This is a genomic window from Proteus cibi (genome assembly GCF_003144405.1).
Taxonomy (GTDB): domain Bacteria; phylum Pseudomonadota; class Gammaproteobacteria; order Enterobacterales; family Enterobacteriaceae; genus Proteus; species Proteus cibi.
This window is the reverse complement of sequence record NZ_PENW01000009.1, coordinates 1-52,645: the sequence shown is the minus strand read 5'-3', so window position 1 is coordinate 52,645 and position 52,645 is coordinate 1. Positions and strand designations below refer to the sequence as shown.

Here is a 52,645-nt window from a genome sequence, read left to right as displayed (position 1 = left end):
GAACGCCTTATTCAATTTGATAATTGCCATACTCTTTATCAACAATGTTTAGAATGGCTCAAGCAAGGTGAAGTACTTATTAATAAAGAAAATTCTGCATGGGTAACTCAAATATTAAATGATCATGCGGAGTTTTTTAATACGATTGAATCATCACCATTAAATGAATCTCAGTGCCGTGCCGTAATAAATGGAGAAGAAAATATTCTTGTTCTCGCGGGTGCGGGAAGTGGTAAAACATCCGTATTAGTTGCTAGGGCAGGTTGGTTATTACGACGCCAATTAGCGCAACCCGATCAAATTTTATTGCTTGCTTTTGGGCGTAAAGCTGCACAAGAAATGAATGAAAGGCTTTCTCGTTGTTTAAATGACGATATTATGGCAAAAACATTCCATGCACTGGCATTATCCATTATTCAACAAGCAACAAAAAAACAACCCAAAATTAGTGAGCTTGAAATAAATAGTGAAAAAAGAAGATCTCTATTATTAGATGAGTGGCGAAATCAGTGTCAACAGAAAAAAGCACAAGCAAAAGGGTGGCGTGAATGGTTATCTCAAGAGTTTGAGTGGGATATTCCTGATGGCGAGTTTTGGCATGATAAAAAATTAGAAAACCAAGTTGCTGTAAGATTAGAACGTTGGGTTGGTTTATTAAGGATGCAAGGAGGTAGCCAAAAATCGCTGATTGGCAGTGTAGAACCTGAATATACCGAAGCCTTTAAAAAATATTTAAAATTATTATCGCCATTATTAAAAGCTTGGAAAATGGCATTAAAAGAAGAAGATGCGATCGATTTTTCGGGCTTATTGCATCAAGCTATTAATCTTATTGAGAAAGGGCGCTTTATTAGCCCATGGAAACATATTCTTGTCGATGAATTTCAAGATATTTCACCATTAAGAGCCTCATTATTAACTGCATTAAAACAGCAAAACAAACAAACATCTCTATTTGCAGTCGGTGATGATTGGCAAGCCATTTATCGTTTTAGTGGCGCAGAATTATTATTAACAACTTCTTTCCATCACGCTTTTGGTGAGGGGGCTGAATGTGCATTAGATACAACCTATCGTTTTAATGACACGATAGGGAATATTGCTAATACGTTTATTCAACAAAATCCAGCTCAATTATCTAAACCTTTAAATAGTTTAGTGAAAGGTAATAAAAAGTCAGTTGTACTGTTATCTGACGATCAACTTGAAAATTTACTAAATAAAATGAGTGGTTATGTAGAAGAAAATGAAACTATTCTTTTACTCGCTCGTTATCACTATTTAAAACCAGAATTATTAAAAAAAGCGAAAACACGCTGGCCTAAATTAGATCTGCAGTTTATGACTTTTCATGCTTCAAAAGGGCAACAAGCAGATTACGTTATTATTTTAGGTTTACAAGAAGGTAAAGATGCTTTCCCCGCACCAGCAAGAGAATCGATTATTGAATTGGCATTACTGCCTAGTGTTGAAGATTATCCTAATGCGGAAGAGCGACGTTTAATGTATGTCGCTTTAACAAGAGCAAAAAAACAAGTATGGCTATTATTTAATAAACAACAGCCATCTTGCTTTGTTTCAGAACTAAAATCTCAAGGTGTTCCTATACAACGAAAACCTTAGGATTATTTTAATCTCTCTTTTAAGTAACCTTCGTAATCTGGAATTTTAATTGTAGATTCTTGTGAAAACAGAGGTGATGAAATTAAAAAGTTCGCCGTTGCACGGTTCGTTGCAACTGGGATGTTCCAGACTGTAGCTAAACGTAGAAGCGCCTTAACATCGGGGTCGTGCGGAACGGCATTTAATGGGTCCCAAAAGAAAATCATAATATCAATTTTCTTTTCGGCGATCATTGCACCTATTTGTTGGTCGCCACCCATTGGACCACTTAGCATTTGAGTAACAGCAAGACCTGTATGATGATTGATTAAATTACCGGTGGTTCCTGTTGCAAATAACTTGTGTAGAGACAGTTGTTCACGATTATTTTCTACCCATTCCAGTAATGAGCTTTTGCAGTGATCATGGGCAACAAGCGCGATATTTTTTTCTTTTAAGAGCGTGCGGTCAATTTGTTCCATTTGATACCTTTAAATATAAATATAGTAATTGTTCCAGTTTTCAAAATACCTTTTTTTTATCTTATAAGCTATGAACAGATCAAGATACTATGATGTATCATAATATTTTCAATCTTCATGATGAACGGAGTAGGTAAATGGTGGATTCAGACATTTATGACATTTTAAGAAGCGTTAAAACCATTGCGCTTGTTGGTGCGAGTAATAAAGAAGATCGCCCAAGCTATAAAGTCATGAAATTCCTATTAGAACAAGGCTATGATGTTATTCCTGTTAATCCAGGTATGTCAGGGCAAACCTTATTGGGGCAGCAATGCTATGCCTCACTAAAAGATATTCCTGTTGCTGTTGATATGGTTGATGTTTTTCGTCAATCTGACGTAGCATTAGAAATTGCGAAAGAAGCAATCGAAATTAATGCCAAAGTATTATGGTTACAAATTGGTGTTATCAATGAAGATGCTAAAGATTTAGCTGAAGATGCTGGGTTACGTGTGGTGATGGATCGTTGCCCTAAAAAAGAAATTGAGGCACATGGCCTTCCTTGGTAATACGCCAAAATAAAATCGCCGAAAACGAATTCGGCGATTATCATTCCATTCAGATTACTGGTTAATTTCTTAATCGTGGAGCCTGTAATTGGCTACGAATCGACTGTGATAACTCATCCAATGAGTCATTATCTAAGTGCTCATCTGAAACTTCATAGGTTATCTGCGCTTCAGCAAGATAAGTATGAACGGGTTGTCCTTCATCATCTTCCATTACAACATGGTACCAAGGTGCTGCTCGCAAGGTCACATTAGATGCAATATCATCCTCATTAGGTTGATCAAGGGAATATTCAGCATCCACATCGACGACAACGCCTAAGTAGCCGAGTAATTTATGTCTAACTTGCTGCCCTATCCCAAATTTGCTGGCGGTCATCATAGTATCACCTCCATATAGCCTTGCTTATTGGTTATATATATGAGGGCACAAAGTGAAATTTCAAGGATTTGAAAAAAATATAATCCTTTGCTTTCATTATGAATAAAGAACCTCACAAAATCAGATTATCTATTGTATAAAGAAAAGACAATAACCTAGACAGAATTTTTATTTGAAGAATACAATTAGAAGGGCATATGAAAATTGGTAGAGAATATATTATTCAAGGGCGTGTTCAAGGTGTTGGTTTTCGTTTTTTCACCTATCAATGGATGAAAAAACAACCAATAACAGGGTATGTTTGGAATCGTGATGACGGTAGTGTGGGAGTAAAAGCTTTCGCGAAAGAAAATGCATTAAAAGCATTTGAGGATTGGTTAGATGCTGGTGGCCCAAGAAGTGCCAAAATTACATTTTGGTCAGCAACATCTTGTGAATATGAACAAATGGCAGATTTTTCAATCCACCATTATGAGTAATATTGTTTTAATTATTTTTTATCGAAAGACAATATTAAATACATTTAACGGGTTTGGGTAAACCCGCAAGTTTTGTCGCTTGTTTTGCGGGACCTTTAGGAAACAAACGATAAAGATAGCGGCTATTTCCTTTTTCATCGCCATATTTCTGTGCAAGCGCTTTTACTAACATACGAATAGCAGGGGAGGTATTAAATTCTAAATAAAACTGGCGAACAAAACGGATAATCTCCCAATGTTGTTCTGTAAGCTCAATTTCTTCTAATTCAGCTAATGTTGGAACCATATCTTCATTCCACTCATTGCTATTTTTTAAATAACCGTGACTATCGGTCTCGATTTCTTTTCCGTTAAATACAAACATGTGCGTAGTAACCAATCAAAAATAATACCGCTAATTTAGCAAAAATAAGGAAAATACCCAAGTAGAACCCATAAATCGTTGATAAATTAAGCCATTGACTTGAAATGCGTTTAATTTTACGGCAAACAGTGCAATAAGGGCTTTACAACCTAGTCTTAGGTGTTTATATTGCTCCCCATTGCGGAGGGGTGGCCGAGCGGCTGAAGGCAGCGGTCTTGAAAACCGCCGATGGGAAACCATCCGAGAGTTCGAATCTCTCCTCCTCCGCCATTTCAACATCTCCTAGCGTCTCCTAAAGTCTCCTTATCCCATTAAAATCAAACCTTCGCACTAAATCATTGTCTCTTGAAGTCTCTTAACGTCTCTTGAAAGCTCTATCATTTGTTGTATAGTTTTTTGTATAGAATTACCCTATACAAATTCCCTATACAAAATTGGTGATTTATGAAGCTAACGGACATGGCGATTAAAAAAGCAAAACCACGCGAAAAAGTTTATTCACTGGGTGATGGCAATGGATTGTCTTTAATTGTTGAACCTAATGGGTCAAAAGGGTGGAGGTTTAGATATCAGTTCAATGGTAAATCAAAGATGATATCGCTTGGCATATACCCTGTTATTACATTAAATGAAGCCAGAGAAAAAAGAGATGACGCTAGAAGATTGGTTGCAAATGGAACTGATCCAGCAGAAGCAAGAAAAGAAGAAAGGAATAAGGCTAGCGGTCAATCAGAGAATACATTCAAAAAGATAACTTTAGAATGGTATGAGGGAAGAAAAGACCGGTGGTCTGAAGGTTACCGTGATGACATGATGGAAGCATTTGAAAATGATGTTTTCCCATATATTGGAGATCGCCCAATAGCAGAGATTAAACCTCTCGAATTACTTGAAGTGCTTTCAATAATGGAGAAACGTGGTGTTACAGAGAAATTAAAAAAAGTTCGTCAGCGCTGTGGAGAGGTTTGGAAATACGCCATCATCACTGGACGAGCTGAGTATAATCCTGCTCCAGATTTAGCTAGTGCTTTTATTCCACATCAACGAGAAAATTATCCATATTTATTGGCTGATGAATTGCCTGAGTTTTTATCTTCAGTAGACAAGTATCAAGGAAGTCAGATCGTAAGAACTGCTTTAAATATCTTAATGCTCACTGGTTTAAGACCGGGAGAATTGCGAAAATCAGAATGGTCATTTATCGACTTTGAAAGCAAGACATGGAAACTACCAGAAAAAATCATGAAGATGGGTAGAGTGCATGTTGTGCCAATGTCAGATCAGGTAATTTCTTTACTACGTCAAATACAGCCAATAAGTGGCGATTATCAGTATATTTTCCCTAGTCGAACTAACCATAAGAAGCACCTGTCAGAAATGGCGATAAATACAATGATTGGTAGAATGGGCTATAGAGGAAGGGCTACTGGTCACGGCTTTAGACACACCATGAGTACAATATTGCATGAAAAAGGATTTAATACAGCGTGGATAGAGTTACAACTTGCTCATGTTGATAAAAACTCTATCCGTGGCACTTATAACCATGCGCTGTATTTGGAGGGTAGAAGGGAGATGATGCAGTGGTATGCTGATTATATAGATGAGCTGAGAAGTAAAAAGAAATAAAATTCAATTGATAGTTTTTTCAGGGCAGCGAGTGTTATTAATTCGTTGCTCTATCCATTCGTTAATTTCACTTTCAATAAAAGCAACCGAACGAGAGCCTATTTTAACTTGCTTTGGAAACTCTCCTTTATCTATTAATTTGTAAGTCCATGACTTGCTATATCCCGTTCTATCTAAAACTTCATCCAAGCGTAATAATTTATATTCCATTCTTCTCTTCCTTTTGCAGGTTTCTGATGTATTGGCACATAACATCTTTGGTGTTGTACTTTGTGTGATTTAGAGGCTTAAACTTCGGTGTGTATTTATCGAGGATATGAGTTGTTAGTTTGTCGTTGGGTATTCCATGACTTCTGAGTTCGATTAAGCATTCCTTTGCTATTTGCCTTCGTGCGTTTTCCATTGCCTGTGCATTCATAGTCTTTGCCTTTTATTTCTCATTATTACTCTGAGTGAGTTAGGGCAATTTTCTATTTCAACGTTATAAATTGTATTTTTAATTTTAACTCTGTGATTTATTCGAAATCCTTTCTTGCTTTTATCGTGGATATTTAAAGCTGCATTTATTGCCATTCTTTCTATATCACTAACATCACCATGAATTCTGATTTCCATAATTCACCTATGCTATTTTCCATTCATTTAATATCCTGTTGCCGATATTAATTAAATCGTCTCTATCGACAGTGTTAATTATCTTTCGTGGCTTGATATATGGTCGCCATATTAAAAGCATTGAGCCTTTATTATTACCGTTAACTGGTTTGTTTGTTCCTGCATTAATAAAAGATATTCTTCCTCCTGTAATTAGTCTCACTTCATCAACTGTTTCTAATGCAGAATTAAACCAATCAACAGAAGTATCAGCAGGAATTAACATTACAACAGGCTGTAATTGCTTTTTACATTGCTCAGCGGATTTATTTACCCATGGCTGAATATCTGAATAGGGAGGATTAATCCAAATAGCGCCGTAACTTTCCCAGTCGCAATTTAACGAGTCGTCTTTTTCGGTGAGGTAATGAGAGCAGAGTGCATTATTTTTATTAGCGGCGGCATCTAAATAGAAACCGAATTCAGCGTCCAGTGCTGTAAATAAAGGTAGGGGAGTTTGCCATCTATCACGCAATTCCTTTGGCGTGTGGCTACCTCCGTAGTCAGCCTTCATTCTCCGCACCCTTCATAATCAAAAAGCAAGTCATAGCTGCGCGATAATAGTTTTTATCGTAAATTTCCAACTCGCCTTTCCCTTCATCAAAATGATATGCACACCAACCAATATCGTTATCTATATAATTCATGCATATCTTATTCTCAATAATAATCGGCATTGCGTCAGATGGGTTGTTGCAAGGGTCGAAAGGCGTTGCATCCATATCATCAAACAAAACTATTTCAGTACGTTCGTATGCAATTGTGTTTAATTTAATATTCTCAGCAACCTTTTTATTAATCTCGAAGTCAGATAGTTCGGTGTATTTATTCATTTTCATCATCCATATTATCAATCGCATCCATTACATTGGAGCCTCTAATTATTTCCAATGCTTCACAAGCCATATCAAAGACCAGTCTTTCTTGTGGGTGAGGTGATTCCCAGTATTTAAAACCCTCTCTATGTGAATACCCCATCATTGAATAAAACTTACCAGCCAATATTATTGCTACATCAACTAATTCTTTATCTGTCATTACTTCCACGAATCACCTCGCCACAAACAACCTCAACATTCCTCACTGACATTAAATATTCAGCACGTTTATTGCATTCCGATTGCGTATATATATCTTCCGTTACAGGTACAGCAGAACCCTGTATTAGTATGAGTAATACATATCCGATTATTTGCATGGTTATTTAATCTAATTTATAGAGTGGTATATTTATTTTTTCACTTCTTTCTTCATTAAGATGGGTATATCCATATTCCTTGATATTATCAAAACTGCATTCCATTATATAACCAACAGGCTTTAAGCTACTAATGCGCAATAGCTCATCGCATACATCAATTATTTCTTGCCAGTTATATTCATTAACTTCCTCACCAGCATTTATTTTATTTTTTAAATATTTCGCTATCTGCAATATCTCATCATTCATTTTTTATTTCCACCTCGTCGCCGATTAATATATCTTTGCATTCAATCAAAGCTGCTCTATATCCAGCCTTAAATGCCATACGCCTAACACCAATTAAATGACTATCAGGCGGTGCTACTGATGGACTATAACCGTGAGACTTCTTAAACCATGCTTCAAATTCTTCATCTAATATATCCATGCTTACTCCTGAATTTTAGGCATAAAAAACCCTGCTAGTGCAGGGTTGGAACCATTATTTTATTTATTTTTTTTAATCGTTCTTTTCTTTTTGTGAATAGTTCATACTTTAGCATTTTCCTTCTTTCTTTCTCTTCTATATTATCTGTTTTTCCATTAATTGCATTAAATCGCAAGAATACAGCGTATAATCTCCTTTCTAGAGTTATAGTTTCATCAATTAGTTTTTTTAGCGGTAAGTAGAGGTCATGACTTATTTTTAATGAGTCATTGCAAGTTTGACTCATCATTTGAATAATTGTTGAATTTATAAAAAACGAATGCAATTTTTTATCTTCATAGTTTGATTTTTTTATTATAAATGTATATGCGTCTTTTCTAAAGCGAAGAGAAACATTCTCTAATTTATCATCCTTTATGTCTTTTTCTATGTCTCTCAGTTTTATATAAAATTCTATTATTTTTTCTTTTTCTTCAGAAATGACATTACAGTAATGATCAAAGTTTTGTTTTAATTCCTTTTTTTTATCATTTTTCTGTAAAAAATAAACAATAATAGTAGTTACGATACCAAATGTAGACGTAAAACTGAAAAATGTACTCCATTTATTTTCATCACCAATATTCCAATAAAAGAAAATTGCGTAAGTTATAGCAATAAAAATAACAACACTCAACACTATGTATAACCACCATTTCTTACTCATACCCCCTCCTTATTTAAAGCAGGAATCATACTCACATCCATGTGACTAATCCACTGTCAAAATACTTCCTTAATTCACACTTATTTGCTTTAATGCTTCACGAACAGCGATTAATCGTGATTCCATTCTTATATATTTAGGGTTTGGAATAGAAGGCCAATCGCCATGCCAAGCATCATCAAATAAAGTTGTTAATTTTCCACCTATAAAACTATTGCAACAATCATCTTTAACATTGTCGGATAGTTCGATTAAATCCCAGTATTCCCTTGCTTCGTATTGGTCTATTTCATCATCTTTACGTAGTTTGATAACTTGCTTTTTAGCGTATTCAGCATTTGCATCGTTATCAGCGTCTATCTTAGAGATTAAATTAGAATCTAATTTGCCTATCCAGTAGTGATTGTTAATACTCTGAATAAACTCAACTAGTGAGCTACCCATCGAGCCCCAAAAACAAGACCATGAATTGCCACATTCGCTAATTGTGACATGACCATTTTGATTATCGCCGTAGTCCTCAAGATAAACATGAATAGGGTCGTGACGCTCTACACCAGTTATTACTAACTTAGTAACTTGAGATTGTTCAACTTTCATATTCATTCCTCTTCATTGCATCCCTGCGAGTTAATCATCTATAACAGAACCAAGGCTTCTCTGGCACTCACCGCAAAAAGCCGTCTTTTTAGACTTCAACCTAACCCCATCCCACAGGTGAGTGTTATCCGCATCATCACCATTAAAACCATAAAAATAACTAGTGCTACCTGATGCTGTATGAATTACATAGAATGAATAATCATTACCGCAATGATGGCATGACGTAGCACCACTTTTTAATTTCATATCTATCTCCTGTTTGCATCCTTGCACTGAGTCCGTGATTAATCGTCGTTTGGGTTATCCCATTCGATATAAGCGCAATCTTCTGCTTCAACCGTTATCTGCCCTGTATTTGAACATCCACAGCAAGTAACACTATCGCCATTAAACACCTTCTTTCCGTCACCTTCTGTTGCGATGGTGCACATATCGTCTCCACATACATCACAGTTATTAAAATCTGTGGTATCAAATAATTTTTTCATGGTTATATCCTTTGGTTAAATCACATAAATAGTGTGGCGTGGGTAGGGGAGTCCGATAGGAGCGAATCACAAAGACTGGAAGAATGGCAATAATTCACTTTCTTCTATTTTGTAATCTGCCCATTTACTGGCTAGTGTTTCAGGTATTGAAATCATTGAGACGGCAGTTACAATTTCATTCGGCATCAGAAAAACATGCTCAGTTTCATTGTTATCATCAAGGGCGTATAGAACGAAGAAGTCAGCGGTATCCTTTTGTTTGTTTATGCAATAACCCCATCTTGGGGCTGCATTTTTAATGCCTTTCCCTTGCTGTTTTCGCCTTATTCTTGACGTTTTAACATCTATCGTTATATTTCCAATGGTGAAATCAATATCTGCTTGATACTTCAAGTCATTATTATCTATGGATATTGGAACTGCCTTCTTAAACTTTTGCTCACCAATAACCGCTATTCTATCTGTAACTGACCCATATCTAGCTTTATCACCAGTTACTGGATAATCCGCCTTCCTTAGCGTGCTATATACCGATTGCCACGGTATACCTAGCTCCATACCAACTAACTTAAGATTTTTATGCCGAGAGTAACTTTCTATACATAATTGTGTATTATCCATGCTTGATTCCTTCTAAAACGGGATCATATCGTCATCAAAGTCCATTGGTGGCTCACTTTGTGGTGCTGGATTCTGCGGTTGCTGTGGCTGACCCCATCCTTGAGACTGTGGCTTCTGGCTTCCTGCTTGATTACCACTGTTACCGCCTAACATCTGCATCGAACCGCCAATATTGACCACCACTTCAGTTGTGTATCGGTCTTGACCACTTTGGCCTGTCCATTTACGTGTTTGCAGAGAACCTTCTATGTATACCTGACTTCCTTTTCTCAGATATTCACCTGCAATTTCGGCTAATTTTCCGAAGATGCACACTCGATGCCACTCAGTCCGATCCTTCATTTCACCAGTTTGTTTATCACGCCACGATTCCGATGTGGCTAGTGTGAGATTAGCGACTGCGCCACCTGATGGCATATAACGGATTTCTGGATCCTGCCCCAAGTGGCCGATGAGAATAACTTTGTTAACGCCTTTACTTGCCATATACACTCCATTGATTGCCAAATTTAATGCCTAACTTGTTTAACCCCTGATCCATTACTTCGATGAACTCAGGCACTAACTCGTCGAATTCTTTCATCATTTTTTCGTCACGCTCAACAGGGAAATATGCGATTTCTTTCCCTGCCGGCATGCGTGGGTCAAAATTTGCAAAGTGCCAGATATCCTTACCTGTAACCCACATGGAATATTGAACTTGAGCCACATATTCCTTTTTCATTGCATCGATTCCATTCAATGCTAAGTCTATAAATACGTCCGTGTTATTAGGGCATTTAAGCTCTAATCCAGAGCCATCACTGCAAATGCCGTCTGGTGAGCAAGCTATCCGTAGTTGATCATCTTTGAATATTATTGGCACTTCCTTTGCCGTTAATCCGGTGTAAAACTCGAATGTCATCCTTGCTTCTAATTCGTAGTTTTTACCCCATTCCAGCGTCCTCGCTGATACCTCCTTGTAAACTCCCGTGCAGACTTCACCAATAAGGGTGTTTAAATATGTTTTCTTTGTGTCTGACCATTTAGTGCCTGATCTTGGCTTAGAGATAACTTTCCATGCCTCAGAGGCAGTTACTACGCCAAGCCTGATAGACATCCATTCTTCGCTTCCTTGCTCTACTTTGGTTAAATCGATGCCTGTTTTGCTTAGAATGATGTCATTACTAATCATTTCCCTTCTGCCTTTTTCCTTAGCATGTCGATAATGGTATTGGCTTCAAATGCGGTTAATTGCTCTGGATGGGATATTTGATGGTTGAATTTTTTACTAATGAATGTGAAGAATGCGTCACTCCATTCGCCATTAACTTTAAGCATCAAGTCCGTGATAGCCTTTAATTGATCCTCACTTGCTGGCGTTATGTCCTTTGGTTCTTGTTGCTCGTTCCCAAAATCAATACCTTCTCCAGCCTCAGTATTAACATAGTCAATAGCCTTATCTAAACGTTCTCTGCGAGGCCAGTATTTAGCAGCCTGTTTCACTACTGTTTTTAGAATCATCTGCTCTTCGTCAGTTACCCAAGGACACGATTTTTTCTTTGATATCCAAGCTTTCCATGCAGTTGATCTGTCACGTATTGCGTAAATATCAGCAATAGCCATTGTGTGAGTTAGATAGTCTCCATCTTCTGTCTTTACTACAGTGTAAGCCCCAACAATCTCACCTCTTTGCTCCTGAGTGGCAAAGGCGTTGTATTCGTGACGAGGTGCGGTATCTATTGATGTGAGTTGAAAATTATCATTTTGTCGAACGATGCTTGATTGACACCACTTAATAGCCTGTGATTGTTGAGCAATATGCATCAATCCCATGTAACTGATATCGAGACATACTTTCTTGTCTCTAGGAACTAGGTAAGCCAACTTTTGCGCTGGGTTTAAACTAATTCCGATAGCTGATACATTCATGATCGCACTACGAACTGACACAAGATTATTAACTGCAACATTTGCCAGATAATCATTGTTCGCGAATATTTGCATGGCAAATTCAGATTCCCTTTTGAATGCAATGCTTGGCTCGCTACACACTTGTTCGAACTCATTTTTAAGAGGATTTACAACCTCATATATTTTTTGAACTGCATTTGTCACGACATCCTCCTACGTTCCTGATAGTTCTTTAACTCCTTATAAAGACTATCAATTGTCATATCGAAAACGCTGTCACTCCATTGACTGGTAATGTCTTTTGGTAATCCATCAACCACGTTAAATGCGACATTACTTAACTCAGCGTCCTTTGCATCAATCCATGATGCTTCTTCTTGTCTTCGCTCTTCCATTGCATCAAGTTCATGATAAGGATTCACGCAACCCTCCTTAGCATAGCCAGTTTAGAAATAGGAGCATCCTTGCTTGCTTCACTGACAATCCTGTCAATCTCTTCCTTGTCGAACTGCATAATCCATTGCAGGGCCTCAACTGGGTCAATCTCCGTTAATCTAGCCAGCTCAGCGAAACTTCCTGTCTCAATACTAAGCTTGCTACTTTCATCAAATTCCATGACTGTTTTGCCGTCTACTACCCGAGTTCCGTTCGAGTAGCTGTATGAAATTTGCATAATCACCTCAACTTACAAATGTCGGTATTACGCCAACGGTTGTCACAATGACCACAGCTAAACTGAATAACCATGGGCTTGTACGTTTATTCTTACGTGCTTGAGGCGTAGTGATACGCACCGCCATGCAATCACGCATAGTGATGTAATATTCTGATTTCATTGTTACCTCGCTAGGTGAGCGATAGGGTGGTTATCTGGTGTTGGTGCGGTGGGTTAGTAGTGGATCTTAACGTTTGATACTAGGTTTTTAGCAATAGCAATAATGCAGTTCTTAGCACACTCTTCTGGAATACCAGCATCAATTAAATCTTGCATAGCTTGATTGTTAATTGCTTTCTGATGCTCCTTATCAGCCTGACGTTTAGCTTCTTCCTGACGCTTACGTTCTTCTTCTGCTAATCGCGCTTGTTCTGCTTCCTGTGCTTTCTTGCGTTCGGCTTCGATAGCTAATTGCTTCTCGCGTTCTGCCTTTTCCTTAGCTTCTTTTGCCGCTTGCTCTGCACGTTGAATAGCTTCCTGCTTTTCACGCTCTGCACGTTCGGCTGCTTCTTTTGCTTCACGCTCACGCTTAGCTAACGCTTCAATTTCTTGCCGTGCCTTTCGTTCAGCTTCGAGTCTTGCCTGTTCCGCAGCTTGTCGTTTCATTTCTTCTTCACGAGCAATGCGCTGGCGTTCTTCTTCAGCTTTGCGCAGATCAAACAATTCGTTCATTTGCAGAGCTTCTTCATGATCAACTTCGACTTGCTTCTTAAGCGCTTCGGCTTCTTCGCGAGCTTTTTCTTGCGCTTCCCATTCTGTTAGTGGTTTGCGAATTCCATCACTCAGTAAGTCAAGTTCGTCTCGAAATAGCTTACGTGCGGCATCTACTTTCTTAGGTAATTCTTTCAGGTCATTAACAACCAGTTTGCCAGCCTTATCAATAGCTGTTTTTGTTTGAGTAACTTTGTACGCCAGAGATGCAAAAGCCTTTCGGTTTTTAGCTACTGAGAAATCACTGTCGAGTTCTTTACGCTCTTCTTCTGCAAGAGACTTAATGTGCTCTAGCATCTGATTTACTTTTTCTGGCGCTGTAAATAAATCTAGCGCTGTCGCTTGTTCAATTACGACTAATTCATTTGCCATTTCCTATGTTCCTTATGTGCGTATTCCTCACTATTAATAGCGATATGAATGATTAAGTGGTGGGTTACTGCTGACCGAGGGCATTTTCTCCTATATTTAATAATGATAACAGATAGTTATTTTTGATTGATCGTAATAAGACCCATGTAGCATTGCTCTATTGTATTATCATTAATTCCATTACAATGTGAGGCAATAAGAATGACTTCTTTATCTGAAATACAACGCAATATCTTGATAGCACTAAATAATCGCAATTATCCAATGAAACCAATAAGCAATAGTCAACTTACTGAATTAGAGATACGTATTGGTAAGGATACATTGGCATGTAATATCAATTATTTACAAGATCAAGGTTTAATTAAAGATGGTGCAATTCAGTTAAGCGGGACTGGTAAATTCGTATATATCCTGCCTAAGATGGCTCTCACTTCAAAAGGATTTGATTATATAAATGAGGATTCCATTGGCAATGAACTAAATTCAGTGACTATTAAAATCCATCAAGACACTATTAATAAAATAGAATCTATGATTCATGATGCTAGTATTTCTGATGCCGAAAAGACAACACTCATCCGCTATATAAAAGAAAAAGGTGTTGAGAGTGTTATCGGAAAATGTATTGACATTTTGATTTCTAATACCGGTTCTTTTACTAAATTGCTTTCTGATCTAGCTAAAAGCATTATGTAATGGTAAGCCCATCCGTGGGCTTTATCTCGCCGTAACCCCGAACTCACTGCTCGGCTGTTTTGTTTTAACTCCTGAAAATACTGCTACATTAGGTAAGCAACAGTTATCTCCACTTGGATAATGCTTTGTTGGCTTGAGAGAGAGAACAGGGCGTTCTGGTTTCTCAACGCCAAATATTGAATCCCATATTTCTTCCACTGAGCGACTTGGAGTTTTTATCTCTTCACGTTTACGAGCTAGGAACTCAGCCCTGCGCTCATATCTACGTTGAGAGTAACTACTTCTTTCAATGACCTTTATCGTTGCCATATTTGCCTCCTAAGTGATCTTTGGTTGAGATTTATTGCTCACCAAAAACCACTCAGTGGTGATTCAAGAATGCCTGAATCATTTCTTCCTAATTGTTAAAGAGCTAAATCCGTTTACCTTTGGCTCCTTGCCTTTGATGAGTTATATATTGAACCAATAGTTCACATAAATCAAGAACCAAAAGTACAATATTTTATTATCATAGTGAACTTTTAGTATATTTTGTTGTTTTTAAAAGGTATTTATTTTTTGTAAATATTTAAAATTAGATCTTAATCACTAATTTATTTAGGCGGGATGAAAAAAATCCCTCATATAGAGGGATCAAATAAAGAGTATGAGGTTAGTATGATGTGCAGTTAACGGTAGAGCCTAATTTTGTACAGTTCGTTGTTGTTACTGGTTTCTTATAAATGTTTTGCTGTTGTTGCCATAGTAACAGGCTTTGTTGTGCTGATATTGCTCTAATAGCCGAAGCCCCATTATCTTGTCTTATTTTTTCTGGTCCATATTCAATAAGAGAATTATTTTTAAATATAAACTTATAGTCGGCTTTATCATAAGACCAACCAGACATAAGCCTGTTAGCATAAATTAATATTTCATAATCATTGCTTGACTCATTCCCATCAGGGTTACCCATTATTGATATAACATTGTCTTTACTCATCCCAGAATGTATTGATGATATTTTTTCACCTGTTACACATCCTGACAAAGCAATGATAATAATTAGAAAAAGTATTCTCAAAGCATCCTCTTTTTAATGATTAAAAGTTAGACAAATCGCATCATCATTTGAACTACAACACCAATAATTTTACAGTTACCATTTATAGTAATTGCGGGGTAGGCTGGGTTTAACGCTTTAAGATATTTAGCTCCATCCAAAACAAGTTTTTTGAATGTTGCTTCATTCGTATCAGTAAGCTTAGCTATTACCAAGCTTCCATTTATAGGCTCTCTTCCTGTATCAACTAGAACCAATGATCCTTCTGGAATACTGATACCTGTTGGCGCTGTCATTGAGTCTCCCTCAACCTTAAGCCAAAAAGCAGATCCCTGAACAGCAACTTCAGACTCATACCATTCATCGATCTCGCTAAGTGTATATGGCTCACAGGCTTCAGTCCAATTACCAGCCTGAACAAAGCTAATTACAGGGTATTTAGGGGCTGGTCTATAAGGTCTTGGATTACTAACATTTGAATTATTTACATTCTCCTGACCGTGTTGCAACCAGACTATATCCACTGAAAGTAATTTAGCTAACTTATTCATCACCTCCTGTCTTGGTAGTGATTCAGCATTAAACCATTTACTAACAGCCTTGGTTGTTACGCCAAGTTTATTAGCTATTTCTGTCGCTTTGCCATGGTCATCAAAACCAGCATCTCTTGAAGCCTGCGCAAGCCTCTTGGCAAATAGTTCACGCACGTTATTAATTTGTACCATACGTTCAATAATAAACATCTTGAAAGGAACTGTCAGTTCAACTAATATATGTACTGAAAGTTCATTAAGGAGACTTCTATGCACGATTTAAGGGAGCCAATTAAACAAATTGGCGTTGCAGAAGTAGCAAAGGCATGCGGAGTAAGTGAGCGAGCTGTTTATAAATGGATTGATAACGGTTTTCTACCAAAAACAGAGTTCTTTGGAAAAACTAATTATGCAAAAACAATCCAAACCCTATCCAAAGGGAAAATAAAAGCTGAAGACTTACTGGCTATTAGCCAAAAAAAATTACTTGCTGCTTAGTTTTAATCGCTCTTTAACATCACTAACCTGCTCTAGGCAATCTTGGGGCAAACAATCCGCTCATATGGAATGAGCCACGGATCATTACTGCTGTTCCCAATATGGGAAGTAATCTAAGAAGGAATTTAACAAATGGAACTATCAAACGAACGCAAATTTCGAGAAATCGAATCAAAAATCATGAAAGGGATACTTGTTACTGGCGCTAGAGAAGTAGCGAAAAGGACGGGTATTCACGAATCACAAATATCTCGCTGGCAATCTCAACAATCTAAAACGCAATTAAGCTTCATACAACGTTGTGCAAGGCTTTTAGTTGCTATTGGGTATGAGACACCAGATGACACGGTGATATTGCAAGGTGATGAGGCTAGAGCGTTAATTCAGATGCTTGAGCATATCAAGGCACCAAAAAGAAAAACCTCAACCACGGCGAATGGTGAGGCTTCTCAACAAATGGACTTAACCATTTAGACTAACAAATACACTGTATCAATAACCAGTATTAAAGGGAAGCTGATTTTGAGTTTCCCTTTTGCTGATACAGCTAATTAATGGAGTAATTATATATGAATTCTGTTTACTTAACAAACAGATGGAGGTTGCTATGACAGTAGTCAAGAACATTGATTTTGTTAACAAGCAACTGATACCAGACAAACCAGAGGTTAAAGTGGCTGATCTTGATAACGGCTACTTACGGGTAGCTAATGAAATTCAAGATGCTTTATGCGAACTCCAGTTAGCAGGTAGAGAGTGGCAGGTTCTTAATGCCATTATTCGGCTTACTTGGGGGTGGCAAAAGAAAGAAGACCGCATTCAAAACATCTTGATTGAAGAGAAAACAAAATTAGGACGCAATCCTGTATCTGAAGCGGTTGGCTCTCTTGAGTCGCGGAGAATAATTAACGTTAGAAGAATAGGGCAAAACAGATACATTTCTATCAATAAAAACACCTCAGAATGGGTATACACGAAAACAAGGAAAACTATCCCCGAAAACGAGGATAACCATCCCCGAAAACGTGTAGCGGTATCCCCGAAAAAGGGGATCACCAAAGACACTATACCAAATACAGTAAAAGATATTAAAACCCCTATATCCCCTAAACAAAAATCTACGCCTAAAAAACAAAGTTTCGATCCGCTTAGCGTAGATATACCCAGCTGGTTAAATCCTGACACTTGGAGAAATTGGGTTGGGTACCGAAAGGAAATTAAACAACCGATAAAATCTAAGCGAACTCTCGATGGGCAAATAAAACTTCTTACTGAGTGTTATGAGCTGGGTTTTTCACCTGAAGAAATAATCAATAACTCGGTTACTAACGGCTGGCAGGGATTATTCAAGCCTAAAACGCCATACCAACAACCTAATCGAATTATTCAACCTAGCCAAACTCAAGAATTCATACCGGAGAACTTCTAATGACAGCAACGGCAACACTGGCGCGATTAAAACGCATGATGCCAGAACACATCAAGCCAAAGTTCTCAACGGCTGAAGAACTTATGGCATGGCAACGAGAGCAGGGTGAAATTGACTCTAAGCGGATCGCAGATGAAAACCGTGTAACTCGATTGAATAAGATTATGGGGCGTTCTGGTATCAGCCCATTACACCAAGAATGCACATTTGATAATTACCAAGCCACAAACGCTGAACAGCAAAAAGCACTTCACAAAGCGAAAAAGTATGCCGAGGAATTCGGGCAGTCATTCGGTGGTTTTATTTTCAGTGGAAACCCTGGCACTGGAAAAAATCACTTAGCCTCAGCAATTGGTAATTACATCATTCAAAACGGCAAAAGCATTCTGATTGCAACACTACCAGACTTGATGATGAAAGTGCGTGACACCTACCAGAAAGACGCAAAAACAACAGAGTCAAAACTGATTGATGATCTGTGCGAGGTTGATTTACTTGTTCTTGATGATGTTGGTGTTCAGCGTGAAAACAAAAACGAGGAGTTAATTATTTTCCAAGTGGTTGATCGCCGTTTAGCTAACAAAAAACCGGTTGGAATATTAACAAATCTTAAATTTGATGAACTTGGTCGCGTTCTTGGTGAGCGAGTCATTGATCGACTGAGAATGGGAAATCCAACAACAATCAATTTCACATGGCAGAGTCATCGCCGTCTAGTTAAATAAATTCTAAGGAAATAAATATGAACTTTTTCAAAAATGCGATTGTATATCGTATGACTCGTGACATTCAAATTTCAGCAGAACAACTTGAAGAGGCATTAAAAACTTTAGCATTTACACCATGCAGTAGCCAAGATATGAGTCGCTCTGGTTGGGTGTCACCACTTGGTAATCACGGTGAGATGTTAACTCACGTTGCTGGCAATCAGATTTTACTCTGCCTCAGAAAAGAAGAAAAAATATTGCCATCGACAGTTATCAAGGAAACTCTACAAGGAAAAATTGAAAAACTCGAAAGTGAGCAAGGTGTTAAGCTGAGAAAGACAGAAAAAGCGACATTAAAAGATGAAGTCATTCACTCTCTCTTACCTCGCGCATTCAGTAAATATTCTCAAACTCAGATCTGGATTGACTTGGATAAGCAAAGAATTATCGTTGATGCCAGTAGCTTTAAACGCGCAGAAGATTCACTTGCATTACTTCGTAAGACATTGGGCTCATTGCCAGTCATTCCACTTCACACCGAGCAACCAGTCGAGCTAACACTTACCGAATGGGTTCGTAATAATGATACCCCAGCAGGATTTATGCTTCATGACGAAGCTGAATTAAAAGCGGTGTTAGAGGAAGGCGGTATTGCCAAGTTTAAAAAGCAAGATTTAGCTTCAGACGAAATTGCTACCCATATTGAAGCCGGTAAACATGTCACTCAGTTATCCATGGAGTGGAAAGAGCGTATCAACTTCACATTAACCGATAGCTTTATGCTTAAAAAAATCAGCTTATCGGATGTTTTGAAAGAGCATAACGACGACATTCATTATGACGATTACGCTCAACGATTTGATGCTGATTTCATTCTGTTTACTGGTGAATTCTCCGTGCTGATCGATGAATTAGTATCTGCGCTAGGTGGAGAATTTAAGGCTTAACACGCAAGAGGATTTTTAGATGAAAGCAATATCAATTCGTCAGCCGTGGGCGTGGCTTATCGTCAATGGTTACAAGGACATTGAGAACAGAAGCTGGCGCACTAAATACCGTGGTCAGGTTTTAATTCATGCGTCACAGGGTGTCAAAAAAGTCGAATACGAAAGAGCAAAGGAGTTAACGGAGCGTTTAGGGATTACTCTGCCTGATGCCTCTAGTTTTGAAACAGGCGGTATTGTTGGTGTTGCAACAATTACTGATTGTGTTGAACAAAGTGAATCACCGTGGTTTTTTGGTGAAAAGGGATTTGTATTAACTGATGCAAGGCCACTTGAATTTATTCAGATTAAGGGGAAATTAAGCTTTTTTGAAACAGGGATTGAGCCTAAGGAGGCATTTAATGCAGGGAACTAACAGTAAGTTCCCTTCTGTTTTTAATTGAATGCTGGTCTAGGTCCATTTCTATAGTTATCGTTATCGCTTATCATTCTTTTGACTAAATCAAAATTTTTATATTTGTTAAAGATATATTGCTCTGAATATATCACTTGTAGAGAGTTTAAAAATGTAACATTTTCATGTGATTGCTTCATTGTTGTATGGTTAATGAATCTTTTAGCGCGATTGGCAATATTTTGAACTTCTGTCGATATCTCTACACTTTTTTGTTTTATTTTCTGATATTCGCCAAACATACAAAAATACTTTTTCTTAATGGATGGACATAATAGTGCTAAACACAGAGTGGGTGAAATTGGCATATATATTTGAATCCCGGTTACATTTAGTCCTATATTTCCATAATGAGAATTTTTGTTTAAGTTACAAAATGAAATAGGGTTATCTGATATATAGAATGGGTTATCTTCATTTGTTTCATATAGATACCAATCTTTATCAAGTAATATTTTAGCTTGAGTTGGTGAGGCGATAACCATTCGTAAGAAAACGTGTTGAATTTCTTCGAGGGAATCCATTTCAATGCACTTTAAGATTTGCTCTGGTGTTGCTCCTATCGCCACGAGTTTGTCTGAAACTCCATCAATTAGGCCCTTTATTCTTTCTAATTCGCCATACGATCGCGCCCTTTGTATTGCGATAAAAATAGCCAGTTTTTCTTTATCTTTTTTAGATAATACTCTGATATTACGTTGTTCTATTAATTTGTTGAAAATTGGCGCTGCTTCTGATTCGTATATCCCCAACAAGGGTTCTAAACTTGCTTTTTCTGGATGATTATCAATATTATAAAATCTATTTCTTGTTGTGGCGTCAAAAACAGACTGCAGATATTCTCGGTCACTTTTTTTGTCAAAAGTATGTAACTGCTTTCTTTTCCCCTTATTTGAAAAGCCAAAATTATCTAATAAAAATCTAGGTACAGTATGCTGTTTTATCACATCAGTGATTAGACTTTTATCATCCATTCTTTAATTTACCTCGTAAGTGTAGTTTTAGTTTTGTGATTATATAAGAGCAACTATTGGGTATATTTTCAAACCTTATATGAAATGTTTTTGTGCCTGTGGATATGATTTTAACTTTCTAGATTGCTTGGCTTGGTCTGCTGACATCTACGGTTAAAACATTCCAGTAATACTTCGTTTGAGGCCTGATGATGTTCTGTTACTAGAAATTCGAGATATTCCTATAGTGATAATCCATACCATCGTCACGTTGTTATTCTTTTTTTTATGGACATTAACTTATCCCATATGGGCTGTAGCTTGTTACTGGCTGTGCAAGCGGAAAGTGAAGCACCCCATGAACGATATCATAGAGAACAACCCTAGCAGATGGTTACGAAATTTTAAGCCATAACAGCATGGAACAGGAGAGCTAACAGTGAGTGATAAGCAAATGCATTTGTACGCCCATTTATATTGTTCTAATGCGCGAGGGGATACTGAGTTAGGTATAACAGAGTCAGAATGGGAGGCTATGAGCGAGGACGAGCAACAGGAAATTATAGGTCAATACATGGCAAATATTGTTGATATATGGGTAGCTCCAAAGGAAGATTAAAAATAGGAGGCTGACTTGGAAAATTTCTGCTTACACGAATCAACGAAAAAGCTATTTGATAACAACGTAATTGAACTACTTAAATCCCACCCGAAACTCAGTGTCACAATCAAGCCATACAAACCCAAAAGAAGCCTTTCTCAAAACTCATTAAGCCATGTTTGGTACAAAGAAATCAGCGACTATCTGATTAATTCTGGTCGTGAGTTCTGCACTGAAGAATGGGTGAAAGAAAGTTTAAAGGCGACTTATCTTGGATTTGAGGTAACTGAATACACCGATGTATTAACAGGTGAAAAAACGCAAAGAGAGACACTTAGGCATACTTCAAGGTTAGATAAAGGTGATATGCATCACTTCTTACAGAGAGTTGAAGCGTGGGCATCACAGTTTGGTTTAATACTAACTACTCCAGAAGATAGTGAGTACATGAAATTGAAAAGGAAGCAGGATGAGTAAATCTTCAATTGCAATAGCTGGAATGGCATTAGCTATTGCATCAATGTCAACTCAAGTTGCTTTATGGGAAATTAATCATCATTCGCAGTTGTATAACTGCCCACAATCAACTAATCGCATCACTGGTCACGCAAAGATAAACAGAGCAGCCAAGAAGCGGAGGGCGAGAAAATAATGGCTAAGAGAAATAACGCATTAGAGAGCATGAAAAAGTGGATGGAATTCATTCCTCAATGCTTACAGCCACAAAATAAGCAAGTTGACGCCGAGGAGTCACAAGGTAAGCAAGTGGAAAAGAAGAGTAAGGAGAGACGGTGAACCATACATCCCCTTATCTGGATTCAGTTCAGTTCCTTATTTTTCCGGCGTCATAGCCAAGCGCTGCCAAGTATTCTTTTGCCTCCATAGCAACTCTGTATGAACTATGAACAGCAACAGAAACATCGAAAATGATATTGTCAGACGATTTGGTGTGTCCACTGATATAAACACGTATAGGGTTCCATCTGTAATTAATAATCTCACCTTCCTTTGGTCCATAGGTGTTATTCAATTTTTTTTCAACATCCTTACATCTCGATTCCAATATCATGAAATCAGACTTTGAAAAATTACCATTGATTGGGAATGATTCATCTCGCCCGTTATTCATTGGGTATTCCTTTTTTACTGAGGTGTGTATGCATAAAAAATATCGGCGTAAGTGTAAAATATGCCGAGAATGGTTTCACCCTAAATATGACAATATTGAATGGTGTTGCCCAGAACATGGATTTGAATTATCCGAGCAACGAAGGAATAAAGATAGAGAAAAAGCATTAGCAAAACTTAAAAAGGAGAACCAGGAAAAAGAACGAGAAGCAAAAGACAAACTCAAATCCCGCAAGTTAGCAGTAAAACCCCTCTCATATTTCACCAAACAAGCACAAACCGCATTCAACGCATTTATCAGAGAAAGAGACAAGGATGAGCCTTGCATCTCTTGTGGTCGTTTTCACAATGGTCAGTATCACGCAGGGCACTATAGAACCACAGGAGCAAATCCTGAGCTTAGGTTTGATGAAGATAATTGCCATAAACAATGCGCACCATGCAATAACCATCTATCGGGAAATATCGAAAACTACACACCTCGACTAATAGAGAAAATTGGTCAGGAGCGTTTCGATCGTCTGATGGGTTCTCATGAATTGCCAAAGTGGAAGCGCGAGGATTATGAGCGGATACGTGATCACTATCGTAAGAAGTTAAAGGAGCTGAAAGATGTTCACTGACTTAATCGCAGCTATTGAAGAATGTAGGTTTAGGGCATTAACAGAGCGCACTGGTGATAAAACAAAGCGCTATTTATCAGTTATTCAATTAAATAACGGATTCATGAAAGTCGTCGAAACTGTACAGGCAAAGAGATGTGGTAACCGGATTATGTACTCAGTCGGTTGCGATAGATATCACACAGTATTACCGGAGGCGAGATGAGCTATATCGGAGAAAAGGAATTAACAGATGAGCAATTTCGCTGGTTAGATGGATGGTTAAATCTGTGGGGAGCGTGGGTATATTCTGGTCGTATCGATATTCGCATGATCAACATGATTTATAAATTCATGCAAACAGTAGAGCCAAGTAAAAACCCATCAAGACCTATGTGCAATGACGATGAAGGAATGTTGATTTCTCAGGTCGTAGATTCAGTCATCGCCACTGACACACAAGCCTATGGAATATTACTAAGTTATTACGCTCATGGTTCATCTAAGCTGTCGATTGCATCTTACTATCACCGAGTTGCAAAACCACGCAAAATGCAAACAAGAGGGGGGAATAAATACGCCAAGCCATCCCATAGAACTTGCAGGAGAGAAGTTGACGAAAAACTCAAAGCTGCTCAGTGGTTATTGTACGAACCTCTGCGAAATGCAATGAATAATCGTAAACGTGTAGCTAAAGTAAAGAAAATAGCTGAACTTTGCTATTGACATTAATGGACAAATGGACAACAATTATAAGGTAAGTTGCTTTACGTGACTCTTAAGTTTACTTACCTCATTCAAGACCTCGCTTCGGCGGGGTTTTTTATTTTGTGCTTTTATGACAAAAGTCGTTTATCCCAGTACTCTGCAGCCTCTTTTATTAAATCCGACAAACACTGGAATTGATCGCCATTAATTCCATCGTTTAGTTTGACGAAAACATAATTTGCTTCAAGAAATCCACCCACTCCAAATGGTGCAGAAAATAACCCAGGAGTATCCTCTTGTATTATTTGACTTGATGATTTTATTGATGGTTTTCCTTGGATCAATTCACAGTGTTTAGATGCATTGCAGACATCTCTAATAGTTTTTAAAACGTAGCACTCGGATGACGAGACTCTGAAGCCAGCGCCTCCTGAGTTATTGTCATATAGGTAATCAATTATATGATGCATGGTTATTGATGCCAGCATTCCTTTTCTGATGCTGCATTTGTCATTCATAAACTCATCGATAGTTGGTTTAACTATCTCGATATAATATTTAGTCGCTCTTTCTTTATTTTCAGTCATTTTTTACCTGTTTTATATGGGTAGTGATATTAATCGGCATTGTCGAATATAACCCATTTATTAATGTGGTATCCAATCCAACTTATAAACAAACATACCACCACAGAATCCTGAACAAACAAGCGTAATCAGCGAAGAGATACTGTGTGCGGCACCTTATTAACTAATTCCTCCAAATAGGGGGTGAGTATGAATCATATGAAAGAAACCCCTGAGTTTTGGGATCAAGTATTCCAAGTTATCGCCTCTCATAAGGAGCAAGGAATTAGCGCGTCACTAGCAACTGGCATGGCAATTCTGCGTGGTAAGTACAACGGCGGTGGCTGGAAGAAAACGTTATTTGATGGTGCTATGTGTGCGTTGTTTGCATGGTTTGTAAAAGACCTTTTAACGCTACTTGGCCTTAATCATGAATTGGCATATCTGGCTAGTGTATTCATTGGGTATGTCGGTGTGGATGGATTAAGTAAACTCATTAAGGGTAAGGCAGGGCTGAAAAGTGAGTAGACCAGCACGCGGTGAACGTAATAACAACCCAGGCAATATTCGGCACGGCTCAAAATGGCAAGGGCTATCCGCACAGCAAACAGATAAAGACTTCTGCCAATTTGTATCACCTGAATACGGAATTCGTGCGATTTATAAATTGCTGCAGACATATCAAAAGAAATACGAACTAAACACTGTTGAGTCGATTATCGATCGGTATGCGCCACCAAATGAAAACAACACTACTGGCTATATCAATCGAGCAGCTAAAGATATTGGTGTTAGCGTAAATGAACCTATTAATGTTTCATCTAAACCGGTTGCTATTGCATTGGCTACGGCGATTGTAGGTGTTGAGCTGAGTTATCAGCCATACAGTCAGAAAGTATTTGAAGATGCTTGGTTGCTGTTATGAGTATTGGTAAATGGGTTCTTTTAATTGGCTCTGTGATTTGTGTTTTTTCACTTCAATACTTAGTTGTAAAAGTTGGCGAGTTGAGTAAAGAAAACCAATCGCTCACCGAGCAACTATCTCAACAAGTAAAAATCAACAAAGACTATCAAGCCCGTATCATTCGATTAAATCAACTCGATATTCGTTACTCACAGGAGTTAGCCAGTGCAAAGAATGAAATCAACACTCTGCGTGATGCTGTTAACTCTGGTAATAAGCGGGTGTACGTCAAAGCAGAGTGTCCAGCAGTCACCAAAAATTCCACCGAAAGCGGAAGCAATGAAACCACCGCACGACTTAACAAGGCAGTTGAACAAGATTATCTACGTCTCAGAGAAATGATAGTCGAGAACGAACAGAAAACTTTGTATTTGCAGAATTATATTAGAACGGAGTGTTTAAAATGAGTAAAGCAACACAGCCAAAAAATAGCGGTAAGCTGTGGGATTGGTTTGGATTGTCTTATGCATCATTCCTAGTCATGCCAAGAGTTCTCATGCATGAAATGCCAACTGAATGGCAAGATAAAATGGCAGCTTTATTGTATGAATACGATGAGACTTTTGATACATCATCAGTAGTCAGCTCAGTTTCAGTGTCTGGACGTAACAGTGATGGTAAGTTGACAAAATTACCTGATTACATCCTCAACTACCGACATCCTGACCGTGAAGAGATTGATAAACTCAAGCGTTAACAGACAAGAAAGCAATACGGGAAATTGAAGTAAGTAGATAAAAATAACCCTGTGAGTTTGGGCTCCCACAGGGCTTTCACTAGTATGTGTGAAAACAATAGATTACCAATATCCACTAAGCCAATCTGTTAATAATCAACGTAAGTTTTTAGAAAACAATCGCCTCGCAATAGCGGGGCTTTTTAATGGAGAAATATCATGGCAGCACAAGGTTTCGATAACCCAACTGAATTCCGTGAAGAACTGGATAAAAGCATTCCAAAAGAATAAAAAAAGCCCAGCATGGGGCGTGGGCAAACTAACAAGATATCAATCAAAGTATAGCGATGATTACTTAGTATAGCTTAAGTAAGTATATATACCAGTTTGGTTAGATAAATCGTTTATCCATTAAGGAGAGTGATCATATCTTGACTGCTAGGAACAGACTAGAAGTGGCTTAGCTGTGTATCGCTAAGCTGCGAACTCTACGCATTTCACCCTGTGCGCCACATGCACACACATCTAAAAACATCGAACCGTTATTTAGGAATGAGCCTTTGAGGAGATCAGTTATAGCTGATACTGCTTCGATGGGCTGGTTTCCTATGTGGCAAGGGTTCATTACTAAGTAAGGACAGTATCATGACAAAATTATCAGTCATCAATAATGCCGCATCTGAACAACCAACCATGACTAGTTTAGAAATGGTTGATTACATCAATGCAGATAGAAAGGCAAAGGCTGAGACAGAAGGGTTAAGTTTCCCATGCAAGAAGTATAGAAAATTACAGCATAAAGACTTTTTAAGGAAAGTACCTAAAGTGTTGGGTGAAAATCAATCAGCGAAATTTTACGCCGATTACATCGACAACAAAGGTCGATCATACCCGTGTTGTAAATTCCCTAAGCGTGAAGCTTGTTTGATGGCTATGAGTTACAGCTACGAGCTTCAAGCACAAGTGTTCGATCATATGACTGAGCTAGAAGCTGAATCAGGATTTGGATTTACCATCCAGCAATTACAACACATGCTAGCCGTGGCAAGAAAAGCTTCTGATGAAGATTCAAGTGATGCAGGTCGCCGATTACGCAAACGTCAAGATGATTTAGCTATCTTAAACCGTGCTGAAAAGTTAATAGGTGACATTAGCCAAATGGCATTAGGTTTAGTTGGCGGTGGCAAGTTATTAAATCATGAAAAGCAATAAATATTACACAGCTCAAAACTGAGCCAATTGATTTAATTAACATTTAACGATGAATAGGCCCTAGTGGCCTTTTTTATTGGGTGGAATATGTGATCTTTATAGCAGTTATTAATATGGCAGTTTGAATTTTATTAATTAGCCCAGATAACTATTAAACATTTGTTTTTATCAGGAGAAAGTTATGCTGAATGGCTATATAGATTTTGATAAGCTTGAGGGTGAAGATTACATCAAAGCTCGTAAGCGACTACTTGCAGTTCAGGCTGCTCTTGAGATTGCAAAAGCGTCTGCTGCCAGTGGTTCCGCGACAACAGGCGCAAAAATGGCTGGTGATCTTGGTTGGGCAAAACAAGAAGTAAGTAAACTAGCTGATGCAATTCAAGAAGCATTAGAAAGCTGAATATATTAATACTAGGCCACCAAAAAAGGTGGCTTTTTATTTGCTTAAACTATTACTAGGATAATTTAAGTCCAATCTTATTGTAGAGCAGAAAATTAAATTGATTTGCCATCAACCATAACAGATGTATTTGCATTACTGTTAGGGATGTAAATTTCCACTTTTTTCCCTGAGTCTGTTATCACTGTTATTGTTACTGATCTAGGTGGTGCACCAGTGTCATCACCAGTAAATGCCTCAACGATTTCTGATGAGGTTTTGTCATCGTTAATAATTGGCATTAAATCGCCATTAACTAATCCCGCATAAATTGTAAGATTTCCCATGTAACACCTTTATTAGAGATAAATAAATGGCACTCAACGATAAACAGGAAATGTTTTGTCGCGAGTACCTCATCGATTTAAACGCTACACAAGCGGCTATTCGTGCGGGGTACAGCGAGAAAACTGCTAACGCACAATCAAGCCGATTGTTAGTAAATGTTAACATCCAAAATAGAATTCAAGAACTTAAATCAAATAGGAATGAGCGTGTTGAAGTAGACGCTGATTATGTGCTCAAGCGTTTAGTTGAAATAGACCAAATGGATGTATTAGACATTCTTCGAGAGGATGGGAAGCTTAAGCCAGTTAGTGAATGGCCTAAAACATGGCGTACAACATTATCTGGATTTGATATATCCACGACAATTCGTGATTACAATGAAAGCACTGAAGAAACCATTCTCAAGAAAATCAAATGGCCTGACAAAGTTAAGAACCTTGAACTACTAGGTAAGCACGTCAAAGTGCAAGCATTTAAAGAGCAAATTGAGCAAAAAGTTGAAGCTACACACAACATTATGCCAGTTCCATCTTGCACTAACGTGGATGATTGGGAAAAGGCTGCACAACAGCAACAAGGTGAGGTACTAGGTGGATGAATTACAACGTAGTATGGAAACCTTTGCCCGGATCTCAGTCTTTATCACTAAGTTGTCCGTGTAATGAAATACTGTATGAAGGTACACGTGGTCCCGGTAAAACAGCTGCTCAATTAGCCCGTTTTAGGCGCAATGTCGGCGTTGGTTATGGTTCATTCTGGCGAGGCGTTATATTTGATACGGAATATAAAAACCTAGCAGACATCATTACGCAATCCAAGCGTATGTATCGCCTATTTAAAGATGGTGCTCGCTTTCTTGCTTCCGCTTCCGAGTTACGCTGGGTGTGGCCGACAGGTGAAGAGCTATTATTCCGGTTTGGTAAAGAAGCAGATGATTATTGGGATTACCATGGTCAAGAGTTCCCATTTATTGGCTTTAACGAATTAACCAAGCAAAAATCAGCCGATTTTTATGAGGCAATGTTCTCTTGCCGTCGTTCATCATTCCTTCCCGAAGACTATCCACTTGAAAATGGTTCTCTGTTAAAACCTATCCCTTTAGAAACATTCAGTACTACGAATCCATTTGGTATTGGTCATACGTGGGTGAAAAAGCGTTTTATCGAACCAAAGCCACGAGGAACAGTTATCCGTGAAACACAAAAAGTATTTAACCCGCAGACTGAACGTGACGAAGAAATTACATTAACCCGCGTTGCTATCCATGGCTCATTTAAGGAAAACCCTTATTTAGATCCTCAGTACATTGCAACATTGATGGGCATCAAAGACCCAAATCGTCGCAAAGCGTGGGTAGAGGGTTCTTGGGATGTGACGAGTGGCGGGCGTTTTGACCACCTTTGGAATGTAACGCATCACGTTATTAAACCGTTTCAGATCCCCGACAGTTGGATTGTTGACCGCTCACATGACTGGGGGGAGTCAAAACCATTTTCTAACCTGTGGTGGGCTCAATCAGATGGTACCGAAGCTACATTACCTGATGGGAGGAAATTCTGCCCTCCTGCTGGTTCCTTAATTTTGATAGGTGAATGGTACGGCTGTCTTCCTGATGAGCTGAATAAAGGGTTAAATATGTCATCAACCAATGTTGCTAAAGGAATAAAGTGGATTGATGAACGCTTAATCGGAGTTGATTCCGTTATCCCTAGTGAAATTAGGAAGGACGGAAAGACTCAAGGGCAATTAAACATCATGCCGGGTATTTGTAAAAAGGTAATTAAAGGGCCAGCTGATAACTCTATTTATACACCAAGTGATGATGAAGACTCTATCGCTCAAAAAATGGAAGCTCAGGGTGTTGTCTGGATGAAAGCAAACAAGAATCCCGGTTCCCGTATCAACGGCGCCTCACTTTTCGCTGACATGCTTGAGGCGGTGATTGAGGGTAAAAAAACAGAGTCAGGCATACCAGAAAAACCCGCTTTCTATGTATTTGATTATTGCCGAGGGTGGATTAGCCGTGTACCTGTTTTAGTTAGAGACTCTAAAAACCCTGATGATGTGGATACTGAGCAAGAGGATCATGATTGGGACGCTACTCGCTATCGTGTGTTACATAAGCCTATCCGCCCAGCATTCGAAATTAACCTAGGAACAACCTTCTGATGAGTACAACAAATGTAGATTTTACTCGACCGGAGTATAAAACGGCTACTCCTCAGTGGGAGTTAGTGCGCTCTGTTTGTCGAGGTGGTGATGATATAAAAAATTATCTTCCAGAGCTTGAAGAACAAGATGGCAAACGCAAAAAGAAACGCAATAAAGACTATCAAGACCGAGCGGTGTTCTATCCAATAACAGGGAATACTCGAAACGGCATGATAGGGATGGCATTTAAAAAAGATCCCTTAGTTGCGGTTGTCGAAAAGCTATCGTGTTTAAAAGATGATGCTGATGGGGCAGGTTCGAGTATTTATCAGCTCGCTCAGTCTTCACTTGAATCAGTATTAGAAGTAGGGCGGCACGGACTATATGTTGATTACAACAGTGATTCGAAACTCCCATACATATTTCAATATCGCGCTGAAGATATCATTAACTGGCGCACTGACCGCATAAATGGTCGCACCATGTTAACGCTGGTGGTATTGCGAGAGACAGTTGAAGAAGAGGACGGTTTTGGATTTAAAGACGCCCTTCAATATAGAGTGTTAGCGATAGAAGAAGGTAAATTTATCTGCCGTGTTTATCGCAAACCCAGTGGAAGTAGCGTTTTTGAGATTGACTCTGAATACATTCCAGAGCGAGCAGGTAACGGTGCGTGGAATGAAATCCCGTTTACGTTTATAGGTGCTCAGAATAACGATCACACTATTGATGAAGCGCCATTGTTAGGACTAGCAAAAATCAATTTGGGGCATTATCGAAACTCCGCTGATTATGAAGACTCAGTGTTCTTCTGTGGACAAATACAACCCTACCTAGGTGGGCTTGAAACGGAATGGCGTGATTATTTAGAAAAGAAAGGCGTTATGGTTGGTTCTCGCTCGCCAATTATGTTGCCGAAAGAAGGGTTCTTTGGTTACGCGCAAGCTCAACCTAACATGCTAGCCAAAGAAGCAATGGACAGTAAGCGTGATTACATGGTAGCGCTTGGTGCTCAATTATTTTCTGCTGATAGTAAGGTTAAAACGGTTATTCAGTCTGTCGGTGAACAGAACGCACAAACCTCTATCCTGAGTATCTGTTGCTCTAACGTTTCCGATGCATTCAGTAAAGCGCTAATGTGGTGTGCTGAATACCTTGGTTTAGACACGAAAGATACTTCCTTTGAAATTAACAAAGACCTCGTTAATCATATTGCCGATAGTTCGATGATCCGCGAAATTGTTGCAGCATGGCAATCTGGCGCAACGCGTAAATCTGACTTAGTGAGAAGCTTGCAGAAATATGATGTTATCAACCCTGCTGATGATGTCGATGTGGTGGTGGATGAGCTTAATAATCAAGAGCCGACAATGGTAGGTGAGACATGAGATCAGTGAATGAGCGGTTGATGGATGAATTGATTGCTCACTCCCTGTTTTCTGGTCGTTATTCTATGGGGGTGGCGAGGCGTATGATAAAGGCACTTAATGAGTTTGATGCTGAATTAACTGCTTCACTTATAGTGTCTTTAGATGATGCCTACATTGATGTCAATAGTTTCACTGCAAGGCGATTGGAGTCGTTGCTCTCAAGTGTCAGAAGTATTAATAAGCGTGCAGTTGATAGTGCCTTTTCATTGCTAACAGAAGAAATGAGAGCGCATGCATTATATGAGGCTGGCTACTACCCATCACTGTTTGATGCTCTACTACCGGATGTTGTTCTACGCAAATATCCACTAATGAGTATTACAGAAGAAATGCTATTTTCCTCAGTAATGTCTCGACCTTTCCAAGGGAAATTACTTTCTGAATGGGCTGATGGGTTAGAGTCAGATCGCATGACACGCATAAATAACGCTGTTCGTAATGGTTATTTGAATGGTGATAGTGCAGTAGAAATTGGACGTAAAATCAGAGGACATGCAAACCAAGGCTATAAAGACGGTGCATTGCAACTAAGTCGAGCTAATGCGACGACAATAGCTAAAACAGCCATTAACCATTTACAAGCAACAGCAAGAGATCAGTTCGCTGATGCTAATAAAGATATTCTTGATTGTAAGCAATGGTTATCTACCCTCGATAATAAAACATCTCACGATTGCATTATTCGAGATAGGTTGAAATACACGCTGGAAGGTAAGCCTATTGGACACAAAGTTCCTTACCTACAAGGCCCCGGAAAAATTCACTTCAATTGCAGATCAACAGAAACGCTGGTTACCAAATCATGGCGTGAATTAGGCATCGATTTAGATGAGATGGACGCAGGAACTCGTGCCTCAATGGACGGACAAGTACCAGCAGAAACTAAGTTTCTTGATTGGATACAGCGACAGCCTGAATGGCGTCAACGACAGGTATTTGGAGAAACACGATTCAGACTAATGAAAGAAGGCGGCATGCATCCATCTGAATTTTACACAGATAAAGGTGAGTTTATTTCTTTAGAACAATTGATAGAATTAGATAAATCAATTATTGATTTTTTAAGGAAATAAAATGAGTTTTATTTTGGGTGTGTTATCTGGGGCGATAGCAATATTTTTAGGCTTGCATAAATTTTATAGAGAAAAGTGGTGGGATAAGCAATTCAACGTTTTTTCAGATTTAGTAGACCATATCTATACTATTAAAGTATGTACTGAGTATTTTCAAAACGAAATAGAACAAAAACTAAATCCAGATGACGATCATTATGAACAAATAATTCCTAGTACAGAAGTGCTATCTAAATTTAAAGAATCAAGTCAGGCATTGGTAGATGTCCAAGGAAAAGTAAGATTTTTGGCAGGGAGTACACTTGGTGACTTACTTGTTAAGTATATTGATGATATAGATAAATTAAAATACGAATATATTCATAATGATTATGATGATAACGATGTTTTTGAATTTTACGATAAACAGCTAGATATCATAGAAAAAACATCACGTAAGATCATTGAATTATCTAGAGAAACTTTAAGGAGAGACTCCATTTTATCAGGTTTAAATGAGAAGTTTTGGTTATTAAAATACCCTAAAAAGTTTAAAGCCTGGTGCTTAACTAATTAATCATCTGAAACCCGCCATTGAGCGGGTTTTTTATTACCTAAATTTCAGCTTAGGGCTGAGCTATTACAACGCGCTAGGCGCATTCAATCCCAAGGGGAATCACATGTTATTTATGAATATCGAACGCAAATACTATTCACAGGCTGATGATGGTTCGCAAGGCGGAGGTGGTGGAGCACCGGAAATCACACCTGAAATTCAAGCCATTATTGACAAAGCGGTTAATGATCAAGTGTCAGGGCTAAAAGCCAAACGTGATGAGTTATTAGGTAAGCTCAAAGAGCAAGGCGATAACTTAAAACGTTTTGAAGGCATTGATCCTGACACTGTGAAGGGAATGCTTAAACGTTTTGAGAATGACGAAGAAGCCAAACTCATTGCGGATGGCAAGATTGATGAGGTCATTAATAAGCGCACAGAGCGTTTGCGTGGTGATGTTGATAAGCAATTGAAAGAAGCGAACACCAAAGTCGAAAAAGCAGAGGCGTTTGCAAATAAATTCCGTGCTCGTGTATTGGGTGATGAAATTCGTTCCGCAGCAGGGAAAGCTGGCGCATTAACCAGCGCTCAAGAGGATTTAATTTTACGTGCCAAAGGCATTTTTCAGATCAACGATGAAGGTCAGGCCGTAGCCGTTGATGAAGATGGTAATCCAATTATGGGTAAAGATGGTCGTACCCCATTATCACCTATTGAGTGGATTGAATCCCTAAAAGAAAGTGCTCCACACTTATTCCCCACGGCCTCAGGAACAGATGCAGGGAAACACAAACAAGGTGGTGCACACCTGAAACGCTCTCAAATGTCAGCAAGTGATAAGGCTGATTATATTCGCCGATACGGGCGTGACGCATATTTAAAACTTCCAAAAGAGTAAGGAAATATAAGTAATGGCTACGACAACTAATAGCGATTTAGTAATTTATAACGACTTGGCGCAAACTGCGTTTTTAGAACGCCGTCAAGATAATTTAGCAGTATTTAATCAGGCATCTAATGGTGCCATTGTGCTGGATAACCTGTTTATTGAGGGTGACTTCCGTAAAAAAGCCTTTTATCAAATTGGCGGTTCTATTGAACACCGTAATGTTGACTCAACTGACACGGTTGAAAGCAAAAAAATCGGAGCTGGTGAATCAATTGATGTAAAAGCACCGTGGAAATACGGTCCATATGCAACAACTGAGGAGGCATTTAAACGCCGAGGTCGTGATGTATCTGAGTTCTCTGAGCTAGTTGGTACGGATGCGGCAGATGCTTCACTAGAGGGTTACATTAAATACTCCTTAGCAGCTTTAGGTGCTGCGATTGGTAATAACAAAGAAATGGTGGTGACTGCTGACATTGCAACTGATGGCAAGAAAACACTTACTAAGGGGTTACGCAAATACGGTGATAAATTTAACCGTGTAAATCTGTTCGTCATGCACTCCACAACTTACTTCGATATTGTTGATCAGGCAATTGACAACAAAGTGTATGAAGAGGCAGGCGTGGTTATCTATGGTGGTCAGCCGGGCACGTTAGGTAAACCTGTGCTGGTAACCGATACAGCGCCAGTAGATGCTATCTTTGGTTTAGTGCCCGGTGCGGTAACTATCACTGAATCTCAAGAGCCAACTTTCCGCTCGTATGAAATCAATGATAAGGAGAACTTGGAAGTTGGTTATCGTGGTGAAGGTGTGGTTAACGTTGGCGTTCTTGGTTATAGCTGGGATGAAGCAAAAGGCAAGAACCCTAACTTAACTCAGTTAGGCACGGCTGGTAACTGGAAGAAGCATTTCACTAGCGACAAATTAACTGCTGGTGTCATGATTAAGCTAACTGCTGAAGAGGGAAAGTAACCCTGTCAGCGGATAAAACGTCCGCTATCGCTGACAGTACAGATACAGTAACGATCACTCTTAATCACACTAAAGGTAGTTCTCCAGTTGAAGGGGCTACCGTTAATTGGTCTACAACCGGTGGTAAATTAAGCGTTACTTCATCTAAGACGGGCAAGGCTGGTGGTGCGACAGTGAAATTAACTTCTGACGCTCAAGGTGAATTTATTGTCACCGCCACTGTTGATGGCATTGCGCAAAATACTAATGCCATTACATTCACAGAAAAAACTTCTCCAGACGAGTAATTTAAGGGGCTTTGTGCCCCTCTTTTTTTGAGGTGAGCATGATTGACCCTGATGAAAACTCTCCAACATTTAATAGCTACGCCAGTGTTAATGATTTAAAGAAATATGCTGAGGATAGAAATATCACTTTGGCAGATAGTGGACTAGAGGCATTACTAATAATGGCAATGGACTATCTTGAGTCGCAGAAATGGTTAGGGAAACGAACTGATGTAAATCAGCCTTTATCTTTTCCTCGGTCAGGGTTATCTCGTGATGGTGTATCCATACCAAGCGATCACATCCCAAGGCTATTAATTCAAGCCCATTGCCGTTTAGCGATTGAATCAGTAGAAAATGACCTGCAACCCACATTAGGTGCCGAAGTTCTCTCCGAGCGAATTGAAGGCGCTCTTACTGTGCAATATGCCGAAGGGACTAATACTGGAGCACCTAACTTTTCTTGGTTAAAGGGTTTGTTGTCTGGCTTGATTGATGTTTCCGATGGATTTGCCATTAATACATTTTCAATGAGGTAGCTATGAACATTTATCAACGTGGGCAAAGCACAGCATTAAGGATGTTAAAAAAATATGGCATTTCCTATCAAGTAAAGCGAGATGGTAAGCACTGGGTTGATGATGAAACTGGGGAGGAACACTTTGAGCCAGAAACGTTATTTTCTGCTATCGGAGTAAAGACGCAATACAAACCTCACGAAATCGACGGCACGCTTATTCTCTCTACGGATATCAAAATGATACTTCCTCCAGTCATAGATATTCAGAAAGGGGATAAGGTGCTTGTCGATGGCGTTTGGTTACGTGTTCACGAGCCCAACCCTGTTAAACCTGCTGATATCGTTATTTGCTATCAGACTCAATTGAGGGCGTGATATGTCAGATCAGTTTATGAAGTCGATTAACTTATTTATCGATAAAGCCAATGAAAATATTGAAACGGTTGTAAGAAAAACCAGTATTCAAATACTTGCTAGGCTCGTTGATATGTCGCCTGTTGGTAATCCTGAGCTATGGGAAGTTAATAGAGTTGCCTCGAACTACAACAAAGCAGTTTTTGAACATAATGAATATCTAAAACAAGATCCAAATAACTTAACGCCAAAGCGACGTCAGTTAAAAAAGCGTGTTCGGGTTAATGATTCTATGGATATTTATGCTCCTCCTGGTTATACAGGTGGTAGGTTTAGAGGTAATTGGCAGGTGTCGTTTGATGCTCCAGCTGAAGGTGAGACTGGGCGTATAGATAAGTCAGGCAATATGACGAAAGCGTTAGGTAACGTTGTTATTGAGCAGTTTAAAATAGGCATGAACGCTATCTATTTCACAAACAATGTTCCTTATTCCTACCGCCTTGAAATGGGTCACTCAAAGCAAGCGCCAAGTGGTATGGTTGCAGTGACTGCTGAAGAGTTTAGCCAGTTTTTCAACTCTGCCGTATCGGAAGCTAAATCATGAATCAGTCAACGATTAATACTGAAATAAGAAAACTGGTGGCGAGCATTGGCAAGGATTTAAACCTAAAAATTGCATGGCCCAATCTTCCTTTTGACGATATCAACGATCCCTATCTTCAACTCCACATCATGACAGCAGAGACAGATAACATTGGATTATCTCAGGACATGCCTGTTTATCGTGGTGTTATTCAAATCAATGTGGTTGGCAAAGTAGGGAGCGGAGACTCTAAACTCTCAAAGATTGTTGATGGCGTTAAAGTCAGATTGGAAAATGGATTAACACTAGGTGAGGGTATCTACATTAACGGAGAACCGAACCAACTCCCTCCAATTCCAGACGAAACAAACTACACCATTCCTATTCGTGCATCCTATCGATGTAACGCAATCCGATAACACCGCTTAATTGCGGTTTTTTTATACCTAAAAATAGAGGTTAACAATGGCCTATAATATTCCTAATGGGTCGCGTGTTTACATCGCAAGTAAATACGATGACGAAATTAAAATTACAGAAGCAACCAATGCTGAAGAAGCTGTGCTAATGGTTGATAACGTGGGTGACATTGCTAAAGGCGATATTGTTCATGTTACATCTGGCTGGAAAAAAGCTTCGGGTGCTTTCCGTGTTGCAAGTGTCGCTGAATCTAAAATCACCTTAGAAGGTGTCGATACCAGTGATAAAAATGTGTTTCCTGCTGGTGGCGGTACAGGAACATTAAAGAAAGTATTGTCATGGGAAGTCATGCCACAGGTAATGACGCTTTCTACGGAAGGTGGCGAGCAACAAACTCAAGAGGTTCAGTTCCTTGAAGATGAACAGGCTGAAACTATCGACACTTATAAAAATGGTGTTGTGCAGGTTTATACCTTTGCTCACGATGCCAAGCTACCTATTCGTAAGCTGTTGTCAAAGCTGGATGATAGCAAGCAAGTTACCGCAATCCGATTCTACAATAAGCGTGCAGAAGAAGATCGCTATTACACCGCTTCAATTTCATTCCAGCGTGTGCCAAATACCGCTATCAATGAAGTTGAAAACGTGACTGCACGATTCTCACTTAAATCTGAAATGCAGATTTATACCAACGCTGCTTAATCCATAAACACTCACAACAGCCCCGAAACAGGGGCTTTTTAAGGACTGATAATGCCTAAATTTACCCTTGTTCCTAATCCAACCTTTAAAGCTAACGTTAAGATCCCCGTTGCCGGCAAAGAAAAGCCGGAAGTAGTGACATTCACCTTTAAGCATCAGCCAATGAGCCAACTTGATGAAATGCGAGAAAAGCCAACTACCGAGTTCTTTGAGCAAATCATTGAAGACTGGGCGATTGAAGAACCGTATAACAAAGAAAACTTAAATCTACTGTTAGATAACTATCCATCGGCATCTCGCGCTATTGCTTCCACGTATTACAATGAGCTGCTGGGTAATCGCGAAAAAAACTCTTAACGGTCGCCGAGGCAATGTATGGCGGAATGAGTTCAAAAGAATCGGCTGAGTTCGAGCGTGCTTTTGGCTTTCCGCCAGATATTGATGATGTTGAAATATGGCCTGATGTTTGGGATTCGTACCAAGTATTTTCAGCCATGAATACACAGTGGCGTGTAGGTATGAATGGTATCACTGGGCTGGATTACAACCCGTTAAACCAAGTGATGGACTTATTCAACATCAAAGATAGGGCGACCGTATTTAGTGATCTGCGGATTATGGAAGTCAAGGCGTTAGAGGTGATGCATAAGAGGTCACAGTAGCACTTTCATGAAGTATTAAAATTATTTAAAGTTCTATTACGCTCACTATCGCCACTCGTCTAGCATACTTATCAATTTTTCTAGCTTCAGAGCAGGCAACTTCAGTAAAGGCATTCAATGTCTCCTCAATGCCTTTTCCAATGCCTATTTCTATGGCAGCGTTTCCTTTTAATAAGAATGTATTTGTATTGTCGAATGCTTCATATACAAGTAGGTATTTTTTGGATGGCATTACAATGTCCTCATTGAAGTGAGCCATTATAATATGACGTTAATGCATGACTGACAAATAAGATGCTGAAACAATCAGTAGTAAGCGCCGGCTGGTGAGTAGGAAGAGAAAGTAAACAAGGGCATCCGTGCCCTTTGTTGTTTTCTGAAAGCGCCAATCCTAACCTTGTCCGAAGATAGCCGAACGGTGGATTTGAGTCGTTTGGTGGGTAGTGACACTGTGTTTATATACAGTTTAAATCTCCTCTAAATAGAGATTCATCTCTTATAATAGATAGTGAGATTCGTCTCAGAGGCGCAAACTTTTATTGAAGTTAACTAAATGTTGTTTTAGTATGGCGCCAAGTTGATATTATCAAATTGATAAAAATCTAGTCAGTATAAATTAAGAAGGAGGGCGTATGACTGTTAGTATATTGAAGTTTATGTTAAGAGCGATCACCTCTCCTAAAACCATAGTGAAAGGAACCATTACCAACTTGGAGCAAGAAAGCAAAAAACAAGAAGTTAATACTACAGATAAGTTTTTTGTAAATTCTGATGGTTCTATATCGCTCAATCCTCATAGCGAAGCGGTACAAAAAGCTTTCGCTGCTAACATAGAGAAATTAAAGCCAAACAAAAAGGATTAATTACCTGTGTGGGCATTAATAATTGTCTTCGTTTTAATATGTGGGTATATATATGTTGATACCCACATACCTTCCAGATATAAATTAAATAAAGCCGTAGGTTGGAATGCTTACTTTTGCGTTGGAGCTAAAGGTGGGTATTTCCTAATATTAGGGATCGTTCTCACTGTTGTAATTGTATTTTACCTATATGTAATACAGTTTATTTTTAACGTTCCCCACTATCTAGGCGCAAATTACTCTCCATTCACTTTTTCTGGAGATTTTCTTAAAGAAAGGTTATTCGGTATAAGTTATCTCTCTCTGATATGCCTTGGGTGTACTGCGTTTGTAAGCATATCTCAAACATATACAGTAAGAAATGAAAACAATGCATTGCAAACTCGTATAAATGCTTTTAGAGAAATAGCAAAAGATAGCGCTATTGAAAAAATACTTCTTGATTCTCTTGATAAAATGGAAGATGGATTAATGTTATTAATCTCACTCAAATCAAGAAAGGTATATGTTGGAATGCTGGATATAGCTAGATTTGATGGTCTTGATACAAACACTCTTGTGATTATCCCAGTTATGTCTGGTTACCGAGATAAGGACACAATGACATTTATAGTAGAGCATAATTATACAGAGCACTATGATAAAGAAGGTATCACGTTAACATCAGAACCATTGTCTGTATTTCATTTCAGACATGTCCTACCATTCGATCAAATAGAATCATTATCATTATTTAACACCAATACATATCAAAAATTCCAAGAATCAATCAAAGAAAAAGAGAAAACAGATTAGCTTGTAGTAGTACTTTTTCACTAAAGCCTCGTAAGAGGCTTTTTTATTGTCAGGAATAAAGTGCACCATTAAAGTATGTTATATACTTTATAAATCATTTAATTGAGTCTTCACGCTTGCCTGAATAGTTGTATTGAATTCAATAGATATTGCTTTGGTGAGCTCAGCTACTAAAGATGGATTTGCTTTTGCGAATCCTTTTCCAAAAAATGAATCTATTTCACCAGAAATAAATTTCATGTTATCAGATACCGTTTTTTGTGCATCATTCAACGCTAAACTTGAAGACATTGAGCTTAGGTCTTTAACAACTGTAGTCATAATCAAGCAACCTCTTTTTTAGTGAATATATAAAACACATGATTTAAAGCACCAATTTCATAGTTATTATATTAACATAAATAACTTTCCACCATTAGCGTGTGATGATTTTAATAACACTCTATTTAGGGGCGTTTATTTACTCATGACAAGGAATTCAAAGAAGTAGCTTAACACCCAAGCCAAGGACGGCTTGTTCGAGATCACATATTGCGCCTCTTGATTGAGGCTTTTTGCTTTTATATTTTTTAGGATGATATTGACGCTACTAGTGACAACTAGGGATACGGATCACGGAACTAGATATAAAAAGTAAATTTACCTTTAGTAACGTAAAGATAATACATAACATAAGATTAATTTATTACTCGCAAGGAATATTTATAATGAAAAAAATCTTACTTATTTCTGTATTATCACTTTCTAGTTCTGTTTTTGCTGCTGACCATCAAAAGGTTGGCGATTGGTTGGTCAGTAAGGAAGAAAATAAATTAACCGACAAAATAGATTATTACGCAATTCTTTCTGCAAAAGATCAAGATGTATCACTTGTGTTACGTTGCCAAAATGATAAGACTGAGGCTTATTTATCAATGAGGGACTATATTGGTAGCGGTTATAATTCCAAGGTGACTCTGCGAATAGATAAAGAAAAACCCTTAACTCAGTCATGGGGGATTGGAGAAGGTGGTACATCATTATTTGTACCTAAGCCTGTATCATTAATTAAAAGTTTAGTGGGTAAAAAGAGTTTAATTTCTGGATATAGCCCGTATGGCAAAACTCAAGTGATAGCTGAATTTGATCTGGAAAATATAGATACGATAGCAAAAGAAATATCATCCGCTTGTAACTGGAAGTTATAATAAAAAGGAAGAAAGTTTGTAATGAAAAAGTTACTAGTAATACTTGCCATTCTAGCTATTTCCTTATCTATTTTTGCTTATAATAAATTAACCATATTTACAGTACAGCCAATAGGTGCGATACCAGATGGTGTAACCGTTGTTATCTGGAAAAAGGGTGGTATGAAGTTTTTTGAGAGTCCAGATAGCTTATGCATACAGAAAACTGGGGGAGTAAGCCTGTTGTGTAGAATGAGAATGTTAGGAAACGCAATTGATAAAGACGATATCATTATTAGATTACCGTACAGCGAATATGCATACTTAAAATCAACCAACGGAAGGGTTTTTGATAGGTAATGAAATAGCGTTCGTTCTTTTGAGTTTTATTTCTAATAATTAAAATAGAGTGAAGCCTCTCAATGAGGCTTTTTGCTTTTAATTGCACCACAAACAGCTAAACTAATAACAAATTAACTAACGAGGATGGTGTTGTGGATATAAAAAACGATGATAGTGTTCCGAATATAAAAATAGATATTGCACCAAATGAGCTTTATAGTGTTAGAGAAAATAAAGACAAAATTATAACATATTTTGTCAATAGAAATAACATTAGGAAATTGTTAAGAAAAAGAGAAGAAGAGAAAAAAAATAAAGCCAATAATTTTGATGAGAGACAGTTTGATTATGATTGGCTAGATGCATTTAAATTACATATTAAAGATGAGCCTATAGAGGCAAAAGAAGAAATCTACAGAGTATTGAATGAAGAGAACTCTATAGTAAAAAGTAAACCTATGTTATTTAAGCGACTTTCAGAATGGGCTCCTCTCTTAAACATTGTTGGAACTATAGTTTTAGGAATCATTACGATTATTTTGACAATAACAATAAGCGAAAGTCAAAAAAATATAATGCAATTAGCATATACACCAATAATTACCTTATCTAATACATTTTTTCAAAATACAGATACCGGTAATTACGATAATGAATATGTTGTCATAAAGAATAATGGGTACCCAATTAAAAATATTAGTGTGGTTTATGATACATATGTAACTTTTAGTATTATTGGAGATACAAAAAAAGTAACCATCCCAGTTAGCTATTATCGTGGAACTGAACCAATAAATAGTGATAAGGGTATATTATTGATAATAAAAGGAAATGATAATAACTCATATTACTATAAGGTGTTGGATGATATTAAAAAATATAATGAAGGAAAAGAATCAAAAATTACAATGGATATGTTTACTTTATTCAAAATATCATACACGGAAATAAGTGATGATAAAAAGATATTATATTATAAAGATCAAAAAAATATCACTTTTGATGAATATTCAAAGATTAAAGGTTTATCAGATAATAAAAAAAGATTTTTTGTGGAAGATATAGACATATTTGAAATAAAACAATTACTTAACCTGAAATAATTTTCAATATATTAATCAAACCTGCTTTGGCAGGTTTTTTGTTTGCTTCAATTTGCAACTATACTCAGCTACCATTAAGTAAAATGATATAAATAACTCAGAGGGCGGGATGAAGAAATTATTACTTGGTGTTATCGTCGTAACGTTATTAAGTGGTTGCGCTCAAATGGTAGAAGAGCAGAACAGGAAAAGTAACGAAACAAAGCTTTCTTTAATGGAGTGCTCTGAACCAAATCTTGACAAAAACTATAATACTGACACGAAGATTGGTTTTGTTAGTCAATTGAATTCTTTTGCTGATTCAGCATCTTCATTTAAGTACGTAGAAAATATTAGATTGCGTACAGTACGGTTAGGCTTGATGAATGATAATGACTCGAAAGAAGCTATATCAGCCATAGTTGGCTGTACTAAAAAGCAAAAAACTAAGGTTCTTGATTTAGCTCAGCCTTTATTTGAGAAAATAAAAAACCAGACTAAAGATAAAAAAGAAAGAGAGTACTTAATAGTTGCATATAGTGAGTGGGAGTCTTACATAAAAAATAGTGCAGATAATGACAACCAAGATAGAACTAAATACGATGCGGCTATTTCAATGTATAAAAATTACTAGCGCCTGAGCGTTAAATACAATATGAGCCACCTACGGGTGGTTTTTTTATGTCTGGAGGAAACTGAATGGCAGATATAGCAACAATCTCATTAAAGGCTGACACGTCAGATTTAGAGCGTGGTACACAGAAGTTAAAGGAGTTCGGTGATACAGCCGAAAGAGTGAGTGATGCTTCTCGTGATTTAAATGACCAATTTAATAGAGGTATTGATCATCAAAAGCTAGCGTCAGAAGCAATTAAGCAACAAAAAAAAGAGCTTGATGACTTATTAAATTCGATAAACCCAACAAATAAGGCATTTGATGCGCTTGATAAGGCTACTCAAAAATTAGTTGAGGCAAATAGGAAGGGGTTATTACCAAAGGATCAGTTTGCTGATTATAACGCGATACTTGAGCAGACTAGGGATAAATTAACACGAGTTAATATGTCACTTACCGCTGAGGGAAGGGCGCTGTTGGAGCAAGAGAGAGCAAGCAATCAAGCAAAGATTGCAGCAGATAAATTCTTAGCTTCTCTTAAAAATCAAACTGATGCCATTGGTAAAACAAAAACAGAGCTGCTTGAAATGAAGGCAGCTCAGTTAGGCGTGTCTGATAAAGCAGCACCTTTCATTAAGCAATTGGATGATCAGAGCAAGAAATTACTGGAGAATGCAAAGGGTTCCAAGGAATTATCTGGTGGGCTTTCAGGGATAACACCGCAGTTAAGTAGCATTATCAATCAATTAACAGGTGGGAATAATGCATTATCTAGTTTTTTAAGTCAGAGCACAGGTGTTAGTGGCTCAATAGGAGGTCTTAGTAACAGCCTTAAAGGTATGTTGCCAGCTTTAAATCCTGCAACTGTTGGTATAACTGCAATTACTACGGCGACGATAGCTTTTGGTTATGCCATTCACCAAGGAGATGCTGAACACCGAGAATACAATAAACAGTTAATTCTTACAGGGGGCTATGCTAAGAAAAGTGCCGGTGATTTAGGCATTCTTGCCAACCAGTATAAGAGTTTAAGTGTTGCTCAATTCGAATCAGCAGAGGCTATCGCTAAAGTTGTTGGCTCTGGTCGATTTATGAAGCAAGAAGTCGATATGGTATCAAGATCGGCAGTCATGTTAAAAAGGGCGATAGGGCAATCTGTTGAAGAGACAATTAGTCAATTCAAACGCTTGCGAGATGATCCTGTAAATGCAGTCCGTGAACTGGATAAGGAAATGCACTTCCTTACTGCGTCAGAATATGAACGCATTATCCAGCTTGAGGTTATGGGAAGAAAAGAGGATGCAGCGCGATTAGCTAGCCAGTCTTATGCAGAATCAATAAGAACAGGAGCTAATGATATTGAGGAAAACCTAGGTTTCCTTGAGAGCGCATGGAGAGGCGTTTCGCTAATGGCTAAACAAGCATGGGATGACATGCTGGATATTGGTCGTAAAAAATCTACTAAGGAGCAGATAAGGGAAATAGAGGAGACTCTTGTTAACTTCCAGCTAAACAAAGGGGCTGAGGGGGTTCATTTTGCTAAAACTGGCGAGATGAAAAGTGATCTTGAGGCTAGGCTAGCTGGGTTGCTTGAGAAAGATTATCTTGAAAGCAAGAAGGCTCAAGATGATTCGCTATTAAAGCAACAAGAGGAGTTTAATAAGAAAAGAATTGAAGCTGAAAGGGCTTTGATTCAGAAATACGGAAGCATAGACCAAAGATATAAAGAAGAAAAAGACCGGATACTCAATGACATTTACACGTCTGAAAAGAGCAAAAAAGAAGCTCTGGCACAACTTGAGTTGAGGTACGCAAGACAGAAGGCATCTCTCGATAATTTCCAAAATAGATTAAATAAGCCAAGCTTGGGTGCTAGAGCCGAAGAAGAGGCAAGGAAAACCATTCTCTCACTGCAAACTCAATTAAAAGTCCTCAATGATCACAAAACTGTTTATGACGTTATCAGTAACGAACGTAAAAAACTGTGGGAAACAGAAGCCAAAATATCCGTGCTGGAAGACAGAAGAAAAGAGAGGGCATTGACCAGAGACGAGCAATCACTGTTACTTAAAGAGAAAAGTATCGTTGCTTCATTGCATGAGGCTGCTGTCTTAGGTGATCAGATTGAATTACAGAAGATAAAAAATAGGGAGTTGGATAAACAAACCAAATATATTGATGCCCTTGTTGCTAAAGGCAATGCGTTAGAAATTGGCGCAAGTGGCTCTGATCGATTAAAACAACGAGAAATTGCTTTAAGTCAAGCAGATACACCTGATAAGAAAAAAGCATTAGAGGAGTATTACTCCAAAGAAGATTCCCTGCGAGGTAACTGGGAGTTAGGCTTTAAACGAGGCTTTGCTGAATTCCAAGATCAAGCCACAGATGTTTATGGTAATGTCGCCCAAATAACACAGTCTGCATTCCAAGGCATGAGTAACACTGTTGCCGATTTCCTTCTCACTAGCAAATTTAACTTAGCTGACTTCACAAAGTCTTTCCTCGAAATGACCACCAAGATGATAACTCAAATGGCGTTACTCAATGCCATGAGAGCTGGATTTGCAGGTACTACATTTGGCAGCTTCTTAGGGTTTGCTGAAGGCGGATACACAGGCGGTGGTGGTAAATATGACCCAGCTGGCGTAGTGCATAAAGGTGAGTTCGTATTCACCAAAGAAGCAACGCAACGACTAGGTGTGGATAATCTCTATCGCCTAATGGATGCAGGAAAGCGAGGTTATGCTTCAGGTGGTCATGTTGGTGGTTCAGCGCCTATGTCGGTTACACAGCCAACAGCATTTATCGCTCGCAACCCTCAAATTGCTGGTGGTGGAAACGTACAGGTTAATTTAGGAGGTATTAATATTGAAAGCGAACAACAGCAACAACCGTCAAGTAATCAAGCCAATGCTTCATCACTGAAGCGAGAATTTCAGCAAATGGTGGAGAGTGGGGTTAATAACCTACTTAGAAATCCAGCATCTGCATTATCAAGAACAATCAAAGGTAATTAATCGCCACCAATTCGGTGGCTTTTTTATTGGAGTAACCAATGGAAGAGTTTAAATGGCGAACACAAATACAAGATTCGCCAAGCGGTGAGTTCAAACATCGCATTAAAGAAATTGAATTTGGAGATGGTTACAAACAAGTTGCTGGCGATGGTATTAATCCAGAATCACAAACGTGGCCATTCTCTTATATGGGATTGAAAGATGAGGTGATGCCTATTTTTAGATTCATTCGGCGACACACAGCAAAATCATTTATTTGGACGCCTCCATTTGGTGAAAAAGGTCTTTATCGAATTAAGGCTGATTCAATAACGATGATCCCCATATCTGGCGGAGTAATGAAATTGACAGCAACGTTTGAACAGGCATTTAGCGCATGAATATCACAGCAGATGTACAAAAATTAGAGCCAGGTAATAAGGTTCAATTGATTGAGGTGGATGGCAGTGAGTTTGATGGACCAATTCTTCGCTTCCATGCTTACAATTTGCCTCATACACCAGAAGAGATAGAGCAATCTAATGGTGATATCAATCCAAAACCAATTTGGTGGCAAGGCAATGAATACGGTGCATGGCCATATGAAATTGAAGGAATGGCAAAAAATAGTGATGGTAGCCCGGCAAGACCATCTCTAAAGGTTGCTAATATTGATGGCTTAATCTCATCCTTGTGTCTCCAGTTTGACGATATGGTACAAGCAAAGATTACTATTTACGAGACATTCTCTCATTATCTTGATGCCAAAAATTTTCCTGATGGTAATCCAACCGCTAACCCTGATGAGTGTTTTAAGCAAGTTTATTACATTGATCGTAAAACCAATGAGGTGGCTGGCGAAGCGGTAGATTTTGAGTTATCTAGCCCGTTTGATTTGCAGGGAGTAATGATACCCGTTCGACAAATTCATAACCTTTGTTATTGGTGCATGAAAGGCGATTATCGCAGTGGTAATGGGTGCTCATATTCGGGGAATAAATATTTCGATGAGCGAGGCAATCCTGTTGATGATCCGGCATTGGATAGTTGCGGTGGTCTTATTAGTGATTGCAAAAAACGCTTTGGTGAAAACGAGCCATTGGATTTTGGTGGGTTTCCAGCTGCGGGGTTAACGCGATGATCACAAAGAAATTAACTGAAGCGATATTTCAGCATGTTAAAAATGAATACCCAAAAGAAGCATGTGGCGTTATCTGTCAAAAAAGTCGAGTGAAAAAATACTTCCCTTGCCACAACCGTTCTAATAACCCAACAGAACATTTTGAATTATCGCCAGAAGATTATGCACTTGCTGAAGATTGGGGAGAGCCAATTGCGATTGTCCATAGTCATTGCGGTGATGGTGTGACAACTCAGCCTAGTGAAATAGATAAACTTCAGTGTGATGCAACTGGATTGCCGTGGGTTATTGTCTCGTGTCCAGAAGGTGATGTTCGGATTATTCAACCTCGAGGTGAGCGTGAATTAGAAGGTAGGTCCTTTGTACTTGGTTATGCAGATTGCTGGTCGTTAATTATGGATTATTACCGGCAAGAGCATGGTATTGAGCTGCATAACTACAGCGTTGATCGGCACTGGTGGGAAGAAGGAGAAAATCTGTATATGGATAACTACCAGAAAGCTGGTTTTGTTGAGCTATCTGGCGATTTAAAAGATGGTGATATGGTCATTATGCAAGTACAAGCTGATGTTCCTAATCATGCTGGGGTGATAATGAATGGTATGCTACTTCATCACTTATATGGACAACTTAGCCGACTGGTTCCTTACAGTGATTACTGGCGGGATCGGACGGTAAAAATAGTGCGGAGGAAAGAGTTGATATGAGCTTAAAAACAATACGTCTATATGGTGTTCTTGGTGCAAAGTTTGGGCGGGAACACAGGTTAGATATAGATTCACCTCGTGAGGCGATTAAAGCGCTCACAGTGCTCTACGATGGTTTTGAGCAATTCCTTGCTAACGCACATTTAAAAGGAATGGAGTTTGCAGTATTTAAAGGAAATCGGAACATTAATGAAGAAGAACTGCATCTTGATACCACAGAAGAGATTCGTATCGCTCCTATTATTAAAGGCAGTAAACGAGGCGGTTTCTTCCAGACAATGCTAGGTGTAGCCATGATCGGTGCTGCAATATTTGCTCCTTGGGGAACTGCATTATGGGCAAGTGATTTAATGTTGATGGTAGGTGCCGGTGTTGCTATGGGGGGCGTCGTTCAAATGCTATCGCCTCAACCTCGTGGGTTATCTATGAGGCAAGACTCAGATAACAAACCCTCTTATGCTTTCGGTGGTGCCGTGAACTCAACAGCACAGGGAAATCCAGTTCCTCTGCTTTACGGACTAGATAGGCGAGAGGTGGGGGGAGCGATCATCTCTGCTGGGATTTATACAGAAGATCAGCAGTAACATAAACGAATTTCAGAATAGCCACTATGTGGCTTTTTTTATGGGTGAAATATGGAATTAATTCATGGTGCAAAAGGTGGTGGTGGCGGTGGACATACACCTACAGAATCACCAGATAGCTTACTTTCTGAATCAACTGCTAAAATTTTATTAGCTATCTCAGAAGGTGAAATTGCTGGTGGTTTAGATGATACTCGCATTTTTCTTGATGACACGCCTATTGGCAACGCTGATGGCACAAAAAACTTTGAAGGAGTGACTTGGGAATTTAGACCAGGTAGTGAACATCAAGAATACATTCAAGGTATCCCCTCAGTAGATAGTGAGACATCAGTAGGGTTGGAATTAAAAGACGATCAGCCCTATGTGCGAAGCATTAATAACACTCAATTGTCAGCAGAACGTATTCGCTTTTCTGTTCCTCAGCTACTTCAACAACACGATAATGGCGACACCACAGGGTATCGTATTGAATATGCCATTGATTTATCGACAGATGGTGCAGGTTACAAAGAAGTCTTGAAATCTGCATTTGATGGTAAAACAACCAGTGAATATCAACGAGCACACCGCATTGACTTACCAAAAGCAAATACAGGCTGGCAGATCCGAGCTCGCCGATTAACCAAGAACCAGAACACAGCTCAAATTGCTGACAAAGTTAGCATTTCTGCTGTTACTGATGTTATCGATGCTAAATTGCGTTATCCAAATACGGCGCTATTGTTTATTACTTTCAATGCCCGTCAATTTAATAACCGCATCCCTAAAATTAGCGTTCGCCCAAAAGGTGGGTTACTGATTAAGGTGCCAACTAATTACGATCCGATTAACCGCACTTATTCTGGCGTGTGGGATGGTACTTTTAAACTTGCAGCAACCAATAATCCAGCGTGGGTATTTTATGATTTAGTCCTAAACAACCGTTATGGGTGTGGTGATCGCATTAAAGCTTCACAAATTGAAAAGTGGGATTTGTACAAAATTGCACAATATTGTGATGAGTTAGTGCCTGATGGTCATGGTGGTGATGGTAAGGAGCCTCGTTTTCTTTGTGATGTTTACATTCAGTCACAAGAGTCGGCTTACACTGTATTGAGAGATATCGCTGCGATATTTAGAGGCATGACTTTCTGGGCTGATAACAAAGTTAATGCCGTTGCGGATATGCCAGATACTATTTTCAGAACCTTTACTAATGCCAATATTGTTGGTGGTAAACCGTCATATTCTGGTGGTAGCCAGCAAAATAGATACACACAAGCATTAGTTTCCTATACAGACACTAATAACCACAGTAATGATGCAATTGAGGCAATAGCTGATATCAAATTACAACGTCGTTATGGAGTGCGTAAGACTGAAATATCAGCTATTGGATGTACTCGACAAAGCGAAGCCAATCGTCGCGGTCGATGGGCTTTATTAACAAACTCTAATGATAGGGTAATCAGTTTTGCAACAGGGTTAGAAGGTGCAATACCTTCTCCTGGTCACATTATCGCTATTGCTGATTCGACATTGGCAGGAAGGGATAACGGAGGTCGAATAAGCAAGGTAGAAGGCATGAGGATCACATTAGATAGAAAAGCTGTAATCAAAGTTGGTGACAGATTAATTGTTAATTTACCTAATGGACGTTCAGAAGGAAGAACTGTATCGCTGGTTGCTGATAATGTCATTACAGTTTCAACTGAGTATTCACAAACACCGGAAAAAAACACAGTCTGGACAGTTGATTCTGATGATTTAGCGTTACAACTTTATCGCGTTATTAATGTTACTGATAATAGCGATAACACCTACACCATCACCGGTGCAATTCATAATCCTGATAACTATGAACATATAGATTCAGGGGCAAGAATTGATGAGCGTCCTATTACTATTGTTCCACCGGGCGTGCAAGCCCCCCCTAAAAATATCCGCATATCCTCTTATTCTCAAATCAACCAAGGCATTTCATTTACTACTCTGCGTGTTGACTGGGAAGCTGTTGATAACGCCATTACCTATGAGGCTCAATGGCGGAGAGATAACAATAACTGGGTATCAATGCCAAGATCATCAACTTGTGGTTTTGAGGTGGATGGTATTTATGCTGGTCGTTATCAGGTGAGAGTTCGTGCGATAAATGCGTCTGAAATATCCAGCGTTTGGGCTAATGCACAAGAAACAATGTTAACAGGGAAAATAGGTAACCCACCAAAACCGGTTAACTTTAGTGCGTCACCATTAGTATTTGGTATTAAATTAGATTGGGGGTTTGGTGAAAACACTAGTGATACGTTAAAAACTGAAATTCAGTACAGCAAAACCAATGATGGTGAAGGTCTGATGCTGTTATCCGACGTACCTTATCCATCGCGAACTTATGAAATGGCTGGTCTAGCAGCTGGTGTAGCATTTTATTTCAGAGCAAGGTTGGTGGATAAAACGGGTAATCAATCTGAATGGACTGAGTTTATTCGTGGGGAGTCGGAATTTGATGTAGGTACGATATTGCCAGAGCTTGATGGACACTTTATGTCATCTGAAGCCGGTCAGCAACTCAGTGAGCGATTGGATTGGAATGCAGAAACCGCAATTATTCTTGGTAATGCTGACTCTCAGCTATCACGCAGTTTGTTAGTGAAACACGGTCAATCACAAGCGGGTATTAAAGAGCTATGGCAAGTCCGTGCAACGGATAACGAAGCGTGGGCACAGACTGTTACTCAGCTCTACTCATCAATTGATAATGCAGAAAATACATTTAACTCTGAAATTAAAGAAGTTAAAACAACGATTTCTGATTTAGATAAAGCGTTCGGGCAAACATCAACTGAAATTCGCACCGAGTTAAAAACGACTAATGATGCAACAAATAAACGCATTGATGGTACCAACCAAGATTTAGCCAACACTAATCAGAAGTTAGGAAACACAGATAAAGAAGTTGGACGTATTCGTGCTGATGTTGCAACAAATAAAGAAGCGATATCTGAAACGAATAAAGCCATGGCTAAATCCGAAGAACAGGTACAAGCGCAATTTGGCAAACAACAGGGCATGATTAATCAAAAAATGCAGGCTGAATTTAGTCAAACAGGTGACGGTGTTGTCACGCATTCCATCAATATCACAATTGTTCACAACGGCACTAAATACAATGCAGCAGGACAGGTTATTAGCGCTCAAGTTAAAAATGGAAAGCTCGAATCATTCTTTGGTTACAACGCCAATAATTTTGCTTGGTATAACCCTGTAAATGGCAAGATGGAATTATTCATGTACGCCAAGAATGGGCAATTGTTTATTCGAGATTTATTTATCGAAGATGGCTCTATTACAAATGCAAAAATAGGGAATGTTATTCAATCTAATAATTATTTAAATGGGAGACCGAGCTGGATAATTAATAAAAATGGGTTTGCTGAGTTTCAGAACATAAAAGCAAGAGGAGAAATAGAGGCAACTTCTGGACGTT

General features: G+C 38.6%; 81 protein-coding genes and 1 tRNA gene (1 of these 82 cut by a window edge). 51 read left to right on the top strand and 31 right to left on the bottom strand.

Features of this window, described 5'->3' with window-relative positions:
* A protein-coding gene (gene helD / locus DK865_RS04225; RefSeq protein WP_109391306.1) for a DNA helicase IV crosses the window boundary here: on the top strand, positions 1-1,623 show its 3' portion. The gene continues 429 nt to the left of window position 1, outside the view; 1,623 of the gene's 2,052 nt are visible here — the last part of the coding sequence; its start codon lies beyond the left edge, outside the window; its stop codon occupies positions 1,621-1,623.
* Positions 1,624-1,625: 2 nt separating this feature from the next.
* Here the strand turns inward: helD and DK865_RS04220 are convergent, their stop codons facing one another.
* Positions 1,626-2,084 (bottom strand): methylglyoxal synthase, encoded by a 459-nt coding sequence (locus tag DK865_RS04220; protein ID WP_023581357.1) that lies wholly within the window; start codon positions 2,082-2,084, stop codon positions 1,626-1,628.
* A 137-nt stretch (positions 2,085-2,221) separates the two neighbouring features.
* Between DK865_RS04220 and DK865_RS04215 the strand changes: the two genes are divergently transcribed.
* A complete protein-coding gene (locus DK865_RS04215) occupies positions 2,222-2,635 on the top strand; it encodes a CoA-binding protein (RefSeq protein WP_109391305.1) in 414 nt (137 codons plus the stop codon).
* Positions 2,636-2,696: 61 nt separating this feature from the next.
* Here the strand turns inward: DK865_RS04215 and hspQ are convergent, their stop codons facing one another.
* Positions 2,697-3,017: a heat shock protein HspQ gene (gene hspQ / locus DK865_RS04210; RefSeq protein WP_006537351.1), complete on the bottom strand. Its 321-nt coding sequence runs from the start codon at positions 3,015-3,017 to the stop codon at positions 2,697-2,699.
* 197 nt (positions 3,018-3,214) lie between these two features.
* On the opposite strand from hspQ, the gene DK865_RS04205 reads away from it, so the two are divergent.
* Positions 3,215-3,496, top strand: coding sequence for an acylphosphatase (locus DK865_RS04205; RefSeq protein WP_023581359.1), 282 nt, complete (start codon positions 3,215-3,217; stop codon positions 3,494-3,496).
* A 34-nt stretch (positions 3,497-3,530) separates the two neighbouring features.
* On the opposite strand, the gene tusE is transcribed toward DK865_RS04205, so the two are convergent.
* A complete protein-coding gene (gene tusE, locus DK865_RS04200; protein ID WP_023581360.1) occupies positions 3,531-3,860 on the bottom strand; it encodes a sulfurtransferase TusE in 330 nt (109 codons plus the stop codon).
* A gap of 182 nt (positions 3,861-4,042) precedes the next feature.
* Here tusE and DK865_RS04195 point away from each other — a divergent pair.
* Together DK865_RS04195 and DK865_RS04190 are read left to right on the top strand one after the other, a co-directional pair.
* A tRNA-Ser gene (locus DK865_RS04195) sits at positions 4,043-4,130 on the top strand.
* A gap of 174 nt (positions 4,131-4,304) precedes the next feature.
* A complete protein-coding gene (locus DK865_RS04190; RefSeq protein WP_109391304.1) occupies positions 4,305-5,489 on the top strand; it encodes a tyrosine-type recombinase/integrase in 1,185 nt (394 codons plus the stop codon).
* Between the two features lie 3 nt (positions 5,490-5,492).
* On the opposite strand, the gene DK865_RS04185 is transcribed toward DK865_RS04190, so the two are convergent.
* The 19 genes from DK865_RS04185 to DK865_RS04100 form a co-directional block, all read right to left on the bottom strand.
* Positions 5,493-5,699 carry a helix-turn-helix transcriptional regulator gene (locus DK865_RS04185; RefSeq protein ID WP_161669813.1) on the bottom strand — a complete coding sequence of 69 codons (207 nt, stop codon included), beginning with the start codon at positions 5,697-5,699 and terminating at the stop codon, positions 5,493-5,495.
* Positions 5,700-5,903: 204 nt separating this feature from the next.
* The gene (locus DK865_RS04180; protein ID WP_109391302.1) at positions 5,904-6,104 is read right to left on the bottom strand and encodes a hypothetical protein; all 201 of its coding nucleotides are present in this window, start codon (positions 6,102-6,104) and stop codon (positions 5,904-5,906) included.
* Between the two features lie 7 nt (positions 6,105-6,111).
* Positions 6,112-6,657: a phage N-6-adenine-methyltransferase gene (locus tag DK865_RS04175; RefSeq protein WP_109391301.1), complete on the bottom strand. Its 546-nt coding sequence runs from the start codon at positions 6,655-6,657 to the stop codon at positions 6,112-6,114.
* Positions 6,647-6,976 (bottom strand): phage protein NinX family protein, encoded by a 330-nt coding sequence (locus DK865_RS04170; protein WP_109391300.1) that lies wholly within the window; start codon positions 6,974-6,976, stop codon positions 6,647-6,649. The genes DK865_RS04175 and DK865_RS04170 overlap by 11 nt, the downstream gene beginning before the upstream one ends.
* Positions 6,969-7,181 carry a hypothetical protein gene (locus DK865_RS04165; RefSeq protein WP_109391299.1) on the bottom strand — a complete coding sequence of 71 codons (213 nt, stop codon included), beginning with the start codon at positions 7,179-7,181 and terminating at the stop codon, positions 6,969-6,971. Before DK865_RS04165 ends, DK865_RS04170 begins: the two co-directional genes overlap by 8 nt.
* Before the next feature lie 166 nt (positions 7,182-7,347).
* Positions 7,348-7,593: a hypothetical protein gene (locus DK865_RS04160; RefSeq protein WP_109391298.1), complete on the bottom strand. Its 246-nt coding sequence runs from the start codon at positions 7,591-7,593 to the stop codon at positions 7,348-7,350.
* On the bottom strand, positions 7,586-7,774 hold the full coding sequence (locus DK865_RS04155; protein WP_109391297.1) for a hypothetical protein: 189 nt from the start codon (positions 7,772-7,774) through the stop codon (positions 7,586-7,588). The genes DK865_RS04160 and DK865_RS04155 overlap by 8 nt, the downstream gene beginning before the upstream one ends.
* 34 nt (positions 7,775-7,808) lie before the next feature.
* Entirely contained in the window at positions 7,809-8,480 is a 672-nt protein-coding gene (locus tag DK865_RS04150; RefSeq protein WP_109391296.1) for a hypothetical protein, read from the bottom strand.
* A gap of 69 nt (positions 8,481-8,549) precedes the next feature.
* Positions 8,550-9,080, bottom strand: coding sequence for a hypothetical protein (locus DK865_RS04145; protein WP_109391295.1), 531 nt, complete (start codon positions 9,078-9,080; stop codon positions 8,550-8,552).
* 30 nt (positions 9,081-9,110) lie between these two features.
* The gene (locus DK865_RS04140; RefSeq protein WP_109391294.1) at positions 9,111-9,329 is read right to left on the bottom strand and encodes a hypothetical protein; all 219 of its coding nucleotides are present in this window, start codon (positions 9,327-9,329) and stop codon (positions 9,111-9,113) included.
* Between the two features lie 38 nt (positions 9,330-9,367).
* The gene (locus tag DK865_RS04135) at positions 9,368-9,514 is read right to left on the bottom strand and encodes a hypothetical protein (RefSeq protein WP_157849597.1); all 147 of its coding nucleotides are present in this window, start codon (positions 9,512-9,514) and stop codon (positions 9,368-9,370) included.
* Positions 9,515-9,637: 123 nt separating this feature from the next.
* A complete protein-coding gene (locus DK865_RS04130; RefSeq protein WP_109391293.1) occupies positions 9,638-10,192 on the bottom strand; it encodes a hypothetical protein in 555 nt (184 codons plus the stop codon).
* 12 nt (positions 10,193-10,204) lie between these two features.
* On the bottom strand, positions 10,205-10,678 hold the full coding sequence (locus tag DK865_RS04125; RefSeq protein WP_109391292.1) for a single-stranded DNA-binding protein: 474 nt from the start codon (positions 10,676-10,678) through the stop codon (positions 10,205-10,207).
* A complete protein-coding gene (locus DK865_RS04120; protein WP_109391291.1) occupies positions 10,668-11,366 on the bottom strand; it encodes a lambda exonuclease family protein in 699 nt (232 codons plus the stop codon). The genes DK865_RS04125 and DK865_RS04120 overlap by 11 nt, the downstream gene beginning before the upstream one ends.
* The gene (locus tag DK865_RS04115; RefSeq protein WP_036970040.1) at positions 11,363-12,289 is read right to left on the bottom strand and encodes a recombinase RecT; all 927 of its coding nucleotides are present in this window, start codon (positions 12,287-12,289) and stop codon (positions 11,363-11,365) included. The genes DK865_RS04120 and DK865_RS04115 overlap by 4 nt, the downstream gene beginning before the upstream one ends.
* Entirely contained in the window at positions 12,286-12,480 is a 195-nt protein-coding gene (locus DK865_RS04110) for a hypothetical protein (RefSeq protein WP_162556606.1), read from the bottom strand. Before DK865_RS04110 ends, DK865_RS04115 begins: the two co-directional genes overlap by 4 nt.
* Before the next feature lie 23 nt (positions 12,481-12,503).
* Positions 12,504-12,758 carry a hypothetical protein gene (locus tag DK865_RS04105; RefSeq protein ID WP_109391290.1) on the bottom strand — a complete coding sequence of 85 codons (255 nt, stop codon included), beginning with the start codon at positions 12,756-12,758 and terminating at the stop codon, positions 12,504-12,506.
* A gap of 7 nt (positions 12,759-12,765) precedes the next feature.
* Positions 12,766-12,921 (bottom strand): hypothetical protein, encoded by a 156-nt coding sequence (locus DK865_RS18720; RefSeq protein WP_171455270.1) that lies wholly within the window; start codon positions 12,919-12,921, stop codon positions 12,766-12,768.
* Between the two features lie 53 nt (positions 12,922-12,974).
* Positions 12,975-13,883: a cell envelope biogenesis protein TolA gene (locus DK865_RS04100; protein ID WP_109391289.1), complete on the bottom strand. Its 909-nt coding sequence runs from the start codon at positions 13,881-13,883 to the stop codon at positions 12,975-12,977.
* Between the two features lie 201 nt (positions 13,884-14,084).
* On the opposite strand from DK865_RS04100, the gene DK865_RS04095 reads away from it, so the two are divergent.
* Entirely contained in the window at positions 14,085-14,582 is a 498-nt protein-coding gene (locus tag DK865_RS04095; protein ID WP_109391288.1) for a hypothetical protein, read from the top strand.
* Between the two features lie 21 nt (positions 14,583-14,603).
* Here the strand turns inward: DK865_RS04095 and DK865_RS04090 are convergent, their stop codons facing one another.
* The 3 genes from DK865_RS04090 to DK865_RS04080 form a co-directional block, all read right to left on the bottom strand.
* Entirely contained in the window at positions 14,604-14,891 is a 288-nt protein-coding gene (locus tag DK865_RS04090; protein ID WP_109391287.1) for a hypothetical protein, read from the bottom strand.
* Positions 14,892-15,234: 343 nt separating this feature from the next.
* A complete protein-coding gene (locus DK865_RS04085) occupies positions 15,235-15,642 on the bottom strand; it encodes a hypothetical protein (RefSeq protein ID WP_109391286.1) in 408 nt (135 codons plus the stop codon).
* Between the two features lie 26 nt (positions 15,643-15,668).
* On the bottom strand, positions 15,669-16,364 hold the full coding sequence (locus tag DK865_RS04080) for a LexA family protein (protein WP_228407726.1): 696 nt from the start codon (positions 16,362-16,364) through the stop codon (positions 15,669-15,671).
* A 60-nt stretch (positions 16,365-16,424) separates the two neighbouring features.
* On the opposite strand from DK865_RS04080, the gene DK865_RS04075 reads away from it, so the two are divergent.
* The 6 genes from DK865_RS04075 to DK865_RS04050 all read left to right on the top strand — a co-directional run bounded on the left by DK865_RS04075 (position 16,425) and on the right by DK865_RS04050 (position 20,147).
* Positions 16,425-16,652, top strand: a complete 228-nt coding sequence (locus DK865_RS04075) for a helix-turn-helix domain-containing protein (RefSeq protein ID WP_109391285.1) — start codon at positions 16,425-16,427, stop codon at positions 16,650-16,652.
* Between the two features lie 132 nt (positions 16,653-16,784).
* Positions 16,785-17,126 (top strand): CII family transcriptional regulator, encoded by a 342-nt coding sequence (locus DK865_RS04070; protein ID WP_109391284.1) that lies wholly within the window; start codon positions 16,785-16,787, stop codon positions 17,124-17,126.
* A 133-nt stretch (positions 17,127-17,259) separates the two neighbouring features.
* Positions 17,260-18,081, top strand: a complete 822-nt coding sequence (locus DK865_RS18795; protein ID WP_228407725.1) for a replication protein — start codon at positions 17,260-17,262, stop codon at positions 18,079-18,081.
* Positions 18,081-18,806: an ATP-binding protein gene (locus DK865_RS04060; RefSeq protein ID WP_109391283.1), complete on the top strand. Its 726-nt coding sequence runs from the start codon at positions 18,081-18,083 to the stop codon at positions 18,804-18,806. Before DK865_RS18795 ends, DK865_RS04060 begins: the two co-directional genes overlap by 1 nt.
* Positions 18,807-18,823: 17 nt before the next feature.
* Complete coding sequence (gene rdgC / locus DK865_RS04055; protein ID WP_109391282.1) at positions 18,824-19,735, top strand: recombination-associated protein RdgC; 912 nt, start codon at positions 18,824-18,826, stop codon at positions 19,733-19,735.
* Positions 19,736-19,754: 19 nt separating this feature from the next.
* Positions 19,755-20,147 (top strand): ASCH domain-containing protein, encoded by a 393-nt coding sequence (locus DK865_RS04050; protein ID WP_109391281.1) that lies wholly within the window; start codon positions 19,755-19,757, stop codon positions 20,145-20,147.
* 20 nt (positions 20,148-20,167) lie between these two features.
* On the opposite strand, the gene DK865_RS04045 is transcribed toward DK865_RS04050, so the two are convergent.
* Entirely contained in the window at positions 20,168-21,160 is a 993-nt protein-coding gene (locus DK865_RS04045) for a DUF4238 domain-containing protein (RefSeq protein ID WP_109391280.1), read from the bottom strand.
* Positions 21,161-21,578: 418 nt separating this feature from the next.
* Here DK865_RS04045 and DK865_RS04040 point away from each other — a divergent pair, with 418 nt between their 5' ends.
* Genes DK865_RS04040 through DK865_RS18605 form a run of 4 tightly spaced genes read left to right on the top strand, consistent with a single transcriptional unit; the run spans position 21,579 to position 22,535 of the window.
* Complete coding sequence (locus DK865_RS04040; protein ID WP_109391279.1) at positions 21,579-21,758, top strand: DUF7167 family protein; 180 nt, start codon at positions 21,579-21,581, stop codon at positions 21,756-21,758.
* A gap of 15 nt (positions 21,759-21,773) precedes the next feature.
* A complete protein-coding gene (locus DK865_RS04035) occupies positions 21,774-22,217 on the top strand; it encodes a recombination protein NinB (protein ID WP_109391278.1) in 444 nt (147 codons plus the stop codon).
* Positions 22,210-22,392 (top strand): hypothetical protein, encoded by a 183-nt coding sequence (locus DK865_RS04030; protein WP_109391277.1) that lies wholly within the window; start codon positions 22,210-22,212, stop codon positions 22,390-22,392. Before DK865_RS04035 ends, DK865_RS04030 begins: the two co-directional genes overlap by 8 nt.
* A complete protein-coding gene (locus DK865_RS18605; RefSeq protein WP_162556605.1) occupies positions 22,392-22,535 on the top strand; it encodes a hypothetical protein in 144 nt (47 codons plus the stop codon). Before DK865_RS04030 ends, DK865_RS18605 begins: the two co-directional genes overlap by 1 nt.
* Positions 22,536-22,563: 28 nt before the next feature.
* Here DK865_RS18605 and DK865_RS04025 read toward each other — a convergent pair whose 3' ends face one another.
* A complete protein-coding gene (locus DK865_RS04025) occupies positions 22,564-22,869 on the bottom strand; it encodes a hypothetical protein (protein WP_109391276.1) in 306 nt (101 codons plus the stop codon).
* Positions 22,870-22,897: 28 nt separating this feature from the next.
* Between DK865_RS04025 and DK865_RS04020 the strand changes: the two genes are divergently transcribed.
* Positions 22,898-23,491, top strand: a complete 594-nt coding sequence (locus DK865_RS04020; RefSeq protein ID WP_109391275.1) for a recombination protein NinG — start codon at positions 22,898-22,900, stop codon at positions 23,489-23,491.
* 201 nt (positions 23,492-23,692) lie between these two features.
* Positions 23,693-24,196: an antiterminator Q family protein gene (locus DK865_RS04010; protein ID WP_036969493.1), complete on the top strand. Its 504-nt coding sequence runs from the start codon at positions 23,693-23,695 to the stop codon at positions 24,194-24,196.
* 110 nt (positions 24,197-24,306) lie between these two features.
* Here the strand turns inward: DK865_RS04010 and DK865_RS04005 are convergent, their stop codons facing one another.
* On the bottom strand, positions 24,307-24,765 hold the full coding sequence (locus DK865_RS04005; RefSeq protein ID WP_109391274.1) for a hypothetical protein: 459 nt from the start codon (positions 24,763-24,765) through the stop codon (positions 24,307-24,309).
* 189 nt (positions 24,766-24,954) lie between these two features.
* On the opposite strand from DK865_RS04005, the gene DK865_RS04000 reads away from it, so the two are divergent.
* From DK865_RS04000 to DK865_RS03970, 6 genes are all read left to right on the top strand, one after another.
* Positions 24,955-25,272, top strand: a complete 318-nt coding sequence (locus tag DK865_RS04000) for a phage holin, lambda family (RefSeq protein WP_109391273.1) — start codon at positions 24,955-24,957, stop codon at positions 25,270-25,272.
* On the top strand, positions 25,265-25,669 hold the full coding sequence (locus DK865_RS03995; protein WP_109391272.1) for a structural protein: 405 nt from the start codon (positions 25,265-25,267) through the stop codon (positions 25,667-25,669). Before DK865_RS04000 ends, DK865_RS03995 begins: the two co-directional genes overlap by 8 nt.
* Complete coding sequence (locus tag DK865_RS03990) at positions 25,666-26,115, top strand: lysis protein (RefSeq protein ID WP_109391271.1); 450 nt, start codon at positions 25,666-25,668, stop codon at positions 26,113-26,115. The genes DK865_RS03995 and DK865_RS03990 overlap by 4 nt, the downstream gene beginning before the upstream one ends.
* Positions 26,112-26,405 (top strand): hypothetical protein, encoded by a 294-nt coding sequence (locus tag DK865_RS03985; protein ID WP_109391270.1) that lies wholly within the window; start codon positions 26,112-26,114, stop codon positions 26,403-26,405. The genes DK865_RS03990 and DK865_RS03985 overlap by 4 nt, the downstream gene beginning before the upstream one ends.
* Positions 26,406-27,029: 624 nt before the next feature.
* A complete protein-coding gene (locus DK865_RS03975) occupies positions 27,030-27,596 on the top strand; it encodes a Rha family transcriptional regulator (RefSeq protein ID WP_194295178.1) in 567 nt (188 codons plus the stop codon).
* Positions 27,597-27,777: 181 nt separating this feature from the next.
* A complete protein-coding gene (locus tag DK865_RS03970) occupies positions 27,778-27,996 on the top strand; it encodes a hypothetical protein (RefSeq protein WP_109391268.1) in 219 nt (72 codons plus the stop codon).
* 95 nt (positions 27,997-28,091) lie between these two features.
* On the opposite strand, the gene DK865_RS03965 is transcribed toward DK865_RS03970, so the two are convergent.
* Positions 28,092-28,322, bottom strand: a complete 231-nt coding sequence (locus DK865_RS03965) for a hypothetical protein (protein ID WP_109391267.1) — start codon at positions 28,320-28,322, stop codon at positions 28,092-28,094.
* A gap of 26 nt (positions 28,323-28,348) precedes the next feature.
* Between DK865_RS03965 and DK865_RS03960 the strand changes: the two genes are divergently transcribed.
* From DK865_RS03960 to DK865_RS03890, 15 genes are all read left to right on the top strand, one after another.
* Positions 28,349-28,921 (top strand): terminase small subunit, encoded by a 573-nt coding sequence (locus tag DK865_RS03960; protein ID WP_109391266.1) that lies wholly within the window; start codon positions 28,349-28,351, stop codon positions 28,919-28,921.
* Entirely contained in the window at positions 28,918-30,492 is a 1,575-nt protein-coding gene (locus tag DK865_RS03955; protein WP_109391265.1) for a terminase, read from the top strand. The genes DK865_RS03960 and DK865_RS03955 overlap by 4 nt, the downstream gene beginning before the upstream one ends.
* A complete protein-coding gene (locus DK865_RS03950; protein WP_109391264.1) occupies positions 30,492-31,862 on the top strand; it encodes a DUF4055 domain-containing protein in 1,371 nt (456 codons plus the stop codon). The genes DK865_RS03955 and DK865_RS03950 overlap by 1 nt, the downstream gene beginning before the upstream one ends.
* A complete protein-coding gene (locus tag DK865_RS03945; protein ID WP_109391263.1) occupies positions 31,859-32,977 on the top strand; it encodes a phage minor head protein in 1,119 nt (372 codons plus the stop codon). Before DK865_RS03950 ends, DK865_RS03945 begins: the two co-directional genes overlap by 4 nt.
* 1 nt (position 32,978) lies before the next feature.
* A complete protein-coding gene (locus DK865_RS03940) occupies positions 32,979-33,533 on the top strand; it encodes a hypothetical protein (RefSeq protein WP_109391262.1) in 555 nt (184 codons plus the stop codon).
* Between the two features lie 103 nt (positions 33,534-33,636).
* Positions 33,637-34,410, top strand: coding sequence for a hypothetical protein (locus tag DK865_RS03935; RefSeq protein ID WP_109391261.1), 774 nt, complete (start codon positions 33,637-33,639; stop codon positions 34,408-34,410).
* Positions 34,411-34,423: 13 nt separating this feature from the next.
* On the top strand, positions 34,424-35,377 hold the full coding sequence (locus tag DK865_RS03930) for a major capsid protein (protein WP_109391260.1): 954 nt from the start codon (positions 34,424-34,426) through the stop codon (positions 35,375-35,377).
* A gap of 2 nt (positions 35,378-35,379) precedes the next feature.
* Positions 35,380-35,664, top strand: a complete 285-nt coding sequence (locus tag DK865_RS03925; RefSeq protein WP_109391259.1) for an Ig-like domain-containing protein — start codon at positions 35,380-35,382, stop codon at positions 35,662-35,664.
* Positions 35,665-35,702: 38 nt separating this feature from the next.
* Positions 35,703-36,182, top strand: coding sequence for a DnaT-like ssDNA-binding protein (locus DK865_RS03920; RefSeq protein ID WP_109391258.1), 480 nt, complete (start codon positions 35,703-35,705; stop codon positions 36,180-36,182).
* Positions 36,183-36,184: 2 nt separating this feature from the next.
* On the top strand, positions 36,185-36,538 hold the full coding sequence (locus tag DK865_RS03915; protein ID WP_109391257.1) for a hypothetical protein: 354 nt from the start codon (positions 36,185-36,187) through the stop codon (positions 36,536-36,538).
* Position 36,539: 1 nt separating this feature from the next.
* Positions 36,540-37,121 carry a hypothetical protein gene (locus DK865_RS03910; RefSeq protein ID WP_109391256.1) on the top strand — a complete coding sequence of 194 codons (582 nt, stop codon included), beginning with the start codon at positions 36,540-36,542 and terminating at the stop codon, positions 37,119-37,121.
* Complete coding sequence (locus DK865_RS03905; RefSeq protein ID WP_109391255.1) at positions 37,118-37,519, top strand: phage tail terminator-like protein; 402 nt, start codon at positions 37,118-37,120, stop codon at positions 37,517-37,519. Before DK865_RS03910 ends, DK865_RS03905 begins: the two co-directional genes overlap by 4 nt.
* A gap of 46 nt (positions 37,520-37,565) precedes the next feature.
* The gene (locus DK865_RS03900) at positions 37,566-38,222 is read left to right on the top strand and encodes a phage tail protein (RefSeq protein ID WP_109391254.1); all 657 of its coding nucleotides are present in this window, start codon (positions 37,566-37,568) and stop codon (positions 38,220-38,222) included.
* Positions 38,223-38,273: 51 nt separating this feature from the next.
* Positions 38,274-38,579, top strand: coding sequence for a phage tail assembly chaperone (locus tag DK865_RS03895; RefSeq protein ID WP_109391253.1), 306 nt, complete (start codon positions 38,274-38,276; stop codon positions 38,577-38,579).
* Between the two features lie 26 nt (positions 38,580-38,605).
* Positions 38,606-38,884: a DUF1799 domain-containing protein gene (locus DK865_RS03890; RefSeq protein ID WP_109391252.1), complete on the top strand. Its 279-nt coding sequence runs from the start codon at positions 38,606-38,608 to the stop codon at positions 38,882-38,884.
* 25 nt (positions 38,885-38,909) lie between these two features.
* Here the strand turns inward: DK865_RS03890 and DK865_RS03885 are convergent, their stop codons facing one another.
* Positions 38,910-39,116, bottom strand: coding sequence for a hypothetical protein (locus DK865_RS03885; RefSeq protein WP_109391251.1), 207 nt, complete (start codon positions 39,114-39,116; stop codon positions 38,910-38,912).
* Between the two features lie 400 nt (positions 39,117-39,516).
* Here DK865_RS03885 and DK865_RS03880 point away from each other — a divergent pair, with 400 nt between their 5' ends.
* Positions 39,517-39,747, top strand: a complete 231-nt coding sequence (locus DK865_RS03880) for a hypothetical protein (protein ID WP_109391250.1) — start codon at positions 39,517-39,519, stop codon at positions 39,745-39,747.
* 6 nt (positions 39,748-39,753) lie between these two features.
* A complete protein-coding gene (locus DK865_RS03875) occupies positions 39,754-40,542 on the top strand; it encodes a hypothetical protein (protein WP_109391249.1) in 789 nt (262 codons plus the stop codon).
* Between the two features lie 87 nt (positions 40,543-40,629).
* Here the strand turns inward: DK865_RS03875 and DK865_RS03870 are convergent, their stop codons facing one another.
* Positions 40,630-40,863, bottom strand: coding sequence for a hypothetical protein (locus DK865_RS03870; RefSeq protein ID WP_109391248.1), 234 nt, complete (start codon positions 40,861-40,863; stop codon positions 40,630-40,632).
* A 386-nt stretch (positions 40,864-41,249) separates the two neighbouring features.
* On the opposite strand from DK865_RS03870, the gene DK865_RS03865 reads away from it, so the two are divergent.
* The 10 genes from DK865_RS03865 to gpJ all read left to right on the top strand — a co-directional run.
* Positions 41,250-41,729 carry a type VI secretion system-associated protein TagO gene (locus tag DK865_RS03865; protein ID WP_109391247.1) on the top strand — a complete coding sequence of 160 codons (480 nt, stop codon included), beginning with the start codon at positions 41,250-41,252 and terminating at the stop codon, positions 41,727-41,729.
* A gap of 21 nt (positions 41,730-41,750) precedes the next feature.
* On the top strand, positions 41,751-42,068 hold the full coding sequence (locus DK865_RS03860; protein WP_109391246.1) for a hypothetical protein: 318 nt from the start codon (positions 41,751-41,753) through the stop codon (positions 42,066-42,068).
* Positions 42,069-42,202: 134 nt separating this feature from the next.
* Positions 42,203-43,153, top strand: a complete 951-nt coding sequence (locus DK865_RS03855; protein WP_109391245.1) for a hypothetical protein — start codon at positions 42,203-42,205, stop codon at positions 43,151-43,153.
* Between the two features lie 109 nt (positions 43,154-43,262).
* Positions 43,263-43,766, top strand: coding sequence for a hypothetical protein (locus tag DK865_RS03850; RefSeq protein WP_109391244.1), 504 nt, complete (start codon positions 43,263-43,265; stop codon positions 43,764-43,766).
* Positions 43,767-43,831: 65 nt separating this feature from the next.
* Positions 43,832-46,765: a phage tail tape measure protein gene (locus DK865_RS03845; protein ID WP_109391243.1), complete on the top strand. Its 2,934-nt coding sequence runs from the start codon at positions 43,832-43,834 to the stop codon at positions 46,763-46,765.
* A 38-nt stretch (positions 46,766-46,803) separates the two neighbouring features.
* Positions 46,804-47,145: a phage tail protein gene (locus DK865_RS03840; RefSeq protein ID WP_109391242.1), complete on the top strand. Its 342-nt coding sequence runs from the start codon at positions 46,804-46,806 to the stop codon at positions 47,143-47,145.
* Positions 47,142-47,885: a phage minor tail protein L gene (locus DK865_RS03835; protein WP_109391241.1), complete on the top strand. Its 744-nt coding sequence runs from the start codon at positions 47,142-47,144 to the stop codon at positions 47,883-47,885. Before DK865_RS03840 ends, DK865_RS03835 begins: the two co-directional genes overlap by 4 nt.
* Positions 47,882-48,592, top strand: coding sequence for a C40 family peptidase (locus DK865_RS03830; protein WP_109391240.1), 711 nt, complete (start codon positions 47,882-47,884; stop codon positions 48,590-48,592). Before DK865_RS03835 ends, DK865_RS03830 begins: the two co-directional genes overlap by 4 nt.
* Positions 48,589-49,176, top strand: a complete 588-nt coding sequence (locus tag DK865_RS03825; protein WP_109391239.1) for a tail assembly protein — start codon at positions 48,589-48,591, stop codon at positions 49,174-49,176. Before DK865_RS03830 ends, DK865_RS03825 begins: the two co-directional genes overlap by 4 nt.
* A 51-nt stretch (positions 49,177-49,227) precedes the next feature.
* On the top strand, positions 49,228-52,645 hold a 3,418-nt coding region (gene gpJ / locus DK865_RS03820), incomplete at its 3' end, for a TipJ family phage tail tip protein (protein ID WP_109391238.1).

Excerpts from the sequence above, each read along its gene's own strand:
- DK865_RS03910 (WP_109391256.1), top strand. The coding sequence starts at position 36,540 with ATGTCAGATCAGTTTATGAAGTCGATTAACTTATTTATCGATAAAGCC.
- DK865_RS03895 (WP_109391253.1), top strand. The coding sequence starts at position 38,274 with ATGCCTAAATTTACCCTTGTTCCTAATCCAACCTTTAAAGCTAACGTT.
- DK865_RS03835 (WP_109391241.1), top strand. The coding sequence starts at position 47,142 with ATGAATATCACAGCAGATGTACAAAAATTAGAGCCAGGTAATAAGGTT.
- DK865_RS04190 (WP_109391304.1), top strand. The coding sequence starts at position 4,305 with ATGAAGCTAACGGACATGGCGATTAAAAAAGCAAAACCACGCGAAAAA.
- DK865_RS03840 (WP_109391242.1), top strand. The coding sequence starts at position 46,804 with ATGGAAGAGTTTAAATGGCGAACACAAATACAAGATTCGCCAAGCGGT.
- DK865_RS04005 (WP_109391274.1), bottom strand. The coding sequence starts at position 24,765 with ATGACTGAAAATAAAGAAAGAGCGACTAAATATTATATCGAGATAGTT.
- DK865_RS04095 (WP_109391288.1), top strand. The coding sequence starts at position 14,085 with ATGACTTCTTTATCTGAAATACAACGCAATATCTTGATAGCACTAAAT.
- DK865_RS04025 (WP_109391276.1), bottom strand. The coding sequence starts at position 22,869 with ATGAATAACGGGCGAGATGAATCATTCCCAATCAATGGTAATTTTTCA.
- DK865_RS04080 (WP_228407726.1), bottom strand. The coding sequence starts at position 16,364 with ATGTTTATTATTGAACGTATGGTACAAATTAATAACGTGCGTGAACTA.
- rdgC (WP_109391282.1), top strand. The coding sequence starts at position 18,824 with ATGAACTTTTTCAAAAATGCGATTGTATATCGTATGACTCGTGACATT.
- DK865_RS04010 (WP_036969493.1), top strand. The coding sequence starts at position 23,693 with ATGAGCTATATCGGAGAAAAGGAATTAACAGATGAGCAATTTCGCTGG.
- DK865_RS03985 (WP_109391270.1), top strand. The coding sequence starts at position 26,112 with ATGAGTAAAGCAACACAGCCAAAAAATAGCGGTAAGCTGTGGGATTGG.
- DK865_RS04205 (WP_023581359.1), top strand. The coding sequence starts at position 3,215 with ATGAAAATTGGTAGAGAATATATTATTCAAGGGCGTGTTCAAGGTGTT.
- DK865_RS04100 (WP_109391289.1), bottom strand. The coding sequence starts at position 13,883 with ATGGCAAATGAATTAGTCGTAATTGAACAAGCGACAGCGCTAGATTTA.
- DK865_RS03845 (WP_109391243.1), top strand. The coding sequence starts at position 43,832 with ATGGCAGATATAGCAACAATCTCATTAAAGGCTGACACGTCAGATTTA.
- DK865_RS03965 (WP_109391267.1), bottom strand. The coding sequence starts at position 28,322 with ATGGGAAATCTTACAATTTATGCGGGATTAGTTAATGGCGATTTAATG.
- DK865_RS04020 (WP_109391275.1), top strand. The coding sequence starts at position 22,898 with ATGCATAAAAAATATCGGCGTAAGTGTAAAATATGCCGAGAATGGTTT.
- DK865_RS03990 (WP_109391271.1), top strand. The coding sequence starts at position 25,666 with ATGAGTATTGGTAAATGGGTTCTTTTAATTGGCTCTGTGATTTGTGTT.
- DK865_RS03865 (WP_109391247.1), top strand. The coding sequence starts at position 41,250 with ATGAAAAAAATCTTACTTATTTCTGTATTATCACTTTCTAGTTCTGTT.
- DK865_RS03930 (WP_109391260.1), top strand. The coding sequence starts at position 34,424 with ATGGCTACGACAACTAATAGCGATTTAGTAATTTATAACGACTTGGCG.
- DK865_RS18605 (WP_162556605.1), top strand. The coding sequence starts at position 22,392 with ATGGCTAAGAGAAATAACGCATTAGAGAGCATGAAAAAGTGGATGGAA.
- DK865_RS03970 (WP_109391268.1), top strand. The coding sequence starts at position 27,778 with ATGCTGAATGGCTATATAGATTTTGATAAGCTTGAGGGTGAAGATTAC.
- DK865_RS04000 (WP_109391273.1), top strand. The coding sequence starts at position 24,955 with ATGAATCATATGAAAGAAACCCCTGAGTTTTGGGATCAAGTATTCCAA.
- DK865_RS03950 (WP_109391264.1), top strand. The coding sequence starts at position 30,492 with ATGAGTACAACAAATGTAGATTTTACTCGACCGGAGTATAAAACGGCT.
- DK865_RS04185 (WP_161669813.1), bottom strand. The coding sequence starts at position 5,699 with ATGGAATATAAATTATTACGCTTGGATGAAGTTTTAGATAGAACGGGA.
- DK865_RS04075 (WP_109391285.1), top strand. The coding sequence starts at position 16,425 with ATGCACGATTTAAGGGAGCCAATTAAACAAATTGGCGTTGCAGAAGTA.
- DK865_RS03880 (WP_109391250.1), top strand. The coding sequence starts at position 39,517 with ATGACTGTTAGTATATTGAAGTTTATGTTAAGAGCGATCACCTCTCCT.
- DK865_RS03850 (WP_109391244.1), top strand. The coding sequence starts at position 43,263 with ATGAAGAAATTATTACTTGGTGTTATCGTCGTAACGTTATTAAGTGGT.
- DK865_RS04140 (WP_109391294.1), bottom strand. The coding sequence starts at position 9,329 with ATGAAATTAAAAAGTGGTGCTACGTCATGCCATCATTGCGGTAATGAT.
- DK865_RS03900 (WP_109391254.1), top strand. The coding sequence starts at position 37,566 with ATGGCCTATAATATTCCTAATGGGTCGCGTGTTTACATCGCAAGTAAA.
- DK865_RS03975 (WP_194295178.1), top strand. The coding sequence starts at position 27,030 with ATGACAAAATTATCAGTCATCAATAATGCCGCATCTGAACAACCAACC.
- hspQ (WP_006537351.1), bottom strand. The coding sequence starts at position 3,017 with ATGATGACCGCCAGCAAATTTGGGATAGGGCAGCAAGTTAGACATAAA.
- DK865_RS04160 (WP_109391298.1), bottom strand. The coding sequence starts at position 7,593 with ATGAATGATGAGATATTGCAGATAGCGAAATATTTAAAAAATAAAATA.
- DK865_RS03915 (WP_109391257.1), top strand. The coding sequence starts at position 36,185 with ATGAACATTTATCAACGTGGGCAAAGCACAGCATTAAGGATGTTAAAA.
- DK865_RS03940 (WP_109391262.1), top strand. The coding sequence starts at position 32,979 with ATGAGTTTTATTTTGGGTGTGTTATCTGGGGCGATAGCAATATTTTTA.
- DK865_RS04030 (WP_109391277.1), top strand. The coding sequence starts at position 22,210 with ATGAGTAAATCTTCAATTGCAATAGCTGGAATGGCATTAGCTATTGCA.
- DK865_RS03890 (WP_109391252.1), top strand. The coding sequence starts at position 38,606 with ATGAGTTCAAAAGAATCGGCTGAGTTCGAGCGTGCTTTTGGCTTTCCG.
- DK865_RS04180 (WP_109391302.1), bottom strand. The coding sequence starts at position 6,104 with ATGGAAATCAGAATTCATGGTGATGTTAGTGATATAGAAAGAATGGCA.
- DK865_RS04045 (WP_109391280.1), bottom strand. The coding sequence starts at position 21,160 with ATGGATGATAAAAGTCTAATCACTGATGTGATAAAACAGCATACTGTA.
- DK865_RS03920 (WP_109391258.1), top strand. The coding sequence starts at position 35,703 with ATGATTGACCCTGATGAAAACTCTCCAACATTTAATAGCTACGCCAGT.
- DK865_RS04090 (WP_109391287.1), bottom strand. The coding sequence starts at position 14,891 with ATGGCAACGATAAAGGTCATTGAAAGAAGTAGTTACTCTCAACGTAGA.
- DK865_RS04130 (WP_109391293.1), bottom strand. The coding sequence starts at position 10,192 with ATGGATAATACACAATTATGTATAGAAAGTTACTCTCGGCATAAAAAT.
- DK865_RS03955 (WP_109391265.1), top strand. The coding sequence starts at position 28,918 with ATGAATTACAACGTAGTATGGAAACCTTTGCCCGGATCTCAGTCTTTA.
- DK865_RS04070 (WP_109391284.1), top strand. The coding sequence starts at position 16,785 with ATGGAACTATCAAACGAACGCAAATTTCGAGAAATCGAATCAAAAATC.
- DK865_RS04050 (WP_109391281.1), top strand. The coding sequence starts at position 19,755 with ATGAAAGCAATATCAATTCGTCAGCCGTGGGCGTGGCTTATCGTCAAT.
- DK865_RS04135 (WP_157849597.1), bottom strand. The coding sequence starts at position 9,514 with ATGTGCACCATCGCAACAGAAGGTGACGGAAAGAAGGTGTTTAATGGC.
- DK865_RS18720 (WP_171455270.1), bottom strand. The coding sequence starts at position 12,921 with ATGAAATCAGAATATTACATCACTATGCGTGATTGCATGGCGGTGCGT.
- DK865_RS04120 (WP_109391291.1), bottom strand. The coding sequence starts at position 11,366 with ATGATTAGTAATGACATCATTCTAAGCAAAACAGGCATCGATTTAACC.
- DK865_RS03945 (WP_109391263.1), top strand. The coding sequence starts at position 31,859 with ATGAGATCAGTGAATGAGCGGTTGATGGATGAATTGATTGCTCACTCC.
- DK865_RS03885 (WP_109391251.1), bottom strand. The coding sequence starts at position 39,116 with ATGCCATCCAAAAAATACCTACTTGTATATGAAGCATTCGACAATACA.
- DK865_RS04175 (WP_109391301.1), bottom strand. The coding sequence starts at position 6,657 with ATGAAGGCTGACTACGGAGGTAGCCACACGCCAAAGGAATTGCGTGAT.
- DK865_RS04105 (WP_109391290.1), bottom strand. The coding sequence starts at position 12,758 with ATGCAAATTTCATACAGCTACTCGAACGGAACTCGGGTAGTAGACGGC.
- DK865_RS03960 (WP_109391266.1), top strand. The coding sequence starts at position 28,349 with ATGGCACTCAACGATAAACAGGAAATGTTTTGTCGCGAGTACCTCATC.
- DK865_RS04165 (WP_109391299.1), bottom strand. The coding sequence starts at position 7,181 with ATGACAGATAAAGAATTAGTTGATGTAGCAATAATATTGGCTGGTAAG.
- DK865_RS03825 (WP_109391239.1), top strand. The coding sequence starts at position 48,589 with ATGAGCTTAAAAACAATACGTCTATATGGTGTTCTTGGTGCAAAGTTT.
- DK865_RS03870 (WP_109391248.1), bottom strand. The coding sequence starts at position 40,863 with ATGACTACAGTTGTTAAAGACCTAAGCTCAATGTCTTCAAGTTTAGCG.
- DK865_RS04145 (WP_109391295.1), bottom strand. The coding sequence starts at position 9,080 with ATGAAAGTTGAACAATCTCAAGTTACTAAGTTAGTAATAACTGGTGTA.
- DK865_RS18795 (WP_228407725.1), top strand. The coding sequence starts at position 17,260 with ATGACAGTAGTCAAGAACATTGATTTTGTTAACAAGCAACTGATACCA.
- DK865_RS04170 (WP_109391300.1), bottom strand. The coding sequence starts at position 6,976 with ATGAATAAATACACCGAACTATCTGACTTCGAGATTAATAAAAAGGTT.
- tusE (WP_023581360.1), bottom strand. The coding sequence starts at position 3,860 with ATGTTTGTATTTAACGGAAAAGAAATCGAGACCGATAGTCACGGTTAT.
- DK865_RS03905 (WP_109391255.1), top strand. The coding sequence starts at position 37,118 with ATGAATCAGTCAACGATTAATACTGAAATAAGAAAACTGGTGGCGAGC.
- DK865_RS04125 (WP_109391292.1), bottom strand. The coding sequence starts at position 10,678 with ATGGCAAGTAAAGGCGTTAACAAAGTTATTCTCATCGGCCACTTGGGG.
- DK865_RS04150 (WP_109391296.1), bottom strand. The coding sequence starts at position 8,480 with ATGAGTAAGAAATGGTGGTTATACATAGTGTTGAGTGTTGTTATTTTT.
- DK865_RS03860 (WP_109391246.1), top strand. The coding sequence starts at position 41,751 with ATGAAAAAGTTACTAGTAATACTTGCCATTCTAGCTATTTCCTTATCT.
- DK865_RS03935 (WP_109391261.1), top strand. The coding sequence starts at position 33,637 with ATGTTATTTATGAATATCGAACGCAAATACTATTCACAGGCTGATGAT.
- DK865_RS04215 (WP_109391305.1), top strand. The coding sequence starts at position 2,222 with ATGGTGGATTCAGACATTTATGACATTTTAAGAAGCGTTAAAACCATT.
- DK865_RS04220 (WP_023581357.1), bottom strand. The coding sequence starts at position 2,084 with ATGGAACAAATTGACCGCACGCTCTTAAAAGAAAAAAATATCGCGCTT.
- DK865_RS03830 (WP_109391240.1), top strand. The coding sequence starts at position 47,882 with ATGATCACAAAGAAATTAACTGAAGCGATATTTCAGCATGTTAAAAAT.
- DK865_RS04060 (WP_109391283.1), top strand. The coding sequence starts at position 18,081 with ATGACAGCAACGGCAACACTGGCGCGATTAAAACGCATGATGCCAGAA.
- DK865_RS04110 (WP_162556606.1), bottom strand. The coding sequence starts at position 12,480 with ATGGAAGAGCGAAGACAAGAAGAAGCATCATGGATTGATGCAAAGGAC.
- DK865_RS04155 (WP_109391297.1), bottom strand. The coding sequence starts at position 7,774 with ATGGATATATTAGATGAAGAATTTGAAGCATGGTTTAAGAAGTCTCAC.